This window comes from Desulfosporosinus sp. (assembly GCF_014237355.1).
Classification (GTDB): domain Bacteria; phylum Bacillota; class Desulfitobacteriia; order Desulfitobacteriales; family Desulfitobacteriaceae; genus Desulfosporosinus.
In genome coordinates this window covers 1-57,671 of the sequence record NZ_JABZFS010000050.1, presented here as the reverse complement: position 1 = coordinate 57,671, position 57,671 = coordinate 1, and the positions used below count along the sequence as shown (strand labels likewise).

38 protein-coding genes and 2 pseudogenes are annotated in these 57,671 nt (G+C 39.7%); 6 read left to right on the top strand and 34 right to left on the bottom strand.

Annotated features, from left to right (window positions below; translation table 11 throughout):
- Nucleotides 1-38 precede the first annotated feature (38 nt).
- From HGJ98_RS10950 to HGJ98_RS10930, 5 genes are all read right to left on the bottom strand, one after another.
- Nucleotides 39-701 carry a vWA domain-containing protein gene (locus HGJ98_RS10950; RefSeq protein WP_291351303.1) on the bottom strand — a complete coding sequence of 221 codons (663 nt, stop codon included), beginning with the start codon at nt 699-701 and terminating at the stop codon, nt 39-41.
- 78 nt (nt 702-779) lie between these two features.
- A complete protein-coding gene (locus tag HGJ98_RS10945; protein WP_291351301.1) occupies nt 780-1,805 on the bottom strand; it encodes a macro domain-containing protein in 1,026 nt (341 codons plus the stop codon).
- Between the two features lie 318 nt (nt 1,806-2,123).
- Nucleotides 2,124-2,357 (bottom strand): hypothetical protein, encoded by a 234-nt coding sequence (locus tag HGJ98_RS10940; protein WP_291351299.1) that lies wholly within the window; start codon nt 2,355-2,357, stop codon nt 2,124-2,126.
- Nucleotides 2,358-2,819: 462 nt separating this feature from the next.
- Nucleotides 2,820-3,413 (bottom strand): hypothetical protein, encoded by a 594-nt coding sequence (locus HGJ98_RS10935; protein ID WP_291351297.1) that lies wholly within the window; start codon nt 3,411-3,413, stop codon nt 2,820-2,822.
- A 311-nt stretch (nt 3,414-3,724) separates the two neighbouring features.
- Nucleotides 3,725-4,765: a hypothetical protein gene (locus tag HGJ98_RS10930; protein ID WP_291351295.1), complete on the bottom strand. Its 1,041-nt coding sequence runs from the start codon at nt 4,763-4,765 to the stop codon at nt 3,725-3,727.
- 101 nt (nt 4,766-4,866) lie between these two features.
- On the opposite strand from HGJ98_RS10930, the gene HGJ98_RS10925 reads away from it, so the two are divergent.
- Both HGJ98_RS10925 and HGJ98_RS10920 read left to right on the top strand, forming a co-directional pair.
- Complete coding sequence (locus tag HGJ98_RS10925) at nt 4,867-5,535, top strand: metallophosphoesterase family protein (RefSeq protein ID WP_291351293.1); 669 nt, start codon at nt 4,867-4,869, stop codon at nt 5,533-5,535.
- 42 nt (nt 5,536-5,577) lie between these two features.
- A complete protein-coding gene (locus HGJ98_RS10920) occupies nt 5,578-5,976 on the top strand; it encodes a hypothetical protein (RefSeq protein WP_291351291.1) in 399 nt (132 codons plus the stop codon).
- Here HGJ98_RS10920 and HGJ98_RS10915 read toward each other — a convergent pair.
- Nucleotides 5,934-6,254, bottom strand: coding sequence for an Ada metal-binding domain-containing protein (locus tag HGJ98_RS10915; RefSeq protein ID WP_291351441.1), 321 nt, complete (start codon nt 6,252-6,254; stop codon nt 5,934-5,936). The two genes, HGJ98_RS10920 and HGJ98_RS10915, sit on opposite strands and share 43 nt — an antisense overlap.
- Nucleotides 6,255-6,401: 147 nt before the next feature.
- On the opposite strand from HGJ98_RS10915, the gene HGJ98_RS10910 reads away from it, so the two are divergent.
- Complete coding sequence (locus HGJ98_RS10910) at nt 6,402-7,172, top strand: hypothetical protein (RefSeq protein ID WP_291351289.1); 771 nt, start codon at nt 6,402-6,404, stop codon at nt 7,170-7,172.
- Nucleotides 7,173-7,634: 462 nt separating this feature from the next.
- On the opposite strand, the gene HGJ98_RS10905 is transcribed toward HGJ98_RS10910, so the two are convergent.
- The 25 genes and pseudogenes from HGJ98_RS10905 to HGJ98_RS10785 all read right to left on the bottom strand — a co-directional run bounded on the left by HGJ98_RS10905 (nt 7,635) and on the right by HGJ98_RS10785 (nt 51,283).
- Nucleotides 7,635-9,845, bottom strand: coding sequence for an ATP-dependent helicase (locus HGJ98_RS10905; protein ID WP_291351287.1), 2,211 nt, complete (start codon nt 9,843-9,845; stop codon nt 7,635-7,637).
- A gap of 1 nt (nt 9,846) precedes the next feature.
- Nucleotides 9,847-13,155 (bottom strand): hypothetical protein, encoded by a 3,309-nt coding sequence (locus HGJ98_RS10900; protein ID WP_291351285.1) that lies wholly within the window; start codon nt 13,153-13,155, stop codon nt 9,847-9,849.
- A complete protein-coding gene (locus HGJ98_RS10895) occupies nt 13,148-14,251 on the bottom strand; it encodes a phospholipase D-like domain-containing protein (RefSeq protein WP_291351284.1) in 1,104 nt (367 codons plus the stop codon). The genes HGJ98_RS10900 and HGJ98_RS10895 overlap by 8 nt, the downstream gene beginning before the upstream one ends.
- Nucleotides 14,252-14,511: 260 nt before the next feature.
- Nucleotides 14,512-14,799, bottom strand: coding sequence for a hypothetical protein (locus tag HGJ98_RS10890; protein ID WP_291351282.1), 288 nt, complete (start codon nt 14,797-14,799; stop codon nt 14,512-14,514).
- Between the two features lie 111 nt (nt 14,800-14,910).
- A complete protein-coding gene (locus HGJ98_RS10885) occupies nt 14,911-16,062 on the bottom strand; it encodes an aminotransferase class V-fold PLP-dependent enzyme (RefSeq protein ID WP_291351280.1) in 1,152 nt (383 codons plus the stop codon).
- A 7-nt stretch (nt 16,063-16,069) separates the two neighbouring features.
- Complete coding sequence (locus HGJ98_RS10880; protein WP_291351278.1) at nt 16,070-19,735, bottom strand: DUF6079 family protein; 3,666 nt, start codon at nt 19,733-19,735, stop codon at nt 16,070-16,072.
- Nucleotides 19,728-20,633 carry a DUF4007 family protein gene (locus HGJ98_RS10875; RefSeq protein WP_291351277.1) on the bottom strand — a complete coding sequence of 302 codons (906 nt, stop codon included), beginning with the start codon at nt 20,631-20,633 and terminating at the stop codon, nt 19,728-19,730. The genes HGJ98_RS10880 and HGJ98_RS10875 overlap by 8 nt, the downstream gene beginning before the upstream one ends.
- Nucleotides 20,633-22,297, bottom strand: coding sequence for a phosphoadenosine phosphosulfate reductase family protein (locus tag HGJ98_RS10870; protein WP_291351275.1), 1,665 nt, complete (start codon nt 22,295-22,297; stop codon nt 20,633-20,635). The genes HGJ98_RS10875 and HGJ98_RS10870 overlap by 1 nt, the downstream gene beginning before the upstream one ends.
- Before the next feature lie 243 nt (nt 22,298-22,540).
- On the bottom strand, nt 22,541-26,794 hold the full coding sequence (locus tag HGJ98_RS10865) for a hypothetical protein (protein WP_291351273.1): 4,254 nt from the start codon (nt 26,792-26,794) through the stop codon (nt 22,541-22,543).
- Nucleotides 26,795-26,806: 12 nt separating this feature from the next.
- Nucleotides 26,807-27,613, bottom strand: coding sequence for a hypothetical protein (locus tag HGJ98_RS10860; protein ID WP_291351271.1), 807 nt, complete (start codon nt 27,611-27,613; stop codon nt 26,807-26,809).
- A complete protein-coding gene (locus HGJ98_RS10855) occupies nt 27,610-32,910 on the bottom strand; it encodes a type IV secretion system DNA-binding domain-containing protein (RefSeq protein WP_291351270.1) in 5,301 nt (1,766 codons plus the stop codon). The genes HGJ98_RS10860 and HGJ98_RS10855 overlap by 4 nt, the downstream gene beginning before the upstream one ends.
- A complete protein-coding gene (locus HGJ98_RS10850) occupies nt 32,910-34,448 on the bottom strand; it encodes a hypothetical protein (protein WP_291351269.1) in 1,539 nt (512 codons plus the stop codon). Before HGJ98_RS10850 ends, HGJ98_RS10855 begins: the two co-directional genes overlap by 1 nt.
- A 19-nt stretch (nt 34,449-34,467) precedes the next feature.
- Nucleotides 34,468-36,162 carry a hypothetical protein gene (locus HGJ98_RS10845; RefSeq protein WP_291351267.1) on the bottom strand — a complete coding sequence of 565 codons (1,695 nt, stop codon included), beginning with the start codon at nt 36,160-36,162 and terminating at the stop codon, nt 34,468-34,470.
- Nucleotides 36,163-37,442: 1,280 nt separating this feature from the next.
- Nucleotides 37,443-37,727: a hypothetical protein gene (locus HGJ98_RS10840; RefSeq protein ID WP_291351265.1), complete on the bottom strand. Its 285-nt coding sequence runs from the start codon at nt 37,725-37,727 to the stop codon at nt 37,443-37,445.
- Between the two features lie 28 nt (nt 37,728-37,755).
- Nucleotides 37,756-38,022 carry a hypothetical protein gene (locus HGJ98_RS10835; protein ID WP_291351263.1) on the bottom strand — a complete coding sequence of 89 codons (267 nt, stop codon included), beginning with the start codon at nt 38,020-38,022 and terminating at the stop codon, nt 37,756-37,758.
- A gap of 65 nt (nt 38,023-38,087) precedes the next feature.
- A complete protein-coding gene (locus HGJ98_RS10830) occupies nt 38,088-39,731 on the bottom strand; it encodes a gamma-glutamylcyclotransferase (RefSeq protein ID WP_291351261.1) in 1,644 nt (547 codons plus the stop codon).
- A gap of 95 nt (nt 39,732-39,826) precedes the next feature.
- Nucleotides 39,827-40,825: a hypothetical protein gene (locus tag HGJ98_RS10825; RefSeq protein WP_291351259.1), complete on the bottom strand. Its 999-nt coding sequence runs from the start codon at nt 40,823-40,825 to the stop codon at nt 39,827-39,829.
- A gap of 75 nt (nt 40,826-40,900) precedes the next feature.
- A complete protein-coding gene (locus HGJ98_RS10820) occupies nt 40,901-41,596 on the bottom strand; it encodes a hypothetical protein (RefSeq protein WP_291351257.1) in 696 nt (231 codons plus the stop codon).
- Between the two features lie 1,286 nt (nt 41,597-42,882).
- The gene (locus tag HGJ98_RS10815; protein WP_367142719.1) at nt 42,883-43,293 is read right to left on the bottom strand and encodes a (2Fe-2S)-binding protein; all 411 of its coding nucleotides are present in this window, start codon (nt 43,291-43,293) and stop codon (nt 42,883-42,885) included.
- 2,866 nt (nt 43,294-46,159) lie between these two features.
- Nucleotides 46,160-46,354 (bottom strand): hypothetical protein, encoded by a 195-nt coding sequence (locus HGJ98_RS10810; protein WP_291351255.1) that lies wholly within the window; start codon nt 46,352-46,354, stop codon nt 46,160-46,162.
- A gap of 130 nt (nt 46,355-46,484) precedes the next feature.
- On the bottom strand, nt 46,485-47,846 hold the full coding sequence (locus HGJ98_RS10805; protein ID WP_291351253.1) for an HNH endonuclease signature motif containing protein: 1,362 nt from the start codon (nt 47,844-47,846) through the stop codon (nt 46,485-46,487).
- A 140-nt stretch (nt 47,847-47,986) separates the two neighbouring features.
- Nucleotides 47,987-48,844, bottom strand: a pseudogene (locus HGJ98_RS10800) (DNA/RNA helicase domain-containing protein).
- An 18-nt stretch (nt 48,845-48,862) separates the two neighbouring features.
- A pseudogene (locus tag HGJ98_RS10795) lies at nt 48,863-49,248 on the bottom strand ((deoxy)nucleoside triphosphate pyrophosphohydrolase).
- 78 nt (nt 49,249-49,326) lie between these two features.
- The gene (locus HGJ98_RS10790; protein WP_291351251.1) at nt 49,327-50,166 is read right to left on the bottom strand and encodes a hypothetical protein; all 840 of its coding nucleotides are present in this window, start codon (nt 50,164-50,166) and stop codon (nt 49,327-49,329) included.
- 844 nt (nt 50,167-51,010) lie between these two features.
- Nucleotides 51,011-51,283 (bottom strand): hypothetical protein, encoded by a 273-nt coding sequence (locus HGJ98_RS10785; RefSeq protein ID WP_291351249.1) that lies wholly within the window; start codon nt 51,281-51,283, stop codon nt 51,011-51,013.
- A 775-nt stretch (nt 51,284-52,058) separates the two neighbouring features.
- Between HGJ98_RS10785 and HGJ98_RS10780 the strand changes: the two genes are divergently transcribed.
- The 3 genes from HGJ98_RS10780 (at nt 52,059) to HGJ98_RS10770 (ending at nt 54,599) form a co-directional block, all read left to right on the top strand.
- The gene (locus tag HGJ98_RS10780) at nt 52,059-52,382 is read left to right on the top strand and encodes a helix-turn-helix domain-containing protein (protein WP_291351248.1); all 324 of its coding nucleotides are present in this window, start codon (nt 52,059-52,061) and stop codon (nt 52,380-52,382) included.
- Nucleotides 52,366-52,722, top strand: a complete 357-nt coding sequence (locus HGJ98_RS10775) for a hypothetical protein (RefSeq protein ID WP_291351247.1) — start codon at nt 52,366-52,368, stop codon at nt 52,720-52,722. Before HGJ98_RS10780 ends, HGJ98_RS10775 begins: the two co-directional genes overlap by 17 nt.
- Before the next feature lie 473 nt (nt 52,723-53,195).
- Nucleotides 53,196-54,599, top strand: coding sequence for a zinc-ribbon domain-containing protein (locus HGJ98_RS10770; protein WP_291351246.1), 1,404 nt, complete (start codon nt 53,196-53,198; stop codon nt 54,597-54,599).
- Between the two features lie 817 nt (nt 54,600-55,416).
- Here the strand turns inward: HGJ98_RS10770 and HGJ98_RS10765 are convergent.
- From HGJ98_RS10765 to HGJ98_RS10755, 3 genes are all read right to left on the bottom strand, one after another.
- On the bottom strand, nt 55,417-55,878 hold the full coding sequence (locus HGJ98_RS10765) for a DUF6518 family protein (protein WP_291351244.1): 462 nt from the start codon (nt 55,876-55,878) through the stop codon (nt 55,417-55,419).
- Nucleotides 55,879-55,886: 8 nt separating this feature from the next.
- The gene (locus HGJ98_RS10760) at nt 55,887-56,033 is read right to left on the bottom strand and encodes a hypothetical protein (protein WP_291351242.1); all 147 of its coding nucleotides are present in this window, start codon (nt 56,031-56,033) and stop codon (nt 55,887-55,889) included.
- A 158-nt stretch (nt 56,034-56,191) separates the two neighbouring features.
- Complete coding sequence (locus tag HGJ98_RS10755) at nt 56,192-56,461, bottom strand: hypothetical protein (RefSeq protein WP_291351240.1); 270 nt, start codon at nt 56,459-56,461, stop codon at nt 56,192-56,194.
- Nucleotides 56,462-57,671 lie beyond the last annotated feature (1,210 nt).

The window sequence follows — 57,671 nt, the reverse complement described above, 5'->3', positions numbered from 1 at the left end:
AACGAATTTTGGATTGACTTAAACTCGCAGTATCTAGCTTAATTCTCTTGACGATTTTTGTTGCGTCGTTCAAAATCTGCATCAATCTCTGCTTTCCAGTTATCAGCAATCTGTCTGTTGGCCCGAATTTCGCTGACGACATGGTTGACAGCTTCGTAATTCAGCCTCGTACCCTCACCATCCGCGTGATAGTTCGCAGCACGGTCAGCACTGATCCCAACCTTGGCAGCCGTAGCTATGGCGTCAATATTGGCTCCCAAAAAAATGAACTCCCAGCCGTATTTTTCTTTCTGCCGTTCAATCATTTTCTTGATCGTTGCAGCGGTGTACTCACGACTGGCATTTTCCATACCATCGGTTGTGATCACCAACACCACCTTATCCGCTCGTTGGTCCTTGCTGGTATGCTGCTGTACATTGCTAATCTTTTGTATGGTCTTACCGATAGCATCCAGTAGAGCAGTGCAACCACCAACATAATATTCTTTCTCTGTGATCGGTCGTATACCCTTGATGTTGATTCTATCATGTAGAAGTTCATAGTTGTCATCGAATAGCACCGTAGTGACTATGGCTTCACCAGGCTCTTTCTGCTGTTTACTAACCATCGCATTGAAGCCACCGATGGTGTCGCTCTCCAACCCTGACATGGAACCGCTTTTATCTAGGATAAAGACCAATTCAGTTATGTTCGTTTTCATTCTGTTATCCCCTTTGCATCTTTGATGGTTAAAGGATACCAAAATAAAGAGGCTAATAGGTCGCTTTCAAAACGACAATTAGCCTCCGAGCAGAACTTGGTCGAAAGCAAACAAGGCTTCGTTAATTTCGAAGATGTTATAATTGCCTTCTTCGATGAAGTACTCAATGATGAGATCAAACTTGTTACTGCGCGACAAAGTATATCCAGCTTTACTCAGGAGATCATGGGTTTCGTCCATATTCAGCTGGAGAGCAATGGCAAAAGCTATGGCTGTAACCCTGCTGGGATTATAGCCTTTTCCGCTGCGGATTTTGGAAAACAGCTTACGGTCGATATTGGCTCGCTTATAGGTTTCGACCTCGGTCATGCCCTTTTCTTTAATGAGCCGCAAAAGCATTTGAGGAAATGACTCCTCCAATTGTTCTAGCACTTCCTCTAAACGCCTTTTCCTTTGTGGCTGGGCTGGGGCGGCGGGGTAAGAAGCCCTTGGCCGGAGAATTGTCTGTGATTCTTCAAGTCGCTGGTATTCATAAGATTCTATAACTCTGTTTCTTAAAGGATATTGGTGTTCTTCAACGTAGTTATCATCAATGTATCGTTCTATGGCTGAAAAAAGCTTGGCACTTAGCCTAAAGGCTTTCTTATCATAGACAGCCAAATAAACGTTCATCTCATGGTTTAAGAGGAATTCACTGATTGCAGAAATGGCAATCTGTAAGGCCTGCTCCTTCGGGTACCCATAGATCCCGGAAGAAATCAGAGGAAAGGCGATGGATTCGCACCCCTGCTGAAAGGCCAGTGTCAGCGAGCTGGTATAGCAATTATGTAACAGCTGTGCTTCGCCTGAACTGCCACCCCGCCAAATTGGTCCGACCGTATGGATAATATGCTTGGCAGGAAGGCTATAGCCACTTGTCATAACTGCCTCGCCAACCTGGCACGCTCCGATGCTGTCGCATTCAGCTTGCAGTTTTTCAGCCCCGGCGGCAGAGAAAATAGCTCCACATACTCCACCGCCCATTTTCAGGGCAGTATTGGCAGCGTTGACAATTGCGTCAACGGATATTTTTGTTATATCGTTACGGATTATTTCCAGTGGCATAAGTGCGAATTCCCCTTTCGAAGGATTACTGGACATACTTCAAACATTAACTACCAGTAGTGTGACTCTTTCAACTCAGAGGCAACCATAACACGCGCATCAAGCATGAAAGGTTATTGTCTCCGCTATGACGCCAGGTGCTCTCGACCAAAAGACAAAATTATTGATTTTGGTAACATCATCAGCGGCATTTCCTTCAGAGAATAATCCTAAATGATTATAATAGACCAATATAACCAAAGCCGCTCAAAAAAGCGGCTTATAGTTTTTCAGTTCTTAATACTCGAACAACGCTCGTTCAACCCAAATGGACCACGATCAAGTTAATAGGCGGTATTCGCCGGGAGAAACCCTTTCTAGAACGCGTAATTCTTCTCGAATAGTTGATGAGCTATTTCCACCACGAGATATTGGAACCATATCTGCCATAGGAGTACCGAAATCCTTCCATATGTCCCCGTACTTCTCTCTGACCCAACTTTTAATTTCATCTATACTTCTTGTTCTACCTAAAGCCTTAAAAGCCTCAATAATTGCTTCGGGTTGCGTCATCTAATACACTCCTTTACCGTTGGGTTGTTTCTCGGAGTACCATTATTCGCCAATCTCATATCAAATTCTTGATGAATTTCTAAACTCCTTCAATTAATGTAAATATAATTCCAAAAGAAAAAACGCAAATTTACCGTCTTCAAAAGCCTGTCCTGTGTTCAATTACATAAAGGTGGCTGCCTTTAATTTTTTACACCAGATCTCCATATGCCACCATGAAGTAGGGCAGATCTAAGTCGTTTATGTCCAAGCTGCCCTGTCGGAACAAGTTGAGATAATGAGTCCTAAGTTATAAAAAAGGCCCACCGTGGTACGCTTTCTTAAAGAAGAGGCGTGGTGGGATCTGTTGTGATAACTATAAAGTATCTTAAACGAAAGGTCAATGTGTAATATCTTTAAAATTCGACAAGTACCTGGTACTTATCGTTTTATAATTATCGATTTAAGAATTCCCTCGTTTTTCTATGAATGCTTCCTGCAATAAACCTCAACCTTGTCTCCAAAGTTTCCTGACAGTTTCTCCTGCCAATAGGGGACAGACAATCTCAGCGATTTCAAAGCATCCTGGTACTTATCCTCTCCGATTTCCTTTTTGATTTTTTCCATATAATACTCCAGGTCGTTCATTTTCATTGTTCGGGTGTTGGGTTCACCCTTAACAAGGTTTGCGAGAATGTTCAGATAGATAAACGCACTTCCACGGTTCATTCCAGTTTTCTTAGACACTTCCGTGCTTAACTGACTGATTTCGCCAGATCCCTCGAGGTGCCTTAAGAACGAGCGCCAGACTTCTTCAACCATATCAGGTGTAATCTTATTATTACTGCGTGTTACCTGATTGAACTCATAATCATACGTCTCGTCGGAGTTCTCAGAAAGATCGGTCTCTGCTTGGCTTGATGTCGAAGCAGCCATCGTCAGCGGTAATCCCTTTTCTAAGGCGACCCTTCTTAGAAAAATACTAACCGCAATCTCCGTATTCATCCCGAGGGAATGCAGGATCTTCTCAGCGTCACGTAACGCTACATCATCGATGTTTATTTCAATCTTTGCCATCTGAACACCTCCATAAAATACTATCGACTTTCTTAGGTTTACTATAATAAGTCTAGTATTTTTTGTAAATAGTATTTTGCAGTATTTATATTTACTATAAGAAAAAGTGTAGTATTTATGGATCAACAGTATAGAAGGCTCCGAAGATGGTTCAAGGCATTAGACCGGAGGCGTTCTATATGGCTTTCACTGTAGCTCAGTGCATCCATCAGGCGAAAGGTTGCACCGGATTTCTAGAGGGAGGGACCTACGCGGAACGACAGAAATGACATTCCACATGCACGTTTCGCCGAGTACGACTAACTTTCAATCTATACTACCTTGTTAATTTTTATAACATAGTTAATTTCAACCTCTTGCTTAGCGCCGTCGGTTTCCACAATCACCCGATCAAATTTTAGCTCCCCCTTTTCATCGGCTAATTTTAAGATACCTTGTAGGGTAGACCTCTTCCCGTTTTCGAGATAAGTTACCTTACATAGTACCGGTTCTTTGAGAAAATAGGTGAAATTGATGTCTCTACGTTGAAATAACTCAGCGGTGTTGATAAATTTGAGTTCTTCTTCTTCGAAGCTTATCCTTTGTTCATCCGTATGCTGATCAACCATATCCTTGGCGTGCCCGGACAGCTGTTTGTAAACTTTATCCGCAATGCTGCTGAGAGAATCTTGAAAGACAGTGCCCTCGCTCAATAATTTTAAACCCACAGTTAAAGCATAGATCTCACTACTATTCATCGCTAGAAAAATAGGATGGATCAATGAAGAGTAGGAGTTCTTTTTTCGTTTCAGTTCAGCGATCTGCATCCTGCTATCCATAAACTCGAAACCATCAATAAGTATATTTAAGTCATCCGCCAAAGACCTCTCCCTAATTCCGAAATCCTCAGCGATTTGAGCTCTGCTCTTGTCTCCGGAATGAAGATATTTGAGCATTTTTAATAGTTTCTCACTCTTGTCCCGATAGTTAAAATTGCTAAATAAATCTTTGCTATAGGGAAGGCCAAAACGTGTTTTCAAGTGCTTAAAAAAATGTTCAAGGCGGCAGGTTAACTTATATTTATCATTGGGATAAGATCTAATACCAGCAATAACACAGTAATTGAAATCATCCGGGTCTGCTAGAATATCCCGAATCTTAATCTCTAAAATATCCGATCGTTTAGAAAGACTCTCCTTTCCTCCATAGTAATTTTTGAAGAAGGTGCCTAAAGCATCAACGTCTGCTAAATGCGCCTTTTTATTTTTTCCAGGGAGCTCATTGATTTCGTCGATGAGCTTTTTCGTGTCAGCAAATACCGGCATGATTGATCGAACCTCCAAACCTTTCTTGGAACCATTATATCGTTCCATCCGTTTAGTTCAAATATGAAGCTAGGCTTCATCGAATCCAGTGTCAAAATGGGTTATTCTTTGGACATAAAGACACCCCCACTTTGAAAGGAGAATGAACTATGAAAACTTATGTCATCGGTGATATCCATGGATGCTTTGCTCAGTTCCAAAAACTTCTCGAGGTAATCAAGCCAGATTTAAGAAACGATCGCCTGATAATGCTGGGTGATTATATCGATCGGGGGCCAAATAGTTATCTGACCTTACAAAAAATCATCCATCTACAAAAAGAATTCGGAAATCAGCACGTTATCTTATTGCGTGGAAACCATGAACAAATGGCAATCGACTACTTAAACACCCCGACCTATTTAAGCAACTGGAGCTGGAACGGTGGTGATTCTACCTTGAAAGACCTCCAAAAACACGGCGACGATCTTGCTAACTACAAAGACTTTCTGCAACGTTTACCCCTCTATTACGAGGATGAGTACTTCATTTATGTACATGGTGGAATTCGATACGGCATTAGCTTAAATGAACAGAAAGAATCGGACCTGCTTTGGCTACGAGGGGAATTCTACCGGAATCCAGCCAGCGAAAAGAAACCCGTCATTTTTGGCCATACGCCAACTCGAACGATTAACGGTGCCTGGAAGCCGTATATTCATCGAAACAGAATCGGGATCGACACCGGGTGTGTCTATGAGGGTTTATTAAGTGCGCTCGAACTTGTAGAGGGAAAAATCAAAACGATTATTCAGGTCGGAAAAAAAGAAGCTGCTTAAAAATTAATATCTTTAAATATTTGTGAAAGAAGGAATTAAATAATGAAGAATCAAGTGAATCAGGTACTAGAGGAAAAACACGAGTTGGTCAATAATCTCTACGGCATATATGTGGACTGGCAGATCGATCATAATATTTTCGGGGATCGAATCGATCCCCACGGGATTCATTGCTTTGAGGATTTTCTGAACTCTAGTCAATGGCAAATTGCTAAAGTGAAGCTTGCCGGTTCTGAACGGCTAATCTTTGATATTGATTTGAGGTTATTTAACTATTGTAAAATGACAAGGTTAGAAAAGACCGTCCTCGAGGAGGCTATTCCCGGAATAAAAATCACACAACGGCTAAAGGAATGGTATACCAAGACCGGTTTGGCCCCGCTGTATCAGATGACCTACTATTTGAAGGGTGAGTCGCAATACCTGGAGATGTTTCCTTGACTTTTGCAACTCTCTAATTTCCATTTGACATATTCGCTTGGCATACATTTAGCGCAGGGACGATAACCCGCCGCAATGGCTGTCTGTTCTTCTGCGAAAAAAACACGATGTTTAATATACTGCCCCTTTGCTATATAGGATAGGGCTGAAGGACAATCTAAGCGCCCATATATTTTTAACTTACGATGACCTCCTATAGTTCCTTTATGTTCGCTTTTATAGGGGGTACCATTTGCATCTAAAAGGCTATAAGTCTTAATAAAACTATCCTCAGCCACTTTAATCACCTTTACTTCCTGTCGTAATTGGATAGTACTGCCGTGAAAGGTCGGTCTTAATGATACACATAATAATGTCTCAGCTTCCTGTTATACTAAACCAATAAGGTATTAGCACATGAATACGAATATAAGGAGGCAACAGAATTGAACTCTCTACTATTAATCAATAATGCGACAGTATTTATCGAGACTACTATTGCAGATGACAACTACGTATTTCAACAAAGTTCCGAAGGGACGTATTCCGATTGGGCAAATGGGTGGAATAAACCTAAAGAAGACAGCACAACCGCACATACCTTGAATTGGGAAATTGATGGATCTTTTCAATTTAATTCGGAGACAGTCGGTCTAGAAGATTCAAGTGAAGAGATTGGGAAGCCCTTCAATCTGGGAGATGACTTAATTGTACTTAGCTATTACGAGCCTAAAATTATCAGCAAGATCACGCCTAATGCATCTTACTGGTCTTATTACTTCTCCCTTAAATGTCTCTATGATGCAGGTGCTCTGGATGAGAAGATCTTCGATTATTTCAATAATGAGGTCTTCTTCCCTGATTATGCAAAGGGTTTTTTCTTTCCTGATGACACACTGTTTTGTGAGTGGGAAAAAGGTACCGATGAATACTTTCAACATCATGTTTGTGAACAGATCTTTGATGAGTTAGTCGCCAGGGACTACTTGAGGTTTTACCGACCAAAAATTGATCCACAATCCATTGAAATTACTTATAGCCCAGGCTGTACTCAACCAAATTCGACAACCGAAACCTTAAGAAAGGATTTTATGGAATTTATCAATGCTGGTTATTATCTTGCAGTATTCAAAATAATCCCGGATATTGAAGGTAAAGAAATCATTGAAACCCTCTCAACAGAAACGAAGCAATGGTTAGCTAAAATAGAGATTTAATTTTCTATTATCCTTACTGAAAATTTGTGACTAGCATCTGCTAGTCACATTTTGATTTGAAGACCTTTAACAGCCTCCAACTAGAAAACTTTCGTCTACATTAGTCTAGATCTCGTACGAATCTGCTGACATCTTAGCATGAAGAACTTTTTACAACTGCATCAATTCTATGAAACCTCCGCAGTCTTCTTCATAACTTACCCAGGTGTAGGCTCCCTCATCTTCCAATCAATACTGATCGGTACTGTGCCTTAATGACTTTGAAAATGAGGCATACCGTTTGTTTGATTACCAGTAAAAATCCAACGAAATAATAAGTAATATGTCAATTATCGGGACGAGGTCTACAAGAATAAAATAATAATCTATACCAATTCGAATATAGTCGCTTCAAGTGTCTTTCATCAAGAAATGCGGATTACGAGCCAAAAAGCCAGAGCTTATTAAATTGGTATAATAGGTTTACAAATTGATAATATGTATATATTGCCGCAGAAAGTTACCCCTATTAATACCATTAATCCACTTGGCCCAAGAAGCATATTCCGCTCGGTTTTTCATACCAACTAGCAGTCCCTGGCTCTTTTCACAGGACAAGACTATCAGATGCTTAGCCCTAGTTAAAGCTACATATAATACTCTTATTTCTTCCTCTAGAAGCTCCAGCTCCTCATGCTCATGTAGCCGAGCAAAGTCAAGGTCTGGCTTAAGCTCACTGTCTCCAATGAAGCTATGATTGATCGCTAATTCTCTCTCATTAACCAGAAAAATAATATTTGGTTCTATAGTTTTTCGGTTTAGCCGCTTATCGAGATGGGGTATTATCACAATAGGAAAATCTAGACCCTTAGCCTTATGAATGGAATATAGGGAAACTAATCCGTGACTTCGGTCATGCTCAGGAATACTAGCGTCGTCTTCCTCTTGGTTTGATGAGATCATCACCTGCAAATACTCTAAGAACTGTAGTGGTTGCATGGCGTCATCCGTCATTAAATTCCTGGCCTTATCCTTTAGCTTGTTCAAATTAGCAATCTTCTGGTATTCTTGGTTATGCCGATAATACTCTTGAATCATGGTGGTATCATAGATGTAGTTTAGTATCCCCTCTATGCTCTCTCGCTTAAACACCACTTTTAGATCGGATAAGAACTTATCAATCCCAATACCACCTTCATTAGTTAGGAGTGCTTTGTAGTAATCCGTAAATTTGAGCTCCGTTTGATAGACAGGGCTGGAATGAATCATGCTATTGAACAACTTGAAGGTGTCAATAATCTCTTGCGCCTTATAAAAGCTCTTGCCACCTACCACTTCTATCGGAATATTGCTGGCTCTTAGGGCTGATGCAGCACTATCCAAGTCAAAGTTGCTGCGGAACAGAACACAGATATCGCCGTAATTTGCGGGACGAGAACCAGAACCACTGTCAGAGGGGATTTGAACAGTTGGGTCCTGAATGATGCTATGAATAATAGTCTCTAGAGGAGTTTCAAATACAATGCGTAAAGGCTTAGCTATTAGTTGCTTCCTATTTTTATGCTCCTCAATTTTCTCTAGGCGCATCTGAGGAAATCGTAACTCATGGTTGTTATGGGTGAATTTCTGTTGAAATATCTCATTGATTATTTCAAGCAGCTGATAATCGGTGCGAAAGTTTTCATTCATAACGCTTTGATCCGAAATATGCTCTTCACCAGCTTGAGCCATAATTTCATCAATAATCTTAGCCATTTCTAAAGAATTTTGCACATCTGAGCCTCTAAAGGCATAGATGGATTGCTTATCATCGCCTACTAGAAATATTTTTACCCCTTTGGTTAATAAATGCCTGACCAGCTTGAACTGATCTTGATTAGTATCCTGAAACTCATCAATAAACACATATTTATACTTTTGGGCTACTTTATCTTGTACATACCCTATTTCTAGCAACCGGGCCGCTTTCTTGATTAGATCGTTGATAGTGAGGATGTTCTCTGATATTTTATAGTCCTCAATTTCCCGGTCTACTTCTAAGTAGATCTGCAAAAACAGCTGCTTAAACTGGTTCCAATACTCATTGTCAGGAGTATTAAAGTGGGTCTGGCGAAGAAAGTCTTCATCAATATCTATACCTATGCTCTTGTTATTTTTTAGCAGCATATCTATCAGCTTTGCTAGTTTATGCTGGGGGATACGGGCAAAGACCGAGTTATTATGATGTCTATCAATAACTCTGTTGATAATGTCATTAGTCTCTTTCCGCACAGACTTTATCTTAAAGTTTAACGGCAGACCCATTTGGAGGCCGTATTGGCGTAGGAGCTTTTCGCAAAAGCTGTGGATTGTAGAAATATCCAGCATATTGCTGATTTCTACTTGCTTGCGCATAAAGGGTGGGGTCTTAGTCTTTGTGGCTATGGTATCTTTATGGTGCTTGAGCCATTCAAAATAAATGCGGTGCATTAAACGCTCTTTCATTTCCTCAGTGGCTTTGTTGGTGAAGGTTATTATGGCGAAATTATCAAGCCCTGCATCAGGATCATCCTCTAAAATACGGAGAATCTTATCAATCAGCACTTTAGTCTTACCAGTGCCCGCGCCTGCTTTCAGGTAGCCAGGGTACAAGCCACTGGCGATAATAGTTTGTTGGGTAGAAGTAGGGGTAGCTTTTTTAAGCGTATTCTTCATTTTAGAGTAGTCCATGTTCTTCCTCTCCAGTCTGATAATAATTCCCTTTGCAGACATCACTGATAACACAATAAGTACAATACTTGCTGCTTTTCATGGTCTCCTGAAAAAAGTCGGTCTGATTAATGCGGTCTGCAATGTCATGAGCAGTTTCCTGCCCTCTTCGGTGGGGGGGACTTGCCCTGGTAAAGAATGTATTAATGTTATCTACTAATCTGATGGCTAAATTAACTCGATCAGTATCATCTGTCGGGTTATCCAACTCATCTATCAGCTGTTGATTAGTGCGTTGTTCACCTCTGCCATTGGTATTATCTTTGAAAATAGTCTTTAAGGTTAGAAAATCTAAATACTTCTCATAAAGAAAACTTTTTTTTCCATAGCTAGCCGCATCTTGGATCACGATGGCATTGTCAAACTGGAAATTGTATTGCCTATTATTCGGTTCATTAACAGGCGACTTCATTATAATAAAATTTGGCTTTCCAAGGCTGCTAATAGCATATTTGAGAAAACCCTCTGCCTTATTCGTTACCTTATAAAGAATATCCTTTTTCTCATACTCTGAGAGAAAGCTAAAATATCTAAACACTTCATCCCCAGTTAAGGAAGCAAATGTTCCCAGCAGATGATAGCATTCATCATCATGGACTGAATAAACTTTTTCACTAATTTGGCTATAGGAGGTGAACCTTTCTATTAAACCACTGTAAAGTACTGCTTCTGCATAAAACTTTAATTGAAACTTGTTGCTGTAAGCAAGCTCTTCTTGTTGATTATTGTGCTTTAATTGGTAATAGAGTTTAGGGCATAATAAGAAAGTACCTAGTTCTGTGATGCTAAAGTTATTTTCTTTTATCGATAAGGGGGCAAAAGAAGGGTCTTCAAACGCTCCAGAGTTCTGCATGCTAAAATTGTGATCTAACATAATCTCATCATTTAAATCCACATCGAACATGGTGCAAATATCTTCTAAGTATATCGAAGGCTTAATGTCTTGTTTGTTCTCCTTCTCAGTATAGGTTGTATTAAACACCTCCGTGGTAAATTCCAAGACATTCTTAAATAGATACTGCTCTAGCTTTAAATGATATTCCAGCCCGTGAATATTAGCCGGCTTTTTGCAAATGCCATATTGAGTTGATTCAAGAATTTCTAGCACTTCTTTGGTATAGGGGAACTGATAATCATACCTTCTAGGGTACTTATTAGCTTCAAGCATGCAAAAGAAAGTGTGCTTATACTTCTTCATGTTTTCCAGGTTGACCACATGAACAGTTAAACCATCTATTTCGGGATCATGCTGATTCTCCCAGTCCGTGAGCATTGCTCTTATATTTTCAGCAAAGATATTAGCATCCATGTTGACAAGGGAGCTATTGCCAATATCTTTTACAGCGGTATTTAGCCGAGTAATAATTTTTTGTTCAAAATCCCATTTGTCCGCTCCTAAACCTATGATTGTTTCTACATTGATGATTTTAGTTCTCAAGGTCTCGATGTGCTTAGCCACGTTACCTTCAATGCTATTAATGGTGTTAATCATGCTTTCTAAAATATCTAATATACCAATTAAAAACTTTAGGCTCTCTTGCTTAATTTGCTGGAAAGGATGCCAACGCAAGGACTCCTGCCCTCGCATTTCTTCTTTGAGAGCAACAATGCGTTGCATTTCCTGTTGCCACTCCTCTAGAGATTGCTTTTGTTCCAAGTACATTTGGATGCTCTTAAAATCACTGATGTACTGATCCCATTTGGCTAATTCATCTCGATGGTTCTTAATAACATAATGCCAGTTTGAATATAGAATAATCTTAAAGCCCTCAACTGACATTCCCTTATTGATTATTTGATACAGGTGCAGAACAAATTGGCCTATGGGATAGCTAGCTATGGGTCGGTCCTTTTTCTCGATTGCTATGTGGTTGTAGACTTGGGTAAAGAGAATCAATTTATCTTCGTAGGTAATAGGGGTTCCATCTGTGTACTCTATGGGAGCAGTCAGAAAATCCTTCTTGGAGAACAGTAACTGAGGCAACTGGGAATCATCCACTGCATTACTAAGCTGCATTGCAGATAAATCAAGCTGCTCCTTTTTAATAAAGACACCAACCTCCTGGAAGATTTGACTCAACCTATCTTCGTATTTTTCTTTTTCCACTGCTAGGACAATACAAACCTGGTTCTTTATCAGCTTTTCAACAGCTTCTATTCCCTCCGTAAGTTTCTGCCGAGCAAGCATGCTAATCTCAGTGGCAATAAAGCGTAATTCATCATCTCGATTGAACAGAGGCTTATAGATATTGATAGATCCATCCCTAATCTTTTCCGTGATCTCTCTTGGCACCCGCAAATCTAACTCAGGGTATTTCATTTTGCTGTGCTCTAAAGCGGTCCGCGAGCTGTACTCCCCATCTTCGGACACGATAACCTGCAATTTATGACCTAAATCCTTTGCCAATTGACCGTAATTATCATTATACAAAAAGCTGCTGACTCTATCACTTGAGCTAAATTTAGCTATGAAACATACCGGTTTCTGTTCCTGCACTGCCGTAGTGATAACAAACTTTTGAAGGTCGTTAAAGAAGAGGAAGCCGTCGATGAAAATCTTGTCGGCAGCTCTAATTGCCTGGTGAATATGATCTTTTATTTTGTTGTGGTAGGTATCAAAGCTATCAGCTGACCCCTGGATACCTTCTAGCAGTTGCAGTATTTCCTGGGACAAGCCTTGTTCCCTAAGGGTATCAGTGCGTATGCCAAGGATTATTTTTTTCAGCACTCTATTATAGGTGTTATACAGTGTGAAAATGCTACCCTCAACTGGCGAGTAATTTTGTTCAATTTGTGCAAGGACTTCTGGAGATAGATCTTGCACCTCATAAAACTGCAAGAACTTATATAGCTCAAAGAGCTCCTGCCTCAGTTCATAAAAGCTCCTAGTTAAAAAATGCTCCTCTAAAAATATATCATTTTTAATAATGTGAGCTAGTAAATGCTTTTGGTCAGCAAGGGATAAATATTTTTCCTGACGATGCACCTGGGTCGATATGAACGTTTCAAACTGGCTAAAGGTAAATAGATTAGCGTTTAAATTGTTATTATTTCTATGGCTGGTATCCGCACTTTCGTTGACGTAGGGAAACAGGTAGTCAGCTAAAGCCTGATTTTCTTTTCTAATCTGATTAATGTTTGAGGTAGCTGTTAAATATAGAGGTTTTTTGGCGCTGTCCAGCTGCTGGGCAATAGTAGTTATTACTTCCTGATGCTCTATATCGTCGCTGGCTATGAAAAATAGCAAATCACTCATGGACTCCCTCCATCTGCAAATTATCTAGTATGAGCTGTTGCGTGGGGAATAATTTAGCAAGCTCCCTCTGGTAGACAGCTTTGATGTTTGGGGTGGTTAAGGGCCAAAAAAACTGGAACCGCAACTTCAAGCTTCTTCCCTCCTTGATTATTTTAGCACTGGTCAGATCTGCTTCTAACCCAAGGACAGCAAGATGCTCTAGGGACTGAAGAATTTTAGATAGAACTGAGGAACTGTCCACTAAAGAGTAATTACCATACAGCCTTTCTCTATAAAATCGTCCTTTATACTGATAGATTCTTGGAGTGTACAAATAGTACTGATTTTTATAGTCAAAAACTTGGTCTTTTACCTCTTGGTCTAAAGATATAATGTAGTGCTGTTTGTACCAGTTCTGATTATCCTTATATTTATACATGGTATTTAGATCGGTTGGACTTATTTCCTCAGTCAGCTGCCCAAGATTATCTTGGAGGAGCTTAAGAATAGAATTATTTCGCCGTATGCTCTCAATAAGGTGCTGTTTGCTCTCATGGATGTCTGAGGAATTAATCAGACGGTGCTGGGCAAGCTTTCGGTCAATTTGTTCTTGTTTCTTCTGCAGTTCTTCCTGGGTGTCATCAGCTAATCTCCTTAGATTGTTCTGACTCGTTTCGGCCTTTGCCGGATCAAACTTAATGGCCAATTTAAGCTTCTGCTCCACCCACATTCTAAACTCATTATTTAGATACCAAAGCACATTATTGTCGTCATTGCGCTCATGATGCAACCCCAGTCCATTTGAGGTAAGGTTTGAACTACCTTGGATAGCCAAGTGGTTATCAAAAATATAGTTTTTGGCATGAATAGTGTTATCATAATATACATCCCAGCCTCGATCGAAAGCGTATCTGAAATCAAAGGAGCTTGCCCCTCGTTGAAAGTCTTGAAGTTCGAGTTTAAATAGAATTTTCTTCTTTAGTCTCTTTGTCGCCACCTGCTCCTCTATAAATTGAAACCCTTCAACTGTGACAAACCCCGTAATAATGATCAGACTATGCTGAACTTCTTTCAGTTGGTCTTCTAGTTCCTGCTTAATGTCAGTGATAAACTTCATCCTCAATCACTTCGCTTTCCTGTTCTTAACCAGATTTATAAAGGATTAGTTATTACTGATAATTCTTCTACATTATGTATAATCCTCTTTAATACTACAACTTTTAATAAAAGGAAAAGAAGCTGTCACTTTTTTAGGTGAAAGCTTCTCCAAATTAATTATAAAGTCCGAAAGTTGCTGGTATTGCCTGTCCTTCTTTCGTCTATACTTGATTTGCTATCGGTCGGTTGGCGAACAAGAATCCCAGCAATATCTTCCGTTTAATCTAGCCCCTTAATGTATTCCAACATTTTAAGAGGATCATTCATAATTTGATCATCAAGGCTACTAAAATCGATTTCTTGTAAACTAAAGTCTCCGTCATTAGTACTTCCGACGCCAATCTCATAATGATCCTCATTATTGCTCCAACTAACCTCTTCATCCCATAAGTTTACGAGAATCATGGCCATAATGTTATGTTTAAGGAGAAAGACGCCTAGATGTAGAGTTGCTAATGATTTGTAATCAGAGCCACTTTTCAATCTATCACAAGCCAACTTCGCCATCCATCTTTGTCCACCCCTGAAATATGTCAATGTATATAATTATTGCCTCGTAAAATATTATGTGTCGTCATGGGAATCATGTTATTACTAAATAAAAGTTTTCCTCGTCTGTCAGTCTACTAATATCGTCCTCACTGCGTCAATCAAACACTTAACATCTACCTTAGAATTAAAATACCCGAACCCTACCCTCACCGTACCATGAGGCGAAGTCCCCAAGAACGCATGTGCCATGGGAGCGCAGTGTAATCCGGTCCTAGTTGAAATGCCAAATTCTTGCGATAAGATCATTCCAATCTCTTGCGCCGTATACCCATCTATCGTAAAAGATAAGGTTCCCAAATGATTCTCAAGATTTTTGCTGATATACAATTTAATATCTTGATATTCAGATAATCCTTCAACCGTTCGTTTTAACAAAGCATTCTCATGCTCCCGTATATTAGCTATTCCAGTCTCTTCTAACCAACCACATCCAGCATACAATCCTGCAATGGCCACAATATTTGAACTCCCTACTTCATGCCTAAACGGTAACTCCTCCGGCATAGACAGTAATTCGGAGTGACTTCCTGTTCCGCCAAAGATAATAGGAGTTAGCGGAAAATTTCCATTAGTAACAAAACCCGAGATACCAAAAGGACCATAAAAGGTCTTATGACCTGAAAAGATATAATAGTCTACTAGTTCCTGGACCTTCTGTAATGGTAGCAACGGCCCCGCCTGTGCTCCATCAATCACAACAATTGCTTCATAACTCTTTGCCATTTCAGCAATGATACTAACCGGTGTAATGAGGCCACAAACGTTACTCACATGAGTCATAACTAATGCTTTGGGTGGCATTTTCTCAAACATCTGCTTAATCGCGTCTAGGTCATATTCAAGAGTTCTAGCGTTAACAGGAAGAGTCAGTAGCTTAATATTTGAGGTATCTTTCAAATGCTGTAGAACCCTTGACACTGAGTTGTGTTCGAAAGGAGTTGAGTAAATAACATCCCCGTGACTCCAACTTATACCTAATAATACCTGATTCAAGGCCAGCGTCGCACTAGCTGTAAGAAGAACCCTACCTTCCTTATAGTTAAGTAGCGACGCGACAGCATAGCGTGTATCCTCAATGAGCCTATCGGCTTTGCGTGCTAGAGGATACGCGCCTCGTCCTGCGTTAATTGCACCATTTCTCATGCAATCTGCTACCGCTTCGATCACAACTTCAGGTTTTGGAAATGTTGTTGCTGCATTATCTAAATATACTTCCATATTTCACCTAACTCTTAACTAATTTTTCAAGAATAGTTAGCACAATTTGCCGTTTTTCATTATTAGTTACGGAATCACCATACTCAGTAATATACGACCAAAGGACATTCTGCAACAGATTCCCCGTTTGAGATACCGAGCCTTTTGTAAATATTCGTTTGATCGACGTACCATTGTCCTGAGGAAATGTGATTTCGACTTCGTTCGAGGCACCTAAATCTCCTTCATGTCTTACCACATATTCAAAGCTAGCAACCTCAAATAACATATCTGTAAAAATTTGCGGTACTCCCTTGACCGTTTGATCATTCCAGTCCTCTGGTCTTAGGCCAGTTAAGCTTATAAACAACCTGTTTAAAAAATCAAATGAGTTTTCTCCTGCGAACGATGAAACGAGATCCATAAGATTTTGTGTGCCATCTGAATACAAGTTATTGCGTTTCTCCGGCGGTAATAGTTCATACCAAGTTCTTAAACTTGCTAATAATGAAGGAGAATTTATTGTACGTAACTCAACTGATCGAACAAGATCTTGCTCTAAATTAACAATAGTCGCTGAAAGATACCCATCGATCTCATCCTTTAAAGTTGAGAGTCTAGAGATAACAGTAGTCACGTCGTTTTTACTTGTTAAACTTGGAACCCCTAATAAGTCAGGAATTTTCTGGAATATAAGCTTTGTGCTTGTGAGATTATCGGTCTTTAGTAATTTTCTTAAGGTCTTAGCTCCCTGTGTCAACCCTTTAGAATCACGGGTAAATCTCGGTATTGAGAATAGCCATCGCCTAAAAGCATCTGCGATTTGTTTTGTGGGTCCCGATAAACTAGAATCATCATCCATATATTCCTTGAATAAAACTTCTAACTCATGACACAACAGCGTCTTCTCTTGGGACCAATTCTCTTTTAATAAAAGGTATCCTTTTGGATCTTTAAGGGCATCATCAATATTTTCAGCATTCAATGGAAATTCTTTTCCCTTTGAGTCAATTAGTAATATTTCTCTTTTTTGTTCACGTAAAACTATTGCTAGTAAAATAGGGACAACACCCATTCTCACTCCAAATGGAGGGTTACACATAACTTCGAGAATTTGGTATACGGATAAACCTTCGACTGCTTCAGAAAGTAACGATTTTAGTTTCAAAAGTGTTGAGACAAGCCCCTTATCCCTCAGAGTTTGTAAATCAGCTAGCACTACATTTTGCTCATCCTCCACTACGATCCGTGGGTAATCAAGTAAACACTTAAAGATGGCTAATTCTGGTCCAGAACCAATAATCCCAAGCTTTGGTACCATATACTGACTTAGCAATCCATTAACTACTTTCTTTCTCGCGTTAATAATTGGAGCAGTCAGATTATGTTTATTAATCATCTCATTGTTAAACTTGGGACTTTCATTAAAATAGGTAACACATAGATCGGATATAAAACGACTGAGAGAGGATTTGCTATTTATTCTGATTTCATTTTTCTCGCGATAATAGACAGAAGCCTTTTTCAGGTCAAATGTACGATTTAAAATTGAATTTATTTCAGTCTCAGCGTCTTTCAGTCTGAGTAGAATTTCTATACGATCAGCTTCAAGATGCTTGCCACTTTCGACAACCTTCAACAGTTCCTTTAATGCGTCAAGTCTCCTTATAAACATTTCTAATTCGTGATTATCAGTATCATAGTCTTCGTTGATAATAAAGATGATTCTTTCAGCTCTGAACTGGGTGAGTATCTGCTTGAACTTATCAAGATCACCCTCGCCTTCAGGTAATACATATAGAATCAACCCATCCTTACCATATTTGCTCTCGAAATCATTTAATTCGTTAGCTATATTGTTAACTGAGACATATTGGCATGAAAAATATCTAACCATAGAATACTCATCATTATAGCGTTTAGCTAACACGGGATTGGGAAGGAAAGTGTCATTTAGAACTAACCAAGGATCAACGAATATTCTCCGTTTAGCCGCAAGGACACTGAGTTCCTGATCAATATCCATTTCTCCAGGCACTATAAATTTAAGTACACCAGTTGAACTGCCTTCAAATAGTATTCTTTTACGAAGAAGTGTTTGAAAGGAACTTACTAACTTTTCGAGTTCAATATCTGATCCACTGTAAGCAAGTTTTAAGATATCAATAGTAGCCGGTAACACTGTTGGTAATCCAATAACTTTAATAACTGATATTGCTTTAATGATTTTAGCCTCTATTAGTTCATCTTCGTCTAAACGACTAAGAGCCGCGTTAGTTTGAAACCATATTGCATGAATATTATCGTAGCTATCAATCGTTCTCATCTGGTTTTCAAAATAGTCGTAAAGAATATCCAATGTCAGTAATTGCTGCGAATCTGCGTCATTGTTATTTAAGTATTCATTTAATGTATTAAATTCATTACTGCAAAGGAATGTAAAAACCGTTCGTTCATTTTGAGCGACTTTTTGTGAAAACCTTGGCAATGCAAAAACTAAAACGGGATGGAGTGGAAATGAGCCATTGAGAATATATTTATCTAATTCCTCGGGCGATGGTAGATCAGAGAATAGCCTAGTATTGAGTAGTTGAGTCCTCAATTTATTTATCCTCTGCTGATTATTTTGATGGTATGATTTCCAGTATCCTTTGTCTTTTATAATGACATTCGAGATAATTTCATATACTTTGGCCGGCTGGTTAATGAGTTCAATCGTCTTGAATCGGCCTTCAACCTTCTTCCACTCATTAACTAGGTCTTGTCCATATTTACTCGCATATTGTGCGATCGGTTTATGGGTTACAAGGATAAACTGAACAGGATGCTCAGCACTCGAATTACAAGCCTCAGCAAAGTCTTGCAGGGGTTGGAGATTCACCGTCTTTTTTTCTTCCCATGCGTTTTCTAGATATTTCCCAAATTCATCGAAGAGAACAAAAATACCTCGAAACTTCGAATTCTCATTTATGGTCTGTTCACACATCTGCCTTGCAACCTCTAAATATACATCTTCAACCTTCCCTTGTAACGGAGGTTGAAAAATAGCACCGTGGGTTACATGATTATAGGCAAGAGTAAAAAGATTATAGGCTTTCTTGTTCCGACTTTCTAACCCCTTCGTTAACTCACTAATCGTAACATCATTTGTTAACAGGTATTGTATTAGTGAATTAAAGGCATCCGGATATTGGCCTTCCCAGATTTCGATTTGTTCGAGTGCCATCGAATACGATGTGCTAGGCACTAAGCTATTCAACCCTGCTTCTTCTAATGCATTTTGTAAGCTATCCAATAACATTTGCTCAAAAGGTTGATTAGAGCCAGAGACAATCACTGGTAACATCTTTTCATTTAAAAGTTCTGAACTAATGGTGTCTGCAGCATCTATGTCAAATTCTCGGATTTTTCGCAACAGTTCATCATATGATTCTATCGAGAGTACCTTCCCCATAATTGAAAGTAAAACCACACTGAGGTGTGATTTACCGGTACCATAGTTCCCCACAACCAATCGCGAGCGGAGAGTTCCACTATCTCTATTAGCTAAGATTACATCAGTGATAATCGAGGTCGTCTGAGCTAAAGGAATATAGTTTGCCACTTTCGTCAAGCTCTTAAGATCGTATTTAACATTTATAGAGTATTGAAACCCGGGCGAAGTGGTAATATATTCATTTAATCGTTTATTCATCTTTTTTAACTCCTATTTGGTGATAGTACTCTTCAATTACGCTAATAGGATCACTTTCCAGTGTTATAGTAACTTGGTTTAATCCGGCAGTCTTATTCAACCTTAAAAACCCGTTCACCTGTAACATCTCTAATACTTGAATTAACTCGGATACCCCAAGCACAAATATCCTACCAATACTTCCTTCTGCTGATAGCAAGACATCTAAATCTATATCCTTTTTGTGACCGTTACTATCCATAAATTTTAAAATTGCATATAAATAAAGCTCTTTGTCTAGTGACTCAACTTTCCGCCTAGTAAACCGATATCGTTTCCTTTTTGAGTCAACAAGTTCGATGAGCCCTAATTCCTGTAAAGGACACATTAAATTATCTTCAGGACTAGAACCATTAGTTTTGTGCACACAATAGGTACTAATGATACAATCAAAATCCCTTTTTAAGGATCCTCTCGAAACCTCTTTAGCATCGCTTTCTTGCTCATTAATCCACAACTCTAATTCATTAATAAAGAGATCTTCATCAAACTCTCTTTGTTTAAACACATTAAAAAACCAATACCAGGTAGTTGCTGCTTCTTTATTCGAAGCTAATTGAAAATGAATTAGCCACAAAGTAAATTCTTCTTCAAGGTATTTATCAAACGTATAGATGACTCTTCCTTCATCCGTAAGCTTCTGTTCCTTATTCCCCCCCGTTGTCTCGTAAGTAAGATTTGTAGCAACAAGCCAATATCGGAGGGCTTTTACCATGTTGCTGCCGATACCAAGCTGTTCCATCGCATCTTTGGCCATGAAAACATTGGGTTGTTCCTCTATTCTTCTTAATCCTTTGGTCAGCCATCCCTCTCTGAAGTGAAATGTCTGGTGTCTGGCAAAGGCCATTTTACAAGCCATTATATGACCCTCCTCGTTTGAGTTACTTTGGTTACTAAACAACCTTTATCATAATGTGCGATGCACTCCATACAACCTATACATTTGCTAGAGTCTATCCGATACCGCTCGTCAATAAGTGTTATGGCCTTCATCTTACAAATCGCCGGACATCCTCCACATGCTATGCAGGCCTGATATTTTCGGAGTTGGCAATCAATCCAATTATCTAATAAAATTAAGCTTTTACGAGGGTATTCCTTGTGAAAAACTTTCGGATCAATAATAATCTTGAGATGGCTTTGCCCTATTTTCCCCTGTAACCTAAGCAAAGGCTTTTCCTTTTTCTTATCCTTCCTAGTCCATACATATACTTCCCCAAGTAACGGTCTTCCTCGTTCAAAGTCTAGGTTTCCAAATGGCTTAAAATATTCATACAAATCTCTAGTTATGGGTCTGGTTAAAGTGTAGTTTCTCGCATTGGTTTCTGTGGCGCAAGGTTCAAATTTCACCTTACTAAAGCCTACCTCCATACCATTGCCGCCTTGTCTAGCCTTCCAATTACCAGAGTCAATATATTCTTCAGCGTCGGGTTTACCAATCTTGCTTGCAAATGAGACTAGGAAATCCCGCCATCTTGTGGCCTGTTCTGGAAAATGCACCTTATTTAAGAAATATGCCCAATCACTATTGTTAGGGCATACCAAACAGCCTACGCGTGAAAAACCCAAACGATACGCATAATTGAACACTTCATCATGGGATAATAGGTATAGCCAAACATCGGCATCAATCCAATCAATAATAGGTGATGCTACTATTTGTTTGGCAATTTTAGGGCTCTTTGAAATAGCCTCGTATTTACTTCTTTGAGTCGATTCACTGCGTCGAATTCCGTAAAATGTTAATATTTTATTATCTTTCTTTATTCCATCAATACTTAATTCATCAATACTTAATTTATCAATGATGTCAGCAATAGGACCTGTCTTAAAAACCGTGCAACACCATCGCATAACCCGACTAGGAGGTCCGATCGTCTCCGATAACTCAAAAAAGTCTCTTTCTGACTTTGGTTTAAAAAATGGAACTCGGCGATTGAATTTTTGGAATTGTTCCACATAGTCATATGTCGTAGGGAACTCTAAGGTGGTATTTCCAAAGATGTGTAATATATCTGCAGCACCTAACGCCCTTCTCACTAAACTCGAAACAACCGTTGAGTCTTTTCCCCCGCTGAACGAAACCATATTAATTCGGTTATTATACTTTTCTGAAGCCATCTTAATAAACTCAAAACTATCGTATTCAAGTTTTTGAAGATGTTTTTTATTGGCCAATATAAATTTAGATATCATTGTATTAAATGAGTCATAATCAAATCCCTTATTTTTCTCTTCTGAGAAAAGACGGTGCACTTGATCAGGATCCCATTCTCTTGTGATTTCTTGTACAGAGAAGTCTCTAAGCAGATTACCATCTGCATAATAGCGGTTCCCCTTAGCATTCCAAATGCTTCGACCATGCAGCCGACCCTTCTTATGTAATAATATCTCCAAAAGAGTAACTTCTTCAGGAAATACCGGTCGTGCATCCATCGCAAAATAATTAGTCTTGCTATCACAAAGTGGACAAGTAGTCTTATACACCGGTATGTTGCATTCTCCACACCAATAAAGTCTCATATCGTTTTTCTCCTCAGATTACAAAGTAACAGCTTAATTTATGCAATAATAAATTACTGGGGAAGTGTTCCCCAGTAATTTATTCTACGCGTATATTCTAATTCCTGCAATCGAACATTGGTTCTATAATAAATTCATTTTATAATTCCACGTTTTAGCTTAAACCTCTTTATCACATCATTTTAAAAGAACTAATATAACGCGATGAGACCCAGAGACCTTATAGAGTGTGCTTTATAATATCTAAGCTTGTTCCTGATCCTTCACCGCTAAAACAGTTAATCTGGCCAGGCACTCTTCTCTTTCCACGATATTTAGTTTTGTGAAATGGAACACTACATCTTCAATATTTGCCTCACTTAATGATTTATCTGCAGATAGTTTTGTTACACGGTACTTCTCAAGAGTTGCTTCGGATAAGTAACCTGGTAAAAGCGTAGTCTCATATATCCACTTCAAAATGTTTTTACGTGTATACTTGTCTGAGTATGATGCAATATATTTTTCTTCCCACTGCTTATCTTTTAAATCCATATTCTTATATAATGATTCGGCAATTGCACTCAGGATGTTAGAAACGTCCACTTCCAAATCCTCTTTAGTATATTTCTCCATTAGAAGCAGGAACTGTCTTTCGCAGGCCTTCCTTTGATCTTTTAAACTTTGCAACTCTTTAATGTCATCAAGAAATCCATCCAGGACAACCTTCAAGGCAATGAAGTCATCTCTATCCGAAGTAGCTATCCCCTTCTTGCAGACATAATCTATCCTTTCGATCATTGATTCTACCGAATCGATATCAACCAATTCGTAAATATCGTTCCAAATATCATCCATATCACGCTTCGTTTTTTGATGTGACATCACAATTTCGTTAACTCGTCGGCTAATTCTTGTATTCAAAGCCTCCGCTTCCTCGCCCAAGAAAGTCCGAAATTTCTCAATCTGTTCCAATAACAAATTCCCTTGTTTTTCCCAATCAAAAAGTGCAGTATAAGCGACATGTTGATTTAATACTTTCTCAGATAAAAACTTCTGGCAATTTGCTTTTAATTCTTGCCGTGCTTGAATTTCGACTCTACTTCTTAATTCTTTTTCTCCTTGTGAGTTTGCTGCATTTGCTTCATTAAAATAGCCTAAACTCTTTAGTAATGACTCTATACGTTTAATGTGTTTTTCATATTGAGTCATGGCTTCTATAGTTTGGCACTTTTGTTTTTTGATCCACGGAAGGATGTTCTGTTCAAGATAAGATCTAAGTCTATGCTTAATTTGCCTAATTTCATTACTTTGATCCTCTGCAATCTTATAGTCGCCTGTAAACATAGCATATGTTGATGAACTCTCCACCATTTGAAGTGCTAATAATGCTTGATATACATCTTCCTTTTCTTCCGCAGTAGCCACCTTATCCATAATCAATTCCATATTATTATTCCACGATGCACTAATTTTTTGTCCTTCCTGCAACTTGTATTCGCACAAACGATACTGCGCCTCTAAATCTGTCGGTACGGACTCAGAAATTACTAACTGCTTTAGTTCTTTACTTAATAATTCAACTCGACTAATATCATCATTATCATTGATTTGTGCAAATAGTCTAAGGTAACTATCAACAATCGCGCCTGCATCCACAAGCTTTATTATTGTTTTTTGAAATACTGCTAGATCTACTTTGTTGTCTTTTACAACATTGTCCTTCCAATTGGAGACGCTATAAGTAATATCCTTATACTGTAAACGCAAACAATACGCAAGGTTGGCGCAGAATACCGCCACAATATATACAACCGTATACTCATTTAAACCAAAAGGTGGCATGCACAATTCTTCAATTATTGATTTGCAGTTAAGTTCTTCATTCGCTCGAAGCTTTTTCTCCAAATAATTGTAGATCTTCAATGCTGACTTTTCTTTCGGTGGCACAATCTGGTACTGAGAATTAATACACTTCCATGAGTTTACTCCCGTTTCATATAAGGTAGCTTCGAATCTATTCCTAATTTCGACGGAAAAACTATGAATTATATTAGAATTAATGTCACCTGATAGTAACAAACTCAAGATCGAACAATATGCCTTCTTAGCTCTACCCGGCTGCTTGCTATCAAACCCATCAAAGTCAAACGGAACAGTATTTGGGTATATTTGACTAAGAATATCTACTAGTGTGATGCCCAACCTTTTTGACATTGCCACGGCACCTTGGGGAGTAATCATTAGACGCTGTTTCTTAAGAACGTCAAATTCTGATCGTAAATTTTCTTCTGATTGCGCATATGCATCATCAAAATGTCTACCATATTTATTTCGATCAATATCGCTTACCGAAGAGAGAACATAATAATCCAACGCTGCTTTATGCAATCTATTTTCAGCATCATTAAGTAGCATCAGCACAATTGGTGTTCCGGCACTCTTTTTCGATAGACGAATGGCATTTTCTAATGCCTTATTGTCACTATCCCTATTGATATAAAGCCAAGTCAATTTTCCCTTTATCTTTTCAGGCGATTTTGCGTTTTTCCATTCCGATATCATTGAGTCAATTAGGGCTCCAGATAAATCGTTAATTGGAAACAAATCTTGCTCAAATTGCCACTCATTACTTTTGATTTTTTTCTCAAACGCGAAATTTGTTGCAATAGGTGAAAGTACTCCTGCCATATCTCTAACTGAAGAGTCATCCAAAAATGATGCTGGCAATGCTTGTCCTGCTTTAATTCTGCGCAAAAACGTTCTAAAGTCATGTGCACCGCTAGAATCCTCTAGAAAATCGAAGCAACCTGCATGCTCGTCAAAGCCAATAACTGCATACTCATTTTCTAACCAATTAAGCTCTTGATTAATCGATTCGATTGCAAGTCCAGAACATATACTCAAGGCTTCCTTAGCATCGTCATAATCAGTTGTTCTAAATCTGAGTATTCGAAGCACTAGATTTGCTCTTAATAGCTTGTACGAATCCCCCGATAGCTTATCACCAAATTTGCGCAAAATATTATCAAATCTAATACAATGCTGACTCAACTGTCTTCCTTCTTGCTCCGCAGACAGCATCTCAGAGTATAGATCTCCATCCAATAACATTTCCGGCAAAACTACCGGCAGTTCCCCTTCGAGTTCTAATATCATCTCTGACAAGCTTGAAATATAACGATTGACCAATGTAAGAGAAGATCTATTTTGTAAATAGTCTGATAATTGGGTTAGCATATATGATGACAGCGGATGCATTGGATATATGCCTTCAACAACGACTTGCCTGAACAGCTTATACTCTTTCCATAATCCCTTCAAAGGTAACCATTTGGACATCAACGTAAAAATATTTTGCCATCTGTCTTCATGAGAATGCTGCCAATTTTTAATTGAGTTTTCAAACATATCCTTATCTTTTCTATCAATTAAATTGGCAAATACAGTTTCTAAATTAGAAGAAAGATAATATTTATCACTTGCATCGTATCTACCAATATATCTGCTGATATTACTTGTCTGATCCACGCGCTGCAAATATGTTTTAATATCAGATTGAATAAAATTAATAACCTGAATATTTCCTTCTGCATTTTGTGCAGACTCAAATATCTGCTGTAATGCTGAATCACCCGAATGAGCTGCTGTCGATGAAGATGCGTATTCGAGATAACGACCAAATTCATCAAATATTACAATTACCTTATCAAAGTCACCACTAATTCCGCAATATTCTGCCACTAACGTTTCCAATACTGCGCTTGCAGAAACACCTTCATCCCATCTTATTTCATGTCCATTAATCTGTTCATATGCAGCATTAATTATATTAAATGCCGTTTCTTCGTTTCCGAGCTCTTCACGGAGTCGATTAATGAGTACATCGCCTTTACACGTCCAAGCAAAAGCCGTTGCCTTCTCTTCAAAAAGAGCAACGTTATTAACCGCATTCCTCTCAAAAAATCGAAATGCAGTTTCTATAGCTCTGTTAAGCTTCTTTAGGCTGTCATCAGAATATCCATATAATCGCAGACTTCTTTGCGCTGAGCGGAGTAACTCGTAGTGCAAGTTAAAGTCTCGCATGCCATTCAAAACTATAACAAAGTTAGGCCTGTCGCTCAATTGGCTAATACTTTTGGCCGCATCACTATCTACACGGGCAATATTTTTCAGAACCTTTTGGTAGGTATCTGGCATATACCTTTTTCCTGAAAGCAATTGTGCCATCGTTACCGCTAAATGGGATTTACCTGTGCCGTAACCTGCTACTGCCAAGGTAAATGGATTGCCTCTTTGATCATTATCTAGCTTCTGAGCAATCAATTTCATAAAAGTTGCAGTGTCCGTTAATTTTCGCCCAGCTTGTTCTTCGTTGGCTCCAAAATATTCGCTTCCATGAAACACAAAGTTTTCTGATACTTTTGCAGCCTTTTCTAGTTGATAAAACCAATCAATCTGAACGGCACCCTCAAAGAATAAGTCCTCACGAAAAGTTAAAACATTCCCAAGACGCATCCAAATACACTCCTAACACAGCAAACTGTATAATTCTGCTATCAACTTATCTGATGTTGTCAATTTATAAATTGTGAATGGAGACAACTGCCTATTCAGTCTTATAACACCTAATTCTGCCAAATGTTCTAACGCAACATACTGACGTTGCGCATCCCAGCCAAATGCGCCTGAAAATTTAAGTTTTTCTAACTCATCAGCTGATATTTCGTCGTCAGTTGGAAATATTTTTTCCCATTCATAAATCAAGGCATATGAATAGACGTACCCGAAGTCGTTAATTAGTGGCTGCGGCACTATACTTGTTGTTTGTTGTTCTCGTATCAACAATTTCAATAAATCAAAACTATCTCTATACGTACTATAAAAAGGCCCAGTCTTGATTGTGCCGGATATCTTTTTACGTATTTCATCCTCTAGTATATTGTCTTTCAAACCGTTTTTGTATTTAGGTAGTATATCTCGAATAATCATTGACCATAATTGAGCTCCAGTTGTCGGTGACGTTAGACGTACATGGCATATCAATTGTGTTAAAGCTTCTCTAAACCCGGGATCCTGTTTTCTAATTTCATTACCTAGAGGAGTGCATCTTAGTGAATATTTCCCGCCAACTGGAGCTTCTTCTTCAAGAAGCCCCATGTAGACAGCATAGTCAATATGAGGTTCTACCTTTCCGCTACTTTTCCCCGTGGGAATACCAGTCGCTGATGATATTTCCTCTTTTGTCATTGGAATACCATTGTTAACGACATCAAATAGTCTACTAAAATATTCTAAAGTCGGTGGGAATGTTTGATGAAAGTTTAAATTTCTCATGAATTTTCCTCCCTTTCCTTGAAGGAAGCAACATTTGTTATTATAGGCACTGATGGAGATAGTATTCCGCCCACTTTTTCTCTATCTCCAACAAACACACACTGGCCTTTTTGGAGATTTTTCAGATTATTAACCCATATCCCCCCATTTGCTGCACCCGGGTCTAACTGCTTAGCCATACGATTTAATTCATCATCTGTTGGTTTGAAATAAAGTTTAACTGCAGCCTGCTGCAATCTTACCACTTCATCATCTGCCAAAACTTTTAACGATTGAGTTGCAAACCAAGCAGACCAGCCAAACTTTCTCCCTTCGGTTAAAATCATTGCACTTGGAGAATCGGTTTTATGCGACAAATTTTGCGCTTCATCTAAAACAACAACAAACGGTGTGTTTTTGTTACCATATTTCTTATTGTAATGCCATGCATCCCATAGCATCATCTCTGTTATGATTACCTGTATCTCGCGGACAAAGTTAGTGAGCTGGAAGATGGTTACAGTTCCATCCGATTGTGTTATCTTGTCCCAATCGAAGTTAGCTTCCTCTTTAAACTCTGTACTGTCCAGGAAAGGTGCCATTTTAGCAATGACGGATTTGGCATGATTGTTTCCGATTTCATCAAGTTTTTCTCTAAAATGCCTCATATTCATTTTATCGCCGTACATCTCAATACCCATACGGCAGGACTCATAAATTACCGAAAATTGCTGTGGTCCAAAACTATATACATGCGCAAATATATTGGCAATTCTTTGGGCAACATCTGAGATTTTTTCTAAGGATTTGATTCCCGCTATTTCGATTTCCTGTCTTCTAAACGGATTAATCGGCACACCATCAAAATATACAATATTTTGATGGATTTTTTCACCCAAAGATTCTTTAAACTCAGGCTCAAGCTGATCCAATCTAAAACCTTCGGTATAATCGAAAATTGCCGCAGATATTCCGTTTTTTGACACTTCTTTCAGCATAGTCTGAATGCAATAAGTTTTACCCTGTCCCGATGTTCCTGTAATTAGCATATGTCTATTAGCTAATTTAGGGTGTCCAAACTCCCAATTCATCCTATTCCCAACGCGATCCTTACCAATATATACTTTAATATCTTCTAATTTTGTTTCTTTAGCTCCTAAATTATCTACAACTGTCTCCCGCCCATTAACTACTATCTCACCCGTATCTACCTCTGGGTTCCCGTCAATATTTGTTTCGGGCGAAGTTGAATTATCTTTCACTTCTGAGGGAGGCTTCTTATCATCGTTAGTGTTAATTGAAGGGTCCTGATCTTCAACAGGTGTTTCATCTACAGCTTCTGGTGCATACTCATATCCGGGCGCTACGTCTTCCATATCTTTATACCCTTCACTTTGATCATCCTCTTCAATATCCTCTTCCTCTTCAATTAGGATATCTGATAAAACGACATATTCTACATCCGCTTCTGAATCGTCCAAAATTAATCTTTGGATCATCTTTTGCGGTATAGAATGAACTTCTATATTAGAGGATGTTTCCATTTCAACGATTTCATTCTCCCCTGGCATATCAATCCAATAGCCCATGACCTTTCCATTCCAAGTAATTTCGAAGTTGCCATCAAGTATTGTACGTAATTGCGACGATAATTTGTCAAATTCCTCGGTAGCATCATGAAACGTAATTTGTGCAAAGGCCAGCGCACGATAAAGCTGGGCAAACCAGTAACGCCTCTTGACCGAAGTTGAATTGGGGTTGAACAATTCCGATAGCACATCAATGCCGTGTCTAACCTGTATAACCGCATCTTCTTTGCGTCGATCAGCATTATTAAATTTCGCAATTTTACATTCAATAATAGTTGCCTTCAAGACAACCTTTCCGTCGCCACCAATTGATGCCGTCAAACTCAAGAAATCCGGTCGAGATTCGCTCACCAGTTCGCCATTGAATGCATCACTATAAAACCAGTGCTTGTAGGAGTCTAAATATATTACAACATTTAAGGCTTGATTGGCTTTAAATGTTTTCATTTGCTTAGAAGTAATCACATACGCCATAAATTCGTTAATATTATGGTTTTTAGGGTTTATTGCACTTAATAAGCTGATACCATCCAAATTACTTGCTTCCTTAATGCAGATTTTGGCTGCATCATGAATTTTAACAACATTCCATTTGAATAACTGTCTCAGCCTATCTTCAAATCTCTTTTCGACCTTGGCAATAATAGAATTTCGGGCAGTAATTGTCAGGTTATACTGGCCATGTGGTCCTTTTCCTGTTCCAAAGCCGATAATCGCATATTCATCTTTTCTTTCCGCATCGTTTCGCAGAAGTGCTCCATCCATACCTCCATCAATGCACACAACCCAATATGCCTTCTGATGGAGCATATATATTAAATCTTGTCTTTCTTTATCAATGCTCACTTCTCGAGCAACAATTACTTTTTTAGTGTGGTCCTGTTCTATATTATTCCGATAGTATACGACCTGGCTATGGGTTGTAGCTGCATCAAATTGTTTCTGCGTTAATTCAATCCGGCGTTTTACACTAGTCCGTGAAGCAGGCATCGGCTTGAATACGATAGGAAATAAGCAATCACTGACAGGATAATTAACATCACCGTTCGATGGGATAAAGCTCAGGCTGTTAACCTTTAATACATCCATTAAAAATACGATATCGATATTATCATCTAAAAGGCGATTCAGGTCTTCTTTCTTTCGCCACTCATTTAAGAAAATGCGAATATCGATATTCTCATCCTGGGAAAAAAAGGTGTCCACCCAGTAAGCAAGATAGTTTCTCCCCCCCTTATTCTCAGGTTTTACTAATATATTTAGCTTGATGCTAATTCTCACATCTTCTTTATTAGCGTTATTCTTCTTTTGCAATTCTATATGTTTATGTATCGCCGCAACAATAGGCTGTAACTCCGAGGGATCAATGATTGCTATCGACAATGCATCTGCAGAGTTTGGAAACGCTTTAACATAGTCAGAGATCACATCATAAATCATCTGTGATTCTGTGTCTATCTTCGTAAACATCTGATCTTTAAAATCATCGTCAAATACTGCTTCTTTGTGAATTATATCTCTTAATCTATTTCCACCACTCAAGTTTGTATTTCCGCAAATGCAGTACCCTCCAAAAGCTCTGAGCCCACCAAAGTACTGGTTATTTTTAGTTGGGAAAATATCAATCGCCTCATGAATTTGAGTAAGCTGTTCTAATTCTTCAACAATCTTTATTATCCCTGACTGTGTAATTTTCCTCTCATTATTGATACTCTGTTCCCACCATTGCTCACAACCGTCCATGATGAAAACTGCCTGATCTCGCAATTTCTGCAATACACTTGGATGCCAGGGTGGAATAATACAACATTCAGTTTCTTCCTCAGTTATTACTGCATCTGTTGAAGCTTCTATACAAAAGGAATGGATATAGACATTAAGGACCCATTGCAAGTTTTCGGGCAATATTTGTGCGATTACCTTCTTGCCAAGTTCAGTATACGTATTTACAAATCTTGTGAGTTTTGAACCAAGGTTGTCACATAAATCCGTATAAAATCCATTCTCAAATAATGCTTGGCAAAAAGCGGTATAATCTTCCCCAAGCTTATGAAAATCTGCTGACCACTCATAGTTTCCACTTGCCGCAGATTTCATGTCTACAAATCGCAGCAAATCATTATTATATGCAACACTTACGCTTTCAAAACTGTCGAGAAACTCTTCTTCACTTTTTGCATAGAGTAGCGAAGTAATATCTTTGATCGTCGCAAGCGGAATAAACGCTGTAGCATATTTTTCTAAGCGCTGCTCATAATCAAAACATATATCTGAGAACGAATAAAGCCATCCATCATCGTTGGAAAATAACCAATCGAAATCTTTTGATTTTTCAAGGTCTATTTCGTTTTCATCAAAATATTTTACGGTAAAATTAATTTTATTTAACCTTCTATTCGCGCCAGCAGCAAACACTCTGTTCTCTTCAATCTGTTTGTACGCTTTCTTAGGCGCAAAGAAATCAGACGGATTACTCACAATTTCAATATCTTTGTTAGCAAAATTCCAGTTGCGTTTTGCAATATAATCTATAACTCCGCCTACATGCCAACAGATGGTTCTCCATCTATTAACAAGCTGACTATCAGCGTTGTTTTTTTCCACGTGATCTATGGCATTGATAAGCTCTGCACTATTAAACACTATTTCTATTTTACATAGATTGGCCTGATCTCCTAAGCCCCAGTTCTCAAAAGCCATAAAAATAGCTTTTGCCATGGCATTAAGGGGAGTACCCGTAACATGTCCTATTTTTGGTTTAGATATTGTCTCAGTAGTGGGTAATTTTAACCCAAGCACAGCTTCGGTAATGGAATAATCCACTCCCAGCAAGACTGATCGATTCTGTTCAATGTCTTTTCCTAAAATGAATTCTTCTAACACAGACGCATACTCATCATAGTTTGGAATAGACTGCAGCATCCATCCTTCCCATCCGTCCGAATATACATTGTCTTTTACGTTATAAACCTTAATTTTTTCTCTAAATTTTCCATACTGCTTCTGAGACATCTTCCTGAATGGTTTTCGGTCGATAAACTCATACGCAGGCTGTATGATATTCCTTGAAATATTAATGATTTTTGATGGTGCAGGTATGGACGCTTTTCTTTTAGGAATACCCCACAAGTTTAGTGATCCAAAATAATGTTCAACAAGCTTTTCAATCCCATCAATATCTTTCCAACTATCTGCCATACAGCTGAGTTTATAAATGTTCATTGGAACTAATTCGAACAAATCCTTATACAGCTTGTTAATACATTTCTCCTCTTCAGCTGTCCACTCAAATGTAGGTTGTTTAAATATCCGATGATATTTTCCTTTGATATCAGATTCTATTCTGTGGGCATCTATATAATAGCAATCTTTAAGGCCCTCTTTATCTTGAACCTCTTCCGATCCCATCAATACGATCATGATTGGAGCTGGCAAATTCCTGTAATACGTCAGACTATGTTCACGTGCAATCCAGTTATTGTTTTCCATCGATTGAGCAGCCGGACTACATTCCGGTGTAATATTTTCCTTAAAAGTATTCCATTTCTCATTCGACAACTTGGCTTCTAAAATCATATCACTAGATTCATACTTGTTTTTTAGTGCTTTACATAATGCTTCATAGACTCTGATATCCTCGAAACCATCTATACGAAAAATAGTTTTACCCGTTTCTTGAGGCTTTTGCTTGTCAATGTAATTCAGCAAAGTGGATACAATATAGTTCATTACATGGTTACCTCCGTAAATGGATTTACTACTATCGAAGTTGCATCAGATAAATCACGTAAAAACCCTGTGTTCTTCAAGAAATCCTGAAATGCTTTCATGTTATTCATAAAACAGTTAGTCAACTCGATATCCATTTTAGCTTCACTTGCACACGCCGCCTTATATTGTTCAGGCCCTATGACCAGGGAATAATGTTCAAATAACTCTTTTAGAAATATATCTATTGTCATTTTATCGCCCGGCTTAATGATTGAAAGAACAAGAAACTTTACAATATCCTCAGACAATGAAAATCGCTCCATTGCTCCATTTGAAGGAATAATACATTGCATTTCTTTGCCAAGTTTTCTAAAAACATCTAAAGTTTTCTTTCTAGCCTCGGTAAGATACTTGTATGGTGTATCCTTCAAGTCCCCATTATTCTCTTCACGAAACTCAACTATTCTTTTATTGATAGCACAAACAAAAGCTTCTTCGATATTTTTAAAACTATCGGCCGAAAGATGCATGACAGTTTTTCCCGACTTTTTAGAACGCATGTCTACAATCCAAGGCATGCTACCCTTCCCTAAATAGTCGCTTGTTCTTTCACACATCATCCGCATTATCTGAAAGACTACACCTTTTGCTAAGATTTCGATTCGCATGATTGGATGCATTTCATTTGAAAGGAATGTTATAAGCTCATCAATTGTCTTCTGAGCACAATTAATATAACCGGTTGCTGGAATAAACTCTAAACGTTTTTCCTCAACCATTTTTTCAGCATCCAAATGCATTTCGCGTTCCCATGTGCTTTGTATCCAGTTTGCTATACTTGAAAAATTCTTGTTCTGAGCAGTAAGTAAATTTCTCAGACCTTTCTCAAGCTTGATCCGTGTTGTATCCTCGCACGCCTCAAGTCCCTGCAATATGTGAAGATAATACACTTCACCCCCACGAGCTAAGAAATTATGCCTTGTACCATCAAAACAGGTCTCAATTTTAAGCATCTCATCGCTAAATCCAGAGTCATTGATTGTTGTATCCCATTGTAATCCGGCTCTTTCCTGATCTAATGGCATTTCTTCGCAAAATATTAACTCTGGACATATAGGGAGTAGTGCTTGTGCACACCAAGAACGATTTTTCAATACCGCAGCATAACCATGCAGTAAATCCTGTATAGCTTCTACCACCTCTTTAGCCTGTTCTTGGTCATTACAATTCACGCTTTTCTTAAGCATTTCACAAATTTGTTTATAGGCTTTTTCATCAACAGTTATTTTGGAATTTTTTTTAGCCCTATCAAAAAAAATAAAACGTTTTAATCCTATTCTCGGATAAACATAATAATTCATAATGCTATCGCTCTGTTTATGAAATTCCATAGCACCTGATTTATCACCTTTATCTTTAATCGATGAGAAAACAAGTAAAAACTCAATTAAATACTCATATAGAGTCTGGTCGATATGGATTCTATCTCCATAAACTTGTATTGCTATATTATTTCGCCCCGATGTAGTCCTCCCATTTTTAGGATATACATTCATTGGTTTGATCCTCCTAAACTCAGTCTAGCTTCCATTTATTATTTTCCTCGTATAAAGTTATTGTCTCCCACTTATTTGTTTTCATCACCATCAACTCTAGTCTTCCATCTTCACTTTGTGCACAGCACGCAAGAATCTGAGCTTTGATGCTATCGATTCCGTGAGACAATTGAGGGTCTATATTTGTCGTTACAATTCCGTTTCGGATATCCTCAAAATAATTAAGGAGTGGCAATGCGATAGGATATGTAATTTCCTTTCCGCATACTTCCATCCTTAACTCACTCCTTCGCCTCTCACCATCAAAGTTACACTTATTACTGTATAAGGTCTTAACCTTAATATCTCTTGAATACACGACATCGTGAACCATCTGTACACTTTGTGTGATTCCACTTCCTCTCTTCAATGTCAAGGGAATGCTATTCTTACTTTGATAGGTGTCGCCAATGAAAATCATAGCCAATGCGTCTAAGACAAGCATTTTATCATCATTATTAGTACTTGCTCCCCGCCTTAACTCTAAATATCGTGGGTAGCTGTTCGAGAATCCATCCTTTAGCAATTTAGTATTAACTTTATCATCCGTCTCGATATTAACTAGATAGTACATTCTTCTAACTGCTGCTTGCCAGCGTGTTGAATAGTGATTCTTAATTCCTAACTCACGAGCAAGAGTCTGAAGTTTCTGAGGGAGTGCTGAATAGTCCTGTTTGATGAAAATAGACTCATCAGCAACTATTCTTTTTTGGTCATAATGATTATTCATAATATCAGATATTGCCTGTATTTCTAACGCATCCTTATTAACCTTGAATCCCGAATAACCGAATATTGAATTTGTAAAGAGGAAATCGAACAGGTAGTTACCGTTATCTATATTCTTGACTTTTTTGCACTCTAAGCCACCTGTTATTGCAAAGCTTAAATGAGCAGTAATCTGTCTAATCGTCAGCCTTTTGCCATGCTCCTGTTGCCAAATATAATGAGAAGTCAAAAAATCGCTAACCTTGGCGAAGTTCTGTGATACGATGATTTGATTAAATTTAATTGGACAGTTTTTAACTTTAAGGCACTGTTCGCATCGAACCCATAAACTATCTTCAATAATATTTTCAAGAAAAGGTTTGGCAAACGAAGTATTGTCTATTCCGGCAGCATTGATGGTTCTAATTTTGGAACCACAAATTTCTTCAATTGAACCGCTATTTTCATCGATAAGATTCAAAAGCTTAATTTGCGCATCCTCACCAAGAATTTCTTCAAATGTATTTAGCAATGGTCCTGTATTAGCAATTAGAATTACATATTTATCTTGGACAGGATATTCTAAAAAATCCTTCATTTTACTTTTGCGTTCATGTTCCGAAAGTTCGCTAAAGTCCTTAATATATAAACATGATTTTCCGTTCGGTAAAACAATTTCATCGAAGGGCTTCAATTCTTGTTCATTAAGTAACCCCAAATCATTGAGGACCTGCAATAGCAGGCTGGTTTTTCCATCGCCTGCATGACCAGTTAATATGATGATATGAGGTTCTTCATTTGTAAGTTTATCGATGATGAAGGCACCCGTTGGTCGTTTTACTATTGTCTTGTGAAAAAAAGGATTATTCTGGTTAGACTCAGCATATGCGTTTTCATTTCTCGCACCCACATTGTGCAATGTGTTTAAATATTTAATATACTCGGAGTTAGGAACTATTTTTTCCACATGATTTCACCTCATGAAAATTATTTTCTATGGCTTTTTTTAATATTTTATATAATCATGCCTTATTAACATCTCAATCAACTAGAATGGAAAATAGCGACCACTAAAACTGAACTGCATCAACGAAAAAGTTCCTAGGGGTCAGTGATCCACTAATAACATTGACAATTCGATCCTGTTCAAACAGGCATTGTAACTACGCAGAACTCGTCTTATACCATCTTTCCCATTCCATCATAAACACAAAGGACCACCTATTTAAGTTAGAATAGATCATTGAAATAATCTGTTTCCTTGTTGTCCCTTAACAATTAGTAAATTTCACTCTTTCTCTGACACCGTATAAAATAGGTTGCGCCTGAAACTAAAGTTCAACAGTATCCCCTTTGTGCACTCTTATATAGACTACATCATCCATCCTTTGATTAGAAGGTGCAATATTTGTCAATTTACACCCACTATGGGATTCCTAGAATAAAAATATTTAACTCTCAGGGCTACTTCCAGAGAACGCAACTCTGTAAATGTTTTCCCACTAGTTTTTAGCATTAGACAATCCTAGCGCTAGAAATAATCTACAAAACTTCAATGCTTATTTCGTTACTTAATTCTTAAAACAATCTTACAGTAATCTAATATTCAACATTATTCTGTTAATCCCTGCCAATATCTGTTTTCTTTTACGGCATACCTTATATTTTACAGGCTTAAGCAATCTTAACTCCAGACAATTTCATTTCGGTATCCTCTGCGTAGATCATAACACGAAGCACAGACATAATTTTGTGGATCACGCAGCTGAACTATTTTCCCCACGCTCACACTCTCTCCTTAATTTTTCCGACACCCAATCTCTCACCGTACGATTGTACAATTTTTTGGGCTTTCCACTCCGCAATATCCAGCTAAGCGATCAAAAACTTCAAACCTTCTCCCTCGTCATTGAGTTCCGATGATTACTTCCTACTTGTCCAGTGATCATTGCGGGATAGCTGTAAGCTAGTCGTAGAGCCTTTCTCCCCTGATTAACCATACATGAACCATAAGCAAAATATAGTTTCTTCGAGGTTGAGCGTTTAGACATAATAATAATGTACCTTCAAATTTATAATTTTTTTCGGATTGCTTCTCTGTTGCTATTTACAAGTCTAAACGATAACCCAGGACGATTCATGGAAGCTGAGCTTCTTAATTTGGGATGAATTCAGCCTTAAGAATAATAGTGTGCCATCCACATAGGACTGTTTTATGAGCTCATTTTCACGAATCCACTTTTTTGATTACATCGCGATGCTTAAATGAGTCCGATCATTAGTCCATCCCTTAGAAATTAGCTTTTGCATGACGAGCGTTGCATTCACCGCATCATCATAGGCGGCGTGTAGGATACCCCTTTTATTAACTCCAGTTTCCTCAATGGCATCCTTTAGGGAAATCATTCTATTACGGTTATTAAACAACATATATTCCTTGGCTAAATCTATATAGTTCTCAAATAAGAAGGGATATTCGAAGCCGTATTTATCACAAGCATTTTTAAATACGAGGCGATCCCGATTCTCCAACCCTCAAGCCAGGTATCTTGAGTAGGACTCATTTGCCACAGTCATTGCAGAATTTGCTCAAAGGAAATACGGTTCTCGATATCTGTTTGTTGTATAGCAGCAATACCGGTACAGTCTTCAATGATTCTAGGCCAAAACTGAGGTTTAACGAAAGCATTATAACCTTTCTCCTGCAATACTCCGTGTCCGTCAGCAACGACTGCTCCACTTCAATAATCTCAGGGAACCAGACTCTCGGCCTTACATATCGTTGGTGCATCGTAAACTCAAAGTCCATAAAAAATGCATCTTTCATACCCCTTCCCCTATGAATTATTAGATTTTTTATAGCCATAGACAGAAATATCTGCTAATTTTACTTCAAAGAGAAGGTAATCCATCTACCCAGATCCTTAGATTTCTCATATCATCTTTAACGTACTTTTCAAGGGTACTTCTTTCCAATTTAGTGAAGGCCTTTTGTCCTTTTTTAGTATTTCTTTTACCATAGATCTGTGACCGATAAATGGACCTCCCATCTTTTATTTCCACCGTAAAGCCCTCGGGCACGTTCTCAGATTCCATAATCCTGTTCATACCGAAATAGGCGCAGCCATAACTATCAATAGCATGACCACTGCAACAAGCAAATGTCGGATATCCCTTTTGATTCAATTTCAGAATCACATCAAAAATCTGTGTATCAATCTCGTCTACACTACGAATAGGAAAACAATTACGACAAAACTTTACTCCCTTTCTGTGGACAGTCCAACAGTGAGTGCATACATAAGTTTTATCATCCATTTCTGAGTTAATGCAGTCAATTCCCTCGCTCGAAATAATACTGTTTTGCTTGTCTGCCCTTAACAATTGATCAATTTCCGCTCTTTTAGCGGGCACGGTATAGTATGTTGCGCCTGGGCCATAGGGCCCTTCGGTATCTCTACTATCCTGTCTTATATAGCCCAGATCGACCAATTTCTGAATAAATGCATCCATTATTATTAATTTATGGTTTAGAGCATTTGCTAGCATAAAAACACTTTCACGCCCTGGGCTACTCCTAAAAAAACGCAATGCAGTGATTATATCTTCCTTCTCATCTCGAGGGCCTCGGTCCCTGACAATGGCGCATTGCTTTATCGCATGTAGAAACACGGATGTTCTATAAGCCTCTGGCAGTAAGGCTCCTCCCCGCTTTAGTTCATCTTCATATACTCGCGTGATGGGTCTAAAACCAGAGCAGATGTAATCAGGCTGTGAGGTATACACCAGAACATGATCATACTCTATATCCCCAACACTCACAGTCACCGTCTCTTTACCGTAATGCCTGGGATATCCTTCACGAGAATCGAGATAATCCGCTTCTACTCGAACTGTTATTTTGTAAAGAACACCATAGACATGGCCCTTTAGGGATGGGATTATATTGGCGTAGACATGCTCTCCATCCATTGCCAACTTGTTCATCTTAAACTCATAACCCTCCAACCGAGCAACCCCTATTTTCTCAAAACCATCAGCGTAACCACTTGACTGGATGCGTCCTTCGTAGTCCATACAAGAACCGTAGGCAAAATATAAACGACTCATTTCCTTCTCCCCCTCTATTATCTTTGCAAAGCGTAGCGAATTTCTCCAACTGTGCTTAATCTGAGTTCCAATTTGGGTCAAGGTATCCGGGTTTGCCCAATAGTAGACATACGCTTTTTCCTCTTTACCACTTACGGTTTGAATCTCTTGGACCGTACGATTATATAGATTTCTCTGATTTTCCGACCCAGAATATCCTTCCAAGCGATCGAGAATGTTCAAGGCTTCTTCCACGTCCTTGAGTTCGAGGATTTCTCCCCAGACTTCCTCTTGTCCACCGATCAGAGCAGGATAGCCGTAGGGAAGATCGTAGAGCCGTCCGAGAGTTTTCGCTATTTCGAGGTGTTTGATAAAGGGCTTGACTAGACGATGATTATGCATATCTTTCATTAAGGTTCCGTAGACAAAGACTTTGTTGATTTCCATGGACATCCCCTCCGTTTCTTTATTAATCACAGTTTATAGGATGGGGGTCCATAGTTCACCGCAATTGAATTGCATTTTTCGCAGAGGAAAAGGGACTAAGCTCTTGGCCTAATCCCTTCGGCATTGACTATTCTATTGAATGGTAGGCTGAATTTTTCGCCTGAATCGGCATCTCTGAACTGATATTCTTTATCTCCGTGCCCCAAGTCAAGGATATAGACCAGTTTGTAGAGCGTTGATTCCTCTTGTTTATAGGTAATCAGAATTGGCTTCCCAGCCTTCATAGAGTATACTAAATTCCCGTGAACGTTATCTTCAAGATAACAGTCTTCCGTCATGAAGCGACTGTAGGGTTTGGAATAGGTTGGCCCATTACCAAGGACCTTTTCTAATTGTTGTTTGGCGTAAGGAGTGAGTTGCGCCCAAATTTGTTGTTCAATCATCTCAAAGGGCTTTCTGTATAGGACATCTGACGTTAAGACCTGTTTGACCCCCATCATCAGTTCTGCCAAAGCCGTCAAATTAAAAGCCATAAAAATCGGGTGCACACTGCAGGTATATTGAACCTTGTTATTTTTGGTCTTAACTTCTAACTTCAGAGGAAAAAGGCCCTTGCCCTGGCGTAGATCTTCAAGGTCTGACTGTATCGTTCGTTTGGATACCCAGAGAACCTGTTTCAGTTCTTCCAAAGTCCGGGGTTTTTCTTGGATTGATTGGATCAGTTTTAAGCGCCTAGATTCTTCTGATTGAGGCACGTTTAGATCCAGTCCCTCCAAAGGGTTGAGTGGTATCTTGTTTGTGCTATGAAGAAATGCCCAAAACTTAACAATCGCTTCTAAAGCATCTTGCTTCGCAGGAGAGCTTTTCAAAGAACAGATGAATTTCAGTAAGTCCGTTTTTATACAAGTCACATTCAAGTCACCCGAGTTGGTGAAATAGACACTTAAGGATTCTGAAGGAATTTTACTCAGGTATTTCCCCAAGACAGCCGTAGTGGTATCTTTGTACGTTGAATTTTTGAGCCGATCTAAGTAGGTCGTTAGCAGAATATCAAATGTCAATGAACTAATCTCCAGTTTTTTTAGCAATAACATCCCCATCCCTCTTAGCCAAAGAGATTCGCTGGGCATTCGTGCCTGCGGTAAAAGTTCTGTCGAGGATATGCGGATTTACACGCTATCGCAACCTGTTCTCCATATTGATATTCGAACAGAGTCATGTTGTAGAGTTGAAATCCCTTTATGCACAATTAGTGAGTCAATTCGCCAGTCCTCCGGATTTCCGCTTATTCCACCGATTATTGGATATAGGCAATCTATTAGGCTTTTTACCTTACCGGTTGCGATATCGCCAATGTTTATCTTTTCATTCCCAAAGAGTAGGCGAACAACAAACCTTGAGTCTTTTTTTATAGGGTTAGTTTTAAGTCTAGAGATCCATATTGGCAACTGGGTATCTGTAGCTTTACTTGGTAAATCTCCGGTATAAACCGAATCAAATATTGGTTTTCCAAGTCCATCTTCCGTGTCATACATCACAGCTTTTATAGCGGTAATTTGCACTCCATATGAAATTCCTTCAGCCTTTGTAGCATGCCACCACCGTAGATTTGGCCTTTTTCCCTGAAACCAGCCAAGTTTACCGATCAACACAGAAAATACCGGTTCACAGAGATTATCTACGTCAAGAGGATGCCCTTTAGGAGCAAATGTAGGTAGGATGAACCTAAGGTCGAGGCCAGTATAACCCACCTCACTTTGGGGTGTTAATGTCACCGTGTCAGATAGACAATCCTTCCAAGGTCTTTCTGCTTTTGTGGCATAAGTGGCAGGTACTCCGCCGACCCAAATTGAATTCCTTTCCAATTCTTGTCCTCCCTCTGATATAATTCTTAGTATTTTATCGAACCTCGAAATGCTTTGTGCTGATCTTTCATCAGATGTCTCACGTAGTTAAATTTTCAAAAGTAGATCCCCTAGTTCAATAAATTTGGGCTTTTAATATTACATTGGTAATGTTCTAATTGATAATTCCACCTTTTTCCTCCATTACCTCCAAAGATAATGCAAATAACCTCAAGAAAATTTCTTTGGCCTGATTGTCTAAAAATTACCAGTTTGATCAACATAATAATACATACGCTCGAGTGAAACTGGACCCTTGAATCTGGCCGAAGAGGACTGTGCTACAGCCCACAATTCAGCAAGGATTACAGCAGCTCTGTCCTTTTTATTCGCTGTTTTTATTTGCTGCATCATCAAGCAGCCGAAGATTGAGCAAATAAATCAAGGGCCCTTAGCATCCGACTGCGCATCATTCCTAGCCGTACTTCCTCGTCCGTCCATGACAACAAAAAATGAGGATGGCAACTTAGTCACCCTACTCATCTAAGATACCCACGGCATCCAATTCAAATTATGCTAAGGGCAACACTTTACAGGCATACCCCATAGTCTGGATCTCTTGATTAATTCTTCCGATTTTGACTACCTATAAACTTAATACCTTCGTAATATATAGTGGCAAATGAGAATCCCTAACAAAGAGGACTGTCAATCTAATCAAAAGGTGACATTTAAAATAAGGCCGTTTTTATTTCTGAGTTATTAATAAATCTCTCCAATTTAAATGCTTCGAGTTTTGTTTTAAAGCTTAGCCATTCGTTCTTAGATGTTAATATTTTCTTTAGTACAAAAAAAGAGCCTCCAAAATAAAATGGCCCACCGTGGTACGCTTTCTAATGAAGAGGCGTGGTGGGATCTGTTAAGATAATTATGAATTATTATAAATCAAAGGTAAACGTACATACAGCAATTTTTAACCTGTCGTTTTGCCGCGTTTTGCCCTAACCGTAACCTTGAAGTCTATACCAGAATTATGCCGTTATAAAATAGCCATACATCCTTCTACGGCAAGTAGTGTTTTCGATCTTCCAGAGAATCCTTACTTACTATTTCCACATCTCTGCTTTATTTCCTCCCAGAAAAGCGAAAGCAATTTAACTTATAAACAGGCTATCTGAAGAAAACGACTTTGTCGAAAATTTAGTAGAAGACTTACGACTTTCAAATTAGCGTTGGTATTTACATCTGGCGATTTACTCTCTCATAGCAAGACATTTGGCAATCACCGATTGCACTACAGAGTAACATCAGCCACCGGCAGGATTCTTAGTTACACATTCACGACCGGAATTGGCCCCAGTATGCTTTTTAATATCATCCAGAGTAGAGCAGCACTTAGCCACCACGACATGGTATAAGATTTCTTCGTCCGTGACCTTTGCACAATAACAAATAGGGACTGGGGAAGGGACGTTTTTAAACCAAATCCTGTCTACCAATTCCTCCTGAAGAATTGCTTTCTTCCTATCTGGAGTGTAGTAAGCAACTTCACACTGAGGAGTTCTACACAGGAAGAATTGTTCTCCTTCAACTTCGGTGCCTTGTTTTACCTGATGTTCCACCGTTATTTTATGAACCTTTTGCCCTACTCCATGACAAATAGGACAAGTTGGAGTTGGAGCTACAGCTATGTTTGGGTTTGTTGATAGTTCAAGCATACTAGAACGGGTCTCCCTCTTCTCCTTTATTATTTTTATCTTCTTAATATAAGAACGTTCAAGAACTGTTATTTAACTTAGCATGTCAATAGTTTATAAAACTATTTTAACACTTAGCTTTTATACCAATTAAAAAAATTAGCCAAATCAGTTGTACATGCAGTCAGAGGGTTGAAATGTAACGTTACAATTTGTTTATTCACCTTGCCGATTAGCAATGAGACAAATATCCTGAGCACAAATTGCCAACCGCAATGGCAACCTCTACATATTTAATTCGAATTCGCGAGAGTCTCTAACAACAATTACATAAAGCGAACAGTACCGGCCTCTACAAAGAGGTCAGGGCTTTTGAATTAATTTGCCCGAGAAGTGTTCGAATTAAGCGTTCAGCATCTAGCATGATCGTGGTGAACAATCATCCCAACGGTAAGGTACCCTATTTTTTGCTCAATCTCCAGCCCCATAATACAGCTGCAACAAAAACAGCGATCCTAAAGGACAGACCTGCCTGTCATCCTGCTTGAACTATAGGCCGGCAGCACAGTTCTCTCGGGAATGCGTTCCGGGTCCTGGCCGCTTAGGATGGGAGTTGGGCGACAATTCTTCCTCCGGAGTCTGGGGGCAAGTTCCAGTCGGTACCTCAACAATTCCCCTTGATTATACCGAGCACGCAGTTGTCATTCTATGTTCTTCGTATTGATCTCGTCATGTTCAAGGGCGAATACAATTAGTGGGGCACCATTTCGGTTATCCCGTTAATTGTTAAGACTGCCTCATCGTATAAAGCGATGTTTATGTGTAATACCTCGGCTGCGGGTGATATCTATCGCTTGTGGCAAGCTTTTTTTAGATTTTTCAGCTTCAGTCCGAGAAGTGTCCGTGCAGCACGAGGGATACCGCAGGGGTGAAGGCCCGAGGATATGCTCGCTGCTACCACATGGACACACTGCTCGCACCAATAAGCTGGAGTCCGCAGGACATTCTCGCCGCAGCGATGAATGTTTTGCTGGCGAGCGCCGAGCGACCGGTCCCACGTGACCCTATCCGGGCTTGCACCCGTCCGTGCATGACCGACTCAGGAGGGAATTTGCGGGTCCCGGCCCCGGCCGCCATGACCAGCGTGAGCGGTAATTCGTGGACGGACGGTCCGCAGGGCGAGCCCCGCCGGCAGACAGCGCTTTCCCGTCCGCGCTGCCTGGTTCGTCTGGCGGCGGTCCTGGAACCACGGGTCGAAAATCTTACCACGTCACGTAGGCCGCGCTCAGGCCTTCGTGCAGCTTCGTCCGAGCGGCGAGTTCTCCCGACGCAGGAGGGAAACGACCCGCTGGGAACGGTTAACTCAAACGTCAAGCAAGGCAACCCAAGCAGGCTTTGACCCACAGCGCAGGCACGGGAGGACTGTGCAGCCAGCTTTTATTTCAAGCAGAATGACTAGCAGCTCTGGACTATTTGATTGCTGTTTTTTTTGCTTCAGTATTAAGCGGCCAGTGATTGAGCAAATAAAGCAGGGAACCTTATCGGCAGCCGGTGATGCAAACCTGAGCGGCCAAGACCCAATACCGCGAGGCCCTGCTCCCCGGCAGCAAAACCGCGGGCCTAGCTTAGGTAGAAGACCGAGGCACGAGGACTGCTAGCTTAGCGGATACTGCTTGACCCGCAACACGGCCGTGTATTCCCGACGTAGGAGGGGATTCGAGGCCACTGGACCCGCTACCGCGGGCCTAGCTCGGTTAGCTCCCCGAGGCTACGAGGGGAGATCCACCGAGCGACAGTAAGCTAGGACCCTTAATTTTGCCCTAGCCATGGAAGCCGTCCGGGGTTACGAGGACAGATTCCATGGCGTAAACAACCGGGCCAGGCTGTTTACGCTACTAGGGCGTTAACCCCAGTAGCGTAAACGCCAGCCCTAGCAGTATAACCGCGGGCTAACTTTTCTGGCGCACACCCCAACGCCTTACCCCAGCATGCTTTAGCATGACGGGGTAACAGGAGGGGTATGCGCCAGACGACCGCGTAAAGAGTAGCTCCGTCATTGATGATAAAATTATCTCATACGAACGGCAATAAACCGCTCCGAATTTAGCCCAGCATGCGTTTGCATGGTGGGCCAAGCGGTCTTGCTCCCGGCACGTATGCCGCGCTCAGGCATTCGTGCATCCCACGGTGAGCGTCGAGCGGTGAGATCCCGACGCAGTGAAGCCCAGTTCCGACGCAGGAGGACCGTGGGCTCCAAGGAGGGAACGAGCCGCTGGACGTGAACAGGACCCAACCGCGGGCCTAGCTTAAGTTAGCTCCCCGAGGCTACGAGGGGAGATCCACTTAAGCGGCGGTCCCCTGGACCCCCAACACAAACCCGATCATGCTCAGCATAATCCGTCCTAGCCCGGGAATAGCCCGAGACTTAATATGCAGCTTGAACTACGAGGGCTGATTCCCGGGCGGAGGAACTTCTCCCATTGCAACATAACCGCGGACCCAGCTTAGGTAATAGACCGAGGCACGAGGGCTGCTAGCTGAGCGGAAGCGGCCTTGACCCTCAACACGGCCGCGCATGACCAGAGTGAGCGGGAATTCGGGGACCGACGGCCCGTAGGCCGAGTCCCGCCGGCAGGCAGCGCTTTCCCGTCCGCGCTGCCTGCCGGCGAAGTGCCTGGACAGAATGGGTGAAGCCTGGAGGATTTAGTCCGCAGGACCGAGGCGAATAGCCGAGTCCGGAAGGGATCGCACCGCTTGCATTAGTGACTTCCCCTCTAGCTGTGCACTATCAACGACGTCATAAATGTTCTTAATAACCTCGCACCCTTGATTCCTTACGCTGATGTTACGTGGGGCAAATCTACCATCAATTGATCTTTTAAGTAGACTAAAAAGCGTCTGGTATGTATAAAGAAATGCCTCTTACCAAACATTCACGTTCAATTTCATTGATCGCTGCTTCTGCTTCATCATTCTCATCTCTGAGGAATAACTTATCTGCCACGACAAACTTCCGTGCAAGGTCGTCTGGAAGGTTAGAACTACGCAAAATGTATAGCCTATTGTCCAAACTTATTTCCATAAATTTCACACTCCCTATTATTCTGCCGTAATAACTAATACTCGGTGGAACATTCTCTCGTCATTTGTCGTTCCAACACAGGTTCCACCATTTTCGGAACGTCTAGTTCCTTAAGTAGTTAACCGCACTCCTAAGACACCAAATCCTTTGCTTTCTCTTTGTTACTAACTGCTATTCCTTCTAGAATTATCAGATCCGTTTCATCTTTAAGAATATGCGTTTTTCTATGGCAATTGGGGCAAAGGGCCACAACATTTCCTATTGCATCTTGTCCACCATCAGCTAATCGAACTACATGGTGTTCTTCTAAATATGGTTTTCCATCTTTATCTACAAACGGTGCCATCTTACTACATAACTGACATTTACCTTCTGCCAACCGTTTAACAAGCTCTTTTATATAGGGGTCCCTATAATAAACTGTCGTCTCTGATATCTTTTTTGATTTTGGAGTTTTATTATTTTTAATTCTCTTTAGTAGTTCTGCTACACCTAGCTGCTTGGCTTCTTTTTCCGCTGTTTCTAATGTAACCAGTTGAGCCTGATCTGTTAAACCATACCCTTGCGAATGTTTCTCAATGAGTCCAAGTAATCTTACAATATTATCCGCACTCAATTTCTGTTTGGTCTGTGTAAAAGGAACTACATCAGGGCATACGGTCTTCAAGTCATCGTAATTAAAGGGTTTGAAGACTTGTATACTATCTGGATACAATTTCAAAGCACCCTTATACTGTCCAAGCAGCAATTCATCAAATACGACAATTTCATTAAGTCGAGCACTTGCGATTATCTCGTTGTTAATTTGGAATAACAATAAGGCGTTATTTTCACTAACTAATCCACTCTTTCGGTAGTAGTAGGAACAACCTTCTCTTTGGATCAGATCTTTCAGGAAGTATTGTTCTTGTATTTGGGCGCATGATTTATTCGGAAATTCTTCAGAACCACTCATTGGAATAATTCTTATTTCAGGAATATTAAACTCGTTTTGTGTCTTTCCCTTAGGTTTAAATAAAGAGGCAACAAATTGCTTATCATCCTTAGAGGCCTGTATTTTATAAGTCTCTTCCATTATGTAATCATACATTTCCTTTGTGGCATCAAATAAATAACCAGTATTCCCCCGTCCAATACTATTAAATGGTGCATCCAATGCAGGTTGTAATTCTCTTAATTTTTTCATATGATCCGATGTTACTATGCAGTTGTTAAAAAAGTGATAGTCTGTGTCTACTCTCCAACCGTCGTTGTTCCACATACCTTCCAATTCGACTGGCCTATTCGCAGAATAACAATCAGAACGAGCCACACTAATAGCCTTGATATTTTTATTTAAGCTGTGGATTATGATATCCCCCTTTTTGACTTGCTTCATTTTATCCCAATGGGATACTCGTCTTCCGGTATCTCCATTCTTTGGCGCCCATAAATATCCCCCTGCTGACTCTTCATTATAGGTTTTGTTTTGGAATACAAAAAAGTAATTCAAAAAAACCCCTCCCACTAGTCATTGAATATTCGTTTAGCTAAGACCTTTACCGATAATCATCATCAGTGACAGCAATAGGTGAAGATCACTTGATCCAAACCAAAGGTCATATGATCCGAATCTTAAAGAATAATCCATTACTATAATTCGTATACACCCGCTTGAAGCATGACATGAAATACTGCATCGAGATCCCTCACATCCGGAACATAAACAATGAATCCATCTCTCCCGCGCGTCAACAACACTCTATAACTATTTATTCTTAATTGATGTGGGTTTTGTACGCCCCGACTGGTCCTTGAATATTTACGCCAGTTATGACAAGTCCACTTCAAATCACTTTCCCAGCATAGGATTGGCATATCAAGTTCTAGACCCTGGCAAGCAAACTCGGTAGCAACTTTCGTCATTTGGCAACATGATGATGGACTAATAGGATTATCATTAAACCATAAACCTACATCTAGATTACTAGTCGTATTGTAGGTGTTATCAACACCAAAAGATGGTAATATATCATTCTTTGATGATGCAACAAGTCCATATCTTTTTTCCGTGCTTTCAAAGTAGCGGTTGTAGCAATACCTTTTTGCTTTATCCAAGTTGCGAGTACAATACATATTAAACCGTTGATAACTTATATTATCTGCTAACTCCCTTGCGTTTTCTAGATCTCCGCTCAACAATGCGTCCACCTAGTTAGTGACATCTTCAGCAAAGTTCGAACGGAGAGACTTATTTAAGTCCAAATCGTCACAAACCTCAACATCAGTTATACCACTAAATACATTTAAGATTTTCGAGGGACATACCACTTTCCACCGCTTGTTACTCTTAACGATTGCATCGCACCACTGTTTAATTCCTTCCTCTTCCCCAACATATATTTCCTGGCCCTCTCCAACTAGGCCTAATATCAAGGATCCACCAGAGATTCTATCTGCTATCTGGATGATTAGATCCGGTTCCGATGAATCCTCTCTGCCTATCTCCACAAAAAGACGATTTGAAGTTTATTGACCTTTCTCCATTAATTTATAGGCAATTGGAACATCTGCGGGCGCTAAATCAAATCGTAATAATTCATCGGTGTGAACAAATTCAAAAGCATCATGAACCGTAAGGGTAATCTCGCCTTCAATTCAATCTACGTTGTATGCAATCAGCTTAATAGTTCCATTTGGGTATCTATAAATGCTCTCGCAGAAAAGTCATTTACTTTCACCTTGATATCCAGCTCTTCTTTGAACTCACGATAAAGACAATCTTCCGCCGTCTTGCCCTCTTCTACTTTTCCGCCTGGAAACTCCCATTTGCCGGCAAGTTTTTCATTCGGTGCACGACGGGCAATAAGTACATTGTTACTTTTAGTGATAATTGCAGCTATAACTTCTTTCAATATGATAGCACCCCATATTCAATCGGAAATACTTTCGACTATTCTCCTACAATAACCTGTCCAATACTAGGCAACAAACTATCTCTCGTTCAATGAGGGCAAAACCTTATCCAAATATTCCTGCCAATACCCACTTTCGTCTCCTTCCATATCATGTAACCAGTAGTACATCATTATTATTTCGAATTCCTGTTTTCTTCCTTTGGCGAAGGATTTTTTTGGCATTTTTCTGTATAGTGAATCAAGATTAAACAGGTTGCCCTTCTGCTTAATATCGTAATCGTATTTTCTCCAAGTCTCTTGACTTTTTTTCCTGTGTGAGGATGGCCAGAGATTTTCATTATCGTAAAAGTAGTGAACCCAATCGAAAGCAAATGCCAATATATTGACTTGGTACTTAGTCCATGTATTTTCAAGCCATTCATTAATACCCTCTGAAATAAAGAGTTTGTCAAATTCCAATCTATATCGGCTATGAACACGGTGGTATTCCTTTATGAACAAGAACAACATTTCTGTTTGGTCTTTAAGGAAAGGAACTTTCTTAACTAATTGCGAATAACAGTCGTACGATAAGCTTCTAAAATCACTGTCGGAGTTATAAAGGAAGAAGAACTCAAACTGTTTTAAGACATTACCAACATTTCGGTTCATTTGCTTACCATATTCGGCATAAATGTTCACAAGCCATTCCCTAACCTCTGGCTCATAATCACGTAATTGTTGGCGATACTTACTCAATTTTTCGTTTTGAAGAGCAGTTTTCTCCTCGGCTTCTGTGATGTTTAAGTAATTATTGAAGTATTCGAAAACGTAGTTCACGCAAATTCTCATGTTTTCATTACGAGCATCCAAATCAAATTCATTTAGGTGATCTTCCTTTTTCCGGCGTGCAATATACTCCTCAAGGCTAATCACTAAACCACCCCATATTCATAAACTCGTTTATTGAAATATTACCATTTATTGTGTTAATTATATCATACTGGAAGAACAATGAAGTGAATAAACAGGAGCCAAAGGTCATCGGAGGAATAATCATAACCTCATTTCTTGCCGACAAAATTTTGTTCCTATGGTCATTCGTCCAATAATAATGCCGCGACATTAATATTAAAGTACTAATATCCTTCATAGGTTAGAGTTTTCTTCTTGCTTTGCCCTCTAGGTTAAACGTTAAGCTAGTTCGATGTTGGTCTTAATGTACGCTGTTTTACTTGCTCGATCTCTGGCCTTGTAATACTGCACAAACTAAAAGGACAGAGCTGCTAGTCATCCAGCTCGAATGATGGGCCAGCAGCACTGTCCTTTTGCGGATCCGTCACAGGTCCTGCCTGCCGCTCAGTGGATCTCCCCTCGCAACCTCAGGGAGCTAACTGAGCTAAGCTCGCGGTTTTTCCTGCTGTAGTAGTGGGGCCCGTCGTTTCGGGTCTTGGCCCTGCCACTCCGAAGTCACCCTCGTATCCTCGGGCTGCCTCCAGAGCTTGGCTCGCCGGCTCGGGTCCAGGCTTATCTTCGGATAAGAGTCACCCCTCGTAACCTGGTGATGCCTCTCAACCTTGGCGCGTGGTTTGTGGTCTTGGCCCACTTCCCAGCGGGTGCGCTCCCTCCTCGAAGGCCCTGACCCTCCTACGTCAGGATCAGTGCTTTACTACGTCGAGAACTCCCCGCTCGGCCGAAGCAGCATGAAGGCCTGAGCGCGGCCTACATGCCGAAGCTCAGATTTGGGCCGTAGGTTTGGGGCTTGGGGGGCCGCTGATTGTTATTGCTTCGGGCTGACAATGAGCGGACCTAGTCGTTTATCATGTGCACTTTCTCGAACTGCTTGGTGTCTCACTCGGCTCAGAAACATAACCCCACCATCTCCGCATGGTGGGGTATGGGGTCTTATCCCTCGTACGCGCATGACTGACGCAGGAGGGAATTCGCGGCCCCACCGTCCCCAGCTCGCATGACCAGCGTGAGCGGGAATTCGTGCTGGAGGGTCCGCAGACCGAACCCACTGGCAGGCCGCACTTTTCCGTTCGTGCGGCATGGTCCGTCCAGTGACCCTGAAAAGTCCAAAATGCAGTATAATGGCACAACAACCACATCAACTATGTAGTAAATCAAGTGAATCATGTCGACGAATAACAAGACGCACGTCCGAGCGGTTCTGGACCCATGACGCTGGCTGGAGAGGACTGTGCTGTAGCTTGCAAACCAAGACAGAAAACAAGCGCTGGGAAGCGGGCGTGGAATGGATGAATGCTCCGGGTTATAAATGAGACATCATTCCAGTTAATAGCCACTTGAGTGTAAGGACCGTTGCAGATGTGTTTTGGTACGGCCTGAACGCATTAAATTATAAACTTCACACTCTTCTTCAATGTCTTACCGTGATAGTGGCCTACACATTGGAACATGTTTACCATTACACGGTTGATTTAAGTTAATAAACGCCTTGGGGTGGTTAACTTTTTGGCTGTCATCACAGTGGTCAACATTTTCAAATTTATTTAAATTTAAGTAAGGGAATTTAAGTAGGGGAATTTAACTGTTGTACCCACCTTTTCCCCTGTTTGTTCTAAAAGTATTTGTTTGCTACCCCCATACCCTACAAGTTTATCTCTTGAGCCATTTCCACGGGTGAACCACGGTTGCTTTTCTATGAATATTCGGACTCTTTTTGCAAAAGCATCGGGGGGGTTGTAACTCGCAAATTCCAAAAAATATTGCAATTAATTTACCTAAATATTTTTTTGAATTTGTCATAAATATTGTGCTCATGCAATAAGTATTAACATGACGTTAAGGAAGGATGAAGATGGGTGTTTACAGTAATTAAATCGTCAAAAGAAAAGCCCGTATCAATTGAGGTGGATGACTACATCAAGAAACATCAAATTCCTACTAGTACCGAATATGCTGTACGGAATAAGATCAAAGACCGGAGAGAAAGTTTAGGATTAACTCAAGCGAACGTTGCGGAAATGTTAAATATTACGAGGCAAAGCCTTTCCTTAATCGAGAAGGAAAAGCAAACTCCAACAATTCTGATGTGCTGGTTAATTTCGCAGGTTCTTGAAGCGGATATTACTGAATTGTTTTACTTTGAAGTGATGGAGGAGGATGAAAATGGGAAAAAACAGTAAGCTATCAAACCTAATGAGAAGAGATGAAGTTTTGAGGAATCATGTAAATAGTGCTGGCTTTGTAGCTTTTGTAATGGTAATGTGCTATGGGTTTCTTGATGTTATCTTCGGCTTAGTTAACAAGGAAATCACTTTAGAAATTGCCAAGTATGGATTAAAATTAGTTGGATTGGGTATGCTTACGTTCACCTTTATTTTATTCATGGTTACAAAAGCTAAAACGAATACTTTAGCAAACGTTCTGCACGGATCGTATCCATTATTGGATCAATTTTTTATGGGTTATACCTATTTACCCAGGGGTTTGAATTATGGGTTTTCCTTCTTGGGTGGGCTCTAGTAACATGCTTTATTTTCTGGGCTGTTAATTTTCTCTTCAAAGATATTTCTAAGACACACCCATATTTTTAAACCAAAAGGTTGTAAGCACAACAAAAAAGGCATAAATCAGAGAGATCGCTTTTTTAGCGATCTCTTAATCCATCCTATTCAGTTGTTGTATGGGAGGAATAAAGAATCATCATTCCTGAAAAAATTAGCCGAACGATCTTCTCTAAAGTTCATTTAGCTTAACTATTAAACGGTTTTAAGCTTTATAAAGAGCTAAATAACCTCAACTAAAAATTTTCTAGGGTATCTTTAGCATTGAAAATTTAGAGATTGTATTCTGGGATACCCCTGTCATCTTGGAAATGCTCCGTGCGGACATTCCTTCATTAAAAAGTGTAAATCTCTGATATACAATCCTTATCCTCTTGTACATCTGTTGTTTAAGGTAAACCCTGAATATAAACTATGGAAGGGAGGTATTGTATGTTTGAAAGTCGAGAAATTGAAGTAAAACTTAATCCTTCAAATTTTCGCCATTATGAAGAATTAGGTTACGAAATGCCTAAAGTAAAGAGTAAGAGTGGTAAATTAATAGTAGATTTTAATGCTAAAATAAAAATTAAAGTTGAAGATTTACCAGATTCATCTAATGTTCAGATTAATATATATTGTGATGGGTGTAAAACATTGATAAAAAATGTTTATTGGTATAATTATAAAAGGTATTCTCACAATGGAAAATATTTTTGTAAACCTTGCGGTAGTAAATTGTTTGCAGGAGATAAAATTAAAGATACAAAAGCACGTAATAGTAAATCATCATTTTATGATTGGTGTTATGAGAATTTAGACAAAGAAGAAGCTGATGACTTATTACAACGATGGGATTATGATTTAAATATTAATAGAAAAGGAAAGTCATTTTCTCCAAAAAATATTAGTTTCAAATCTAGGTTTAATGGAAAAGGTTATTGGTTTAAATGTTTAAAAAATAACCATGAACCTGAACAAAAGAATATAAAGAATTTTGTTAATCGTAGAGATTTTATGGGTTGCTCTAAGTGTAATTCGTTTGCACAATATGGAATAGATAATTATGGAAGTAATTTTTTGGATAAGTATTGGGATTATGAAAAGAACGTTGTAGACCCTTGGTTAATAAGTAGAGGAAATACTAATGTTTCTGTTTGGATAAAATGTCAAGAAAAAAATTATCATAAAAGTTATGAAACTTTACCTTCCAATTTTACAGGTCTTAACAGAAGGTGTCCGTATTGTTGTAATCGCAAATTGCATCCTTATGATTCTCTTGGTTCATTATATCCTAAAGTTGTATCTTTATGGTCTGATAAAAATGAAAAAACTCCATTTGAAGTAGCTCCCCATAGTAACATTGACATTTGGTGGAAATGTCCGAATGGGATTCACGAAGATTTTACAAGAGGTATTAATACATCGAACACGTTAGATTTTCGTTGTCCATCTTGTTATAATGCATCTTATGGTGAAGCTAGAATAACTAGTTTTTTATTGGAAAATGGTTTTAAAAAGGTGTCCCCCAAATTGTATGACGGTAATTTTAATAAAAAAATTTATATACCACAAAAAAAATTTAATGATTTATTGGGGATAAATAATGGATTTTTGATGTATGATTTTTATATTCCAAAATGTAATTTACTTCTTGAATTTCATGGTAGACAACATGAAGAATTTACACCATATTTTCACAAATCGTATGAAGATTTTAAAATACAAGTAGAACATGATAAACGAAAACTAAAATATGCTAAAGAAAAGGGATATAAATTAAAAATTATATGGTATTGGGAATATGACAATATTGAATATATACTTGATAATTATTTATCAGATCTTAATCAATAAAGTTATGGGATCCCCCTTTTGAGATATCCGATATTTTTCGACCTATTTACGATGAATCTTTCTGATTAATTTGTATTTGTTCATAGTCCTTATAATTAAGAGGTAATGTTTTATTAGTGGAAATCATACAGAATCTAAATTTTAAATCGGGGTAAGACTTAAATTTAAACAAGCAGGGAGTTATATTTTGACCCTCTGCTTATTGTTTATAGCGTTATTGGTTATTTAAATTTTGCTATATAACTTGTATATAAATTTACAAGTCATTCTTGAACATGAGGATATCGAGTTAATAATAACCAACAACTTCTAGTTATTCTTAAACCGTGTATAATCGTTTATTTCTCATGAGAGGGGAAAGAATGTCTAAAAGATTAAACTTTTACTCGTTTATTGCGTCATTGCTTTGTTTAGGATTGCTTCTATTAACTAGCTTTTCAAAAGTATTTAGCTTTTTTACAAATACAATTGAAGTCCATTCTCTGATTATTGTTCTAATCCTATCAATTTTTTCTTTCTTTTTGAGCATGTTTGGGTTTAGTGGCGTAAGAGACTGGAGATCATTCGCAAGAAGTTTAATCGCAGTAGTAATTACTTTAGGACTATCAGTTTCCCTAATATTCATCATCGGTATTGGTCATCTATTTGGTGCAAAATAAACATTTAAAGATGATGTAGGAATCATTAAGTGAACTTCGCGTTGTTCTTATTACCCTTCAGTCGCCTGACTGGGTGTTGAACGGCATTGATAGAATTTTATGCCTATTCGTTTTTTTATATTATACGTCCAATTACATTGGCAAAGACGTGAAAATTTCTAAGCAAAAACGTAAGTAGTAACACTAGGGGCAAAACCTTTAAATGCATATTTCCGTCTGGGTAAGACAAAAAACAAAGCTATTGCCGAAAGGAAGTCGAAACCCGGAACTGCTGCAAATGTATGAAGAAAGCTATATCCTTGTTCAGCAAGCAATCCTACGGGAAGTGCTGCACACAGTGCTGCTATCCACCCTTGTCCTCTGCTAAACCATACAATATAAGCTGCTACTGTTGATGCTAAAGATATTAAGCCCCAACGGAAAAAATAGTATTTTGGAAAAAAACCAAACAATTTCGTCGAATATATATAGTATGTAATCAACATTCCGATAAAGAATACACAGACTTTTATTGCCCCAATCTTTGGGTTTCTGCTCCATGCAGCAATAATCGTAGCTAATAAAACCCATATACCCAGTCTGGTAGTTATGTCTTTAATGACACTCCAAATGTTCCCCATTGGCCAGTTTACGGGACAGTGTCGCTGTATTTTGCTACTAAACCAAGAAACATTCCTAAAGCAAAGATTGATATCACTCTTAAAATTAACTGGTTTATTGTCAATGGACCAATTTGTTCAGCTCTTATTTTGTTCAGAGTTCCTTTTACAGACATGATAACCTCCTGACTTAACAAAATTATTTGTTTCACAAAGTCTTACAAATTATATTTTAGCCTATAATTAACTGGTATAATACTGTAGTTTTTAACCCATTTCCCATAATTCTTATTACGCTACCTTGAGGGGATTCTTCGTAACAATTAAATATGCTTTATATACTGACCTCGGTGCCCGCTCCCGCTCGCGTAATCTCCCCTAGACGGAGAGCCTCCGCTCGCTGAGATATAGTTTGCTGTCCTGGTATAGCCGCTGCGGGTGATCTGGCCGAGTCCGGCCAGCTTCCCTTCTCTAAGCACGCGGTTATCCGGCCCGCAGCCACACATTCCCTCAAAAATTTCGGGAATCCATGGCCGCAGCCGATAAGCCGCTCTTTCCCTCCTGATAGTCGGGAACAAGCCGACGGGAACGAAAGCCACGGCATACCACGCCTGTTACCCCACCTTGCTAACGCATTGTGGGGTAAAGCGGCGGGTATGCCGTGGCTTTTTGCATCACCGCGGTTATCCTGCTTTGGCCGCTCAGAAAGTCTCCCCTAACGGGGGAGTCCTTCTGAGCTAGGAAATATTTTACGGGTCCTAGCTTATCTCGTTTCGGGTGATCTGGCCTAACCGGCCAGCTTCCCTCACTTGGCCCGCGGGAACGGGTCCACCGGCCGCGCATACTGCGTATAAGCGGCCGCGTTGCGGGTTGGGGCTTATCTCCGCTATGTGAGCGGCTTAGCTATTCTTAAGTCTAATCTTGCCGCTCACCAAGCTAGGCGCGCGGTTGCTGGGGGCTCCCCGGCAGTATAATGCAGCCCAGCGTGGGTATTACTCCGAGGCCACGAGGAGGAATTCTCGCGCGGCAAAGACCATAGGCCACGATCTAAGCGCGGTTAGCTCCCTGAGGTATGGAGGGGAGATCCACCGAGCGCGGGCAAGCTCGGACAAAAAATGTAACCTAGCCGGCAGCGGCCTGAGGAAACGAGGGACGAAGTCGGCGGGTAAGCCAGGATAAGCAATCAAAGCGAACGGGTACCGCGACGATGTACGAGGAGCGGTTCCCGCGAGCGTGAGGGGCAGAATGAGTCGGCCCGCGGACGTGGACCTCGTCCTTGGCAGGATAACCGCGGGCCTAGCTTTGTTAGCGGGTTAAGCGGATCCAGTGAGAAATACAACGGCCCGCTAACATAGCGGACATAAGCATTGACATGCACCCCGTCTTCGAGCGCTTTTTTCTGGCGCAGGCTTTGTCCGGCTCCACGAAGACACTGTCTTCGCACGGGTTAGCAAAGCGGTAAAAGTACGAGGACCGGCAAACCAAGACAGAAAACAAGCGCTGGGAAGCGGGTGTGGACAGGATAAGCTATTTACGGAGTAGGCTGGCTCGAGAGCGCAACGAGGTACGAGTGAGCATCTTGATCCAGCCGCTCGGAGTAAATGATCTGAGCAAAGACCGGCAACCGCGCGCTAAGCGAGGGCCGGCTTCCCGAGGCTACGAGGGGAGACTGCCCGAGCGTGGGCTACCAGGACCACATATATCGGCTCAGCGAGCGGGAGCTGCCCGGCTAGGGCAGATCACGCGAGCGGCAACTGCAGGATGAGAATGTCCGAGCGGAGTGGGTACCGCGAATATGTGAGCGGTTCCCGTGG

Coding starts and splice junctions, on each gene's coding strand:
- HGJ98_RS10950 (WP_291351303.1), bottom strand. CDS start 701: ATGAAAACGAACATAACTGAATTGGTCTTTATCCTAGATAAAAGCGGT.
- HGJ98_RS10945 (WP_291351301.1), bottom strand. CDS start 1,805: ATGCCACTGGAAATAATCCGTAACGATATAACAAAAATATCCGTTGAC.
- HGJ98_RS10940 (WP_291351299.1), bottom strand. CDS start 2,357: ATGACGCAACCCGAAGCAATTATTGAGGCTTTTAAGGCTTTAGGTAGA.
- HGJ98_RS10935 (WP_291351297.1), bottom strand. CDS start 3,413: ATGGCAAAGATTGAAATAAACATCGATGATGTAGCGTTACGTGACGCT.
- HGJ98_RS10930 (WP_291351295.1), bottom strand. CDS start 4,765: ATGGAACGATATAATGGTTCCAAGAAAGGTTTGGAGGTTCGATCAATC.
- HGJ98_RS10925 (WP_291351293.1), top strand. CDS start 4,867: ATGAAAACTTATGTCATCGGTGATATCCATGGATGCTTTGCTCAGTTC.
- HGJ98_RS10920 (WP_291351291.1), top strand. CDS start 5,578: ATGAAGAATCAAGTGAATCAGGTACTAGAGGAAAAACACGAGTTGGTC.
- HGJ98_RS10905 (WP_291351287.1), bottom strand. CDS start 9,845: ATGAAGAATACGCTTAAAAAAGCTACCCCTACTTCTACCCAACAAACT.
- HGJ98_RS10900 (WP_291351285.1), bottom strand. CDS start 13,155: ATGAGTGATTTGCTATTTTTCATAGCCAGCGACGATATAGAGCATCAG.
- HGJ98_RS10895 (WP_291351284.1), bottom strand. CDS start 14,251: ATGAAGTTTATCACTGACATTAAGCAGGAACTAGAAGACCAACTGAAA.
- HGJ98_RS10890 (WP_291351282.1), bottom strand. CDS start 14,799: ATGGCGAAGTTGGCTTGTGATAGATTGAAAAGTGGCTCTGATTACAAA.
- HGJ98_RS10885 (WP_291351280.1), bottom strand. CDS start 16,062: ATGGAAGTATATTTAGATAATGCAGCAACAACATTTCCAAAACCTGAA.
- HGJ98_RS10880 (WP_291351278.1), bottom strand. CDS start 19,735: ATGAATAAACGATTAAATGAATATATTACCACTTCGCCCGGGTTTCAA.
- HGJ98_RS10875 (WP_291351277.1), bottom strand. CDS start 20,633: ATGGCTTGTAAAATGGCCTTTGCCAGACACCAGACATTTCACTTCAGA.
- HGJ98_RS10870 (WP_291351275.1), bottom strand. CDS start 22,297: ATGAGACTTTATTGGTGTGGAGAATGCAACATACCGGTGTATAAGACT.
- HGJ98_RS10865 (WP_291351273.1), bottom strand. CDS start 26,794: ATGCGTCTTGGGAATGTTTTAACTTTTCGTGAGGACTTATTCTTTGAG.
- HGJ98_RS10860 (WP_291351271.1), bottom strand. CDS start 27,613: ATGAGAAATTTAAACTTTCATCAAACATTCCCACCGACTTTAGAATAT.
- HGJ98_RS10855 (WP_291351270.1), bottom strand. CDS start 32,910: ATGAACTATATTGTATCCACTTTGCTGAATTACATTGACAAGCAAAAG.
- HGJ98_RS10850 (WP_291351269.1), bottom strand. CDS start 34,448: ATGAATGTATATCCTAAAAATGGGAGGACTACATCGGGGCGAAATAAT.
- HGJ98_RS10835 (WP_291351263.1), bottom strand. CDS start 38,022: ATGAAAGATGCATTTTTTATGGACTTTGAGTTTACGATGCACCAACGA.
- HGJ98_RS10830 (WP_291351261.1), bottom strand. CDS start 39,731: ATGGAAATCAACAAAGTCTTTGTCTACGGAACCTTAATGAAAGATATG.
- HGJ98_RS10825 (WP_291351259.1), bottom strand. CDS start 40,825: ATGTTATTGCTAAAAAAACTGGAGATTAGTTCATTGACATTTGATATT.
- HGJ98_RS10815 (WP_367142719.1), bottom strand. CDS start 43,293: ATGCTTGAACTATCAACAAACCCAAACATAGCTGTAGCTCCAACTCCA.
- HGJ98_RS10810 (WP_291351255.1), bottom strand. CDS start 46,354: ATGGAAATAAGTTTGGACAATAGGCTATACATTTTGCGTAGTTCTAAC.
- HGJ98_RS10785 (WP_291351249.1), bottom strand. CDS start 51,283: ATGCCGCACGAACGGAAAAGTGCGGCCTGCCAGTGGGTTCGGTCTGCG.
- HGJ98_RS10775 (WP_291351247.1), top strand. CDS start 52,366: ATGGGAAAAAACAGTAAGCTATCAAACCTAATGAGAAGAGATGAAGTT.
- HGJ98_RS10770 (WP_291351246.1), top strand. CDS start 53,196: ATGTTTGAAAGTCGAGAAATTGAAGTAAAACTTAATCCTTCAAATTTT.
- HGJ98_RS10765 (WP_291351244.1), bottom strand. CDS start 55,878: ATGGGGAACATTTGGAGTGTCATTAAAGACATAACTACCAGACTGGGT.
- HGJ98_RS10760 (WP_291351242.1), bottom strand. CDS start 56,033: ATGTCTGTAAAAGGAACTCTGAACAAAATAAGAGCTGAACAAATTGGT.
- HGJ98_RS10755 (WP_291351240.1), bottom strand. CDS start 56,461: ATGCCGTGGCTTTCGTTCCCGTCGGCTTGTTCCCGACTATCAGGAGGG.